The sequence below is a fragment of the Streptomyces sp. NPDC054866 genome (genome assembly GCF_053610745.1).
The window spans coordinates 1,068,544-1,124,325 of the sequence record NZ_JBSGZA010000003.1; the positions used below are offsets into that span (position 1 = coordinate 1,068,544).

Annotated in this window: 53 protein-coding genes (1 of these 53 only partly in view); 29 read left to right on the forward strand and 24 right to left on the reverse strand. The window is 70.3% G+C overall.

Annotated elements, in window-relative coordinates; genetic code table 11:
• Window positions 1–57, forward strand: the 3' portion of a protein-coding gene (locus ACWGI2_RS20290; RefSeq protein WP_453397940.1) for a hypothetical protein. 516 nt of this gene lie to the left of the window's left edge; only the last 57 of its 573 coding nucleotides appear in the window; its start codon lies beyond the left edge, outside the window; its stop codon occupies window positions 55–57.
• On the opposite strand, the gene ACWGI2_RS20295 is transcribed toward ACWGI2_RS20290, so the two are convergent.
• The 3 genes from ACWGI2_RS20295 to ACWGI2_RS20305 are packed head-to-tail and all read right to left on the reverse strand — an operon-like array spanning window position 54 to window position 2,212.
• A complete protein-coding gene (locus ACWGI2_RS20295; RefSeq protein WP_453696641.1) occupies window positions 54–626 on the reverse strand; it encodes a cob(I)yrinic acid a,c-diamide adenosyltransferase in 573 nt (190 codons plus the stop codon). The genes ACWGI2_RS20290 and ACWGI2_RS20295 overlap by 4 nt on opposite strands.
• Window positions 627–639: 13 nt before the next feature.
• A complete protein-coding gene (locus ACWGI2_RS20300; RefSeq protein WP_453696642.1) occupies window positions 640–1,395 on the reverse strand; it encodes an ABC transporter permease in 756 nt (251 codons plus the stop codon).
• Between the two features lie 34 nt (window positions 1,396–1,429).
• On the reverse strand, window positions 1,430–2,212 hold the full coding sequence (locus ACWGI2_RS20305; protein WP_453696643.1) for an ABC transporter ATP-binding protein: 783 nt from the start codon (window positions 2,210–2,212) through the stop codon (window positions 1,430–1,432).
• 102 nt (window positions 2,213–2,314) lie between these two features.
• On the opposite strand from ACWGI2_RS20305, the gene ACWGI2_RS20310 reads away from it, so the two are divergent.
• The 4 genes from ACWGI2_RS20310 (at window position 2,315) to ACWGI2_RS20325 (ending at window position 7,155) form a co-directional block, all read left to right on the forward strand.
• The gene (locus ACWGI2_RS20310) at window positions 2,315–2,956 is read left to right on the forward strand and encodes a TetR/AcrR family transcriptional regulator (RefSeq protein ID WP_453397944.1); all 642 of its coding nucleotides are present in this window, start codon (window positions 2,315–2,317) and stop codon (window positions 2,954–2,956) included.
• A 156-nt stretch (window positions 2,957–3,112) separates the two neighbouring features.
• Window positions 3,113–3,961, forward strand: coding sequence for a 3-hydroxyacyl-CoA dehydrogenase family protein (locus tag ACWGI2_RS20315; RefSeq protein ID WP_453696645.1), 849 nt, complete (start codon window positions 3,113–3,115; stop codon window positions 3,959–3,961).
• 162 nt (window positions 3,962–4,123) lie between these two features.
• Entirely contained in the window at window positions 4,124–4,447 is a 324-nt protein-coding gene (locus ACWGI2_RS20320; RefSeq protein ID WP_160507247.1) for an STAS domain-containing protein, read from the forward strand.
• A gap of 215 nt (window positions 4,448–4,662) precedes the next feature.
• Window positions 4,663–7,155 carry an ATP-binding protein gene (locus tag ACWGI2_RS20325; protein ID WP_453696647.1) on the forward strand — a complete coding sequence of 831 codons (2,493 nt, stop codon included), beginning with the start codon at window positions 4,663–4,665 and terminating at the stop codon, window positions 7,153–7,155.
• Window positions 7,156–7,227: 72 nt separating this feature from the next.
• Here ACWGI2_RS20325 and nucS read toward each other — a convergent pair whose 3' ends face one another.
• A complete protein-coding gene (gene nucS, locus ACWGI2_RS20330; protein WP_160507249.1) occupies window positions 7,228–7,899 on the reverse strand; it encodes an endonuclease NucS in 672 nt (223 codons plus the stop codon).
• Window positions 7,900–8,113: 214 nt separating this feature from the next.
• On the opposite strand from nucS, the gene ACWGI2_RS20335 reads away from it, so the two are divergent.
• A complete protein-coding gene (locus ACWGI2_RS20335; protein WP_160507250.1) occupies window positions 8,114–8,506 on the forward strand; it encodes an SCO5389 family protein in 393 nt (130 codons plus the stop codon).
• A gap of 70 nt (window positions 8,507–8,576) precedes the next feature.
• Here ACWGI2_RS20335 and ACWGI2_RS20340 read toward each other — a convergent pair whose 3' ends face one another.
• Window positions 8,577–9,629 (reverse strand): LLM class flavin-dependent oxidoreductase, encoded by a 1,053-nt coding sequence (locus ACWGI2_RS20340; RefSeq protein WP_453696649.1) that lies wholly within the window; start codon window positions 9,627–9,629, stop codon window positions 8,577–8,579.
• Window positions 9,630–9,840: 211 nt separating this feature from the next.
• On the opposite strand from ACWGI2_RS20340, the gene ACWGI2_RS20345 reads away from it, so the two are divergent.
• Window positions 9,841–10,173, forward strand: coding sequence for an ATP/GTP-binding protein (locus tag ACWGI2_RS20345; RefSeq protein ID WP_453696650.1), 333 nt, complete (start codon window positions 9,841–9,843; stop codon window positions 10,171–10,173).
• Window positions 10,174–10,198: 25 nt separating this feature from the next.
• Here ACWGI2_RS20345 and ACWGI2_RS20350 read toward each other — a convergent pair whose 3' ends face one another.
• The 8 genes from ACWGI2_RS20350 to mce form a co-directional block, all read right to left on the reverse strand.
• The gene (locus ACWGI2_RS20350) at window positions 10,199–11,035 is read right to left on the reverse strand and encodes an ABC transporter permease (protein ID WP_453398119.1); all 837 of its coding nucleotides are present in this window, start codon (window positions 11,033–11,035) and stop codon (window positions 10,199–10,201) included.
• 116 nt (window positions 11,036–11,151) lie between these two features.
• Window positions 11,152–12,312, reverse strand: a complete 1,161-nt coding sequence (locus tag ACWGI2_RS20355; protein WP_453397950.1) for an ABC transporter ATP-binding protein — start codon at window positions 12,310–12,312, stop codon at window positions 11,152–11,154.
• Window positions 12,313–12,436: 124 nt separating this feature from the next.
• Window positions 12,437–13,258 (reverse strand): hypothetical protein, encoded by an 822-nt coding sequence (locus tag ACWGI2_RS20360; RefSeq protein WP_453696652.1) that lies wholly within the window; start codon window positions 13,256–13,258, stop codon window positions 12,437–12,439.
• 17 nt (window positions 13,259–13,275) lie between these two features.
• Window positions 13,276–14,046 (reverse strand): ABC transporter permease, encoded by a 771-nt coding sequence (locus tag ACWGI2_RS20365; protein WP_160507255.1) that lies wholly within the window; start codon window positions 14,044–14,046, stop codon window positions 13,276–13,278.
• Window positions 14,047–14,049: 3 nt separating this feature from the next.
• Window positions 14,050–15,042 (reverse strand): ABC transporter ATP-binding protein, encoded by a 993-nt coding sequence (locus tag ACWGI2_RS20370; protein ID WP_453696654.1) that lies wholly within the window; start codon window positions 15,040–15,042, stop codon window positions 14,050–14,052.
• 78 nt (window positions 15,043–15,120) lie between these two features.
• Window positions 15,121–16,056 (reverse strand): coiled-coil domain-containing protein, encoded by a 936-nt coding sequence (locus tag ACWGI2_RS20375; RefSeq protein WP_344529168.1) that lies wholly within the window; start codon window positions 16,054–16,056, stop codon window positions 15,121–15,123.
• Window positions 16,057–16,238: 182 nt separating this feature from the next.
• On the reverse strand, window positions 16,239–20,123 hold the full coding sequence (scy, locus tag ACWGI2_RS20380) for a polarized growth protein Scy (RefSeq protein ID WP_453696655.1): 3,885 nt from the start codon (window positions 20,121–20,123) through the stop codon (window positions 16,239–16,241).
• 305 nt (window positions 20,124–20,428) lie between these two features.
• On the reverse strand, window positions 20,429–20,869 hold the full coding sequence (gene mce, locus ACWGI2_RS20385) for a methylmalonyl-CoA epimerase (RefSeq protein ID WP_160507259.1): 441 nt from the start codon (window positions 20,867–20,869) through the stop codon (window positions 20,429–20,431).
• A gap of 137 nt (window positions 20,870–21,006) precedes the next feature.
• Between mce and ACWGI2_RS20390 the strand changes: the two genes are divergently transcribed.
• Window positions 21,007–22,209, forward strand: a complete 1,203-nt coding sequence (locus ACWGI2_RS20390) for an acetyl-CoA C-acetyltransferase (protein ID WP_453696656.1) — start codon at window positions 21,007–21,009, stop codon at window positions 22,207–22,209.
• A gap of 63 nt (window positions 22,210–22,272) precedes the next feature.
• A complete protein-coding gene (gene meaB, locus ACWGI2_RS20395; protein ID WP_453696658.1) occupies window positions 22,273–23,229 on the forward strand; it encodes a methylmalonyl Co-A mutase-associated GTPase MeaB in 957 nt (318 codons plus the stop codon).
• 303 nt (window positions 23,230–23,532) lie between these two features.
• Here the strand turns inward: meaB and ACWGI2_RS20400 are convergent, their stop codons facing one another.
• Entirely contained in the window at window positions 23,533–24,213 is a 681-nt protein-coding gene (locus ACWGI2_RS20400; protein WP_453696660.1) for a PepSY domain-containing protein, read from the reverse strand.
• Window positions 24,214–24,362: 149 nt separating this feature from the next.
• Between ACWGI2_RS20400 and ACWGI2_RS20405 the strand changes: the two genes are divergently transcribed.
• Window positions 24,363–25,028 carry a response regulator transcription factor gene (locus ACWGI2_RS20405; RefSeq protein WP_453696662.1) on the forward strand — a complete coding sequence of 222 codons (666 nt, stop codon included), beginning with the start codon at window positions 24,363–24,365 and terminating at the stop codon, window positions 25,026–25,028.
• Window positions 25,025–26,473 (forward strand): sensor histidine kinase, encoded by a 1,449-nt coding sequence (locus ACWGI2_RS20410; protein ID WP_453696664.1) that lies wholly within the window; start codon window positions 25,025–25,027, stop codon window positions 26,471–26,473. Before ACWGI2_RS20405 ends, ACWGI2_RS20410 begins: the two co-directional genes overlap by 4 nt.
• Window positions 26,474–26,476: 3 nt before the next feature.
• Here ACWGI2_RS20410 and ACWGI2_RS20415 read toward each other — a convergent pair whose 3' ends face one another.
• The 4 genes from ACWGI2_RS20415 to ACWGI2_RS20430 form a co-directional block, all read right to left on the reverse strand.
• On the reverse strand, window positions 26,477–26,953 hold the full coding sequence (locus ACWGI2_RS20415) for a MarR family winged helix-turn-helix transcriptional regulator (protein WP_160507265.1): 477 nt from the start codon (window positions 26,951–26,953) through the stop codon (window positions 26,477–26,479).
• A gap of 120 nt (window positions 26,954–27,073) precedes the next feature.
• Window positions 27,074–27,880 (reverse strand): AIM24 family protein, encoded by an 807-nt coding sequence (locus ACWGI2_RS20420; RefSeq protein ID WP_453696786.1) that lies wholly within the window; start codon window positions 27,878–27,880, stop codon window positions 27,074–27,076.
• A gap of 8 nt (window positions 27,881–27,888) precedes the next feature.
• Entirely contained in the window at window positions 27,889–28,539 is a 651-nt protein-coding gene (locus ACWGI2_RS20425) for an AIM24 family protein (protein WP_160507266.1), read from the reverse strand.
• Window position 28,540: 1 nt separating this feature from the next.
• A complete protein-coding gene (locus tag ACWGI2_RS20430) occupies window positions 28,541–29,179 on the reverse strand; it encodes an AIM24 family protein (RefSeq protein ID WP_453696665.1) in 639 nt (212 codons plus the stop codon).
• Between the two features lie 182 nt (window positions 29,180–29,361).
• On the opposite strand from ACWGI2_RS20430, the gene ACWGI2_RS20435 reads away from it, so the two are divergent.
• The 7 genes from ACWGI2_RS20435 (at window position 29,362) to ACWGI2_RS20465 (ending at window position 36,283) form a co-directional block, all read left to right on the forward strand.
• Window positions 29,362–29,706 (forward strand): DUF3817 domain-containing protein, encoded by a 345-nt coding sequence (locus tag ACWGI2_RS20435; protein ID WP_249587704.1) that lies wholly within the window; start codon window positions 29,362–29,364, stop codon window positions 29,704–29,706.
• Window positions 29,703–29,996: an MTH1187 family thiamine-binding protein gene (locus tag ACWGI2_RS20440; RefSeq protein WP_160507269.1), complete on the forward strand. Its 294-nt coding sequence runs from the start codon at window positions 29,703–29,705 to the stop codon at window positions 29,994–29,996. Before ACWGI2_RS20435 ends, ACWGI2_RS20440 begins: the two co-directional genes overlap by 4 nt.
• Window positions 29,997–30,143: 147 nt before the next feature.
• Window positions 30,144–30,836: a hypothetical protein gene (locus tag ACWGI2_RS20445; protein WP_453696667.1), complete on the forward strand. Its 693-nt coding sequence runs from the start codon at window positions 30,144–30,146 to the stop codon at window positions 30,834–30,836.
• Complete coding sequence (locus tag ACWGI2_RS20450; RefSeq protein WP_453696668.1) at window positions 30,836–31,519, forward strand: DUF4166 domain-containing protein; 684 nt, start codon at window positions 30,836–30,838, stop codon at window positions 31,517–31,519. Before ACWGI2_RS20445 ends, ACWGI2_RS20450 begins: the two co-directional genes overlap by 1 nt.
• The gene (locus ACWGI2_RS20455) at window positions 31,516–32,148 is read left to right on the forward strand and encodes a TetR/AcrR family transcriptional regulator (RefSeq protein ID WP_453696670.1); all 633 of its coding nucleotides are present in this window, start codon (window positions 31,516–31,518) and stop codon (window positions 32,146–32,148) included. Before ACWGI2_RS20450 ends, ACWGI2_RS20455 begins: the two co-directional genes overlap by 4 nt.
• A gap of 328 nt (window positions 32,149–32,476) precedes the next feature.
• Window positions 32,477–34,315 (forward strand): glycosyltransferase family 2 protein, encoded by a 1,839-nt coding sequence (locus ACWGI2_RS20460; RefSeq protein WP_453696671.1) that lies wholly within the window; start codon window positions 32,477–32,479, stop codon window positions 34,313–34,315.
• Between the two features lie 3 nt (window positions 34,316–34,318).
• A complete protein-coding gene (locus tag ACWGI2_RS20465) occupies window positions 34,319–36,283 on the forward strand; it encodes a galactose oxidase-like domain-containing protein (RefSeq protein WP_453696673.1) in 1,965 nt (654 codons plus the stop codon).
• Window positions 36,284–36,290: 7 nt separating this feature from the next.
• On the opposite strand, the gene ACWGI2_RS20470 is transcribed toward ACWGI2_RS20465, so the two are convergent.
• Together ACWGI2_RS20470 and ACWGI2_RS20475 are read right to left on the reverse strand one after the other, a co-directional pair.
• Window positions 36,291–37,322 (reverse strand): glycoside hydrolase family 6 protein, encoded by a 1,032-nt coding sequence (locus ACWGI2_RS20470; protein ID WP_453696674.1) that lies wholly within the window; start codon window positions 37,320–37,322, stop codon window positions 36,291–36,293.
• A gap of 95 nt (window positions 37,323–37,417) precedes the next feature.
• Window positions 37,418–38,404, reverse strand: a complete 987-nt coding sequence (locus tag ACWGI2_RS20475; RefSeq protein WP_453696675.1) for a DUF5937 family protein — start codon at window positions 38,402–38,404, stop codon at window positions 37,418–37,420.
• A gap of 84 nt (window positions 38,405–38,488) precedes the next feature.
• Here ACWGI2_RS20475 and ACWGI2_RS20480 point away from each other — a divergent pair, with 84 nt between their 5' ends.
• From ACWGI2_RS20480 to ACWGI2_RS20500, 5 genes are all read left to right on the forward strand, one after another.
• Window positions 38,489–39,826 (forward strand): MFS transporter, encoded by a 1,338-nt coding sequence (locus ACWGI2_RS20480; RefSeq protein WP_453696677.1) that lies wholly within the window; start codon window positions 38,489–38,491, stop codon window positions 39,824–39,826.
• A gap of 10 nt (window positions 39,827–39,836) precedes the next feature.
• Complete coding sequence (locus ACWGI2_RS20485) at window positions 39,837–40,346, forward strand: MarR family transcriptional regulator (protein ID WP_160507278.1); 510 nt, start codon at window positions 39,837–39,839, stop codon at window positions 40,344–40,346.
• Between the two features lie 68 nt (window positions 40,347–40,414).
• Entirely contained in the window at window positions 40,415–40,747 is a 333-nt protein-coding gene (locus ACWGI2_RS20490) for a DUF3817 domain-containing protein (RefSeq protein WP_453696678.1), read from the forward strand.
• Between the two features lie 84 nt (window positions 40,748–40,831).
• Window positions 40,832–42,532 (forward strand): acyl-CoA mutase large subunit family protein, encoded by a 1,701-nt coding sequence (locus ACWGI2_RS20495; protein ID WP_453696680.1) that lies wholly within the window; start codon window positions 40,832–40,834, stop codon window positions 42,530–42,532.
• A 171-nt stretch (window positions 42,533–42,703) separates the two neighbouring features.
• Complete coding sequence (locus ACWGI2_RS20500) at window positions 42,704–43,804, forward strand: alpha/beta fold hydrolase (protein ID WP_453696681.1); 1,101 nt, start codon at window positions 42,704–42,706, stop codon at window positions 43,802–43,804.
• A gap of 33 nt (window positions 43,805–43,837) precedes the next feature.
• Here the strand turns inward: ACWGI2_RS20500 and ACWGI2_RS20505 are convergent, their stop codons facing one another.
• Both ACWGI2_RS20505 and ACWGI2_RS20510 read right to left on the reverse strand, forming a co-directional pair.
• Complete coding sequence (locus tag ACWGI2_RS20505) at window positions 43,838–45,223, reverse strand: sensor histidine kinase (RefSeq protein WP_453696682.1); 1,386 nt, start codon at window positions 45,221–45,223, stop codon at window positions 43,838–43,840.
• Window positions 45,220–45,960 carry a response regulator transcription factor gene (locus ACWGI2_RS20510; protein WP_453696684.1) on the reverse strand — a complete coding sequence of 247 codons (741 nt, stop codon included), beginning with the start codon at window positions 45,958–45,960 and terminating at the stop codon, window positions 45,220–45,222. Before ACWGI2_RS20510 ends, ACWGI2_RS20505 begins: the two co-directional genes overlap by 4 nt.
• 79 nt (window positions 45,961–46,039) lie before the next feature.
• Between ACWGI2_RS20510 and ACWGI2_RS20515 the strand changes: the two genes are divergently transcribed.
• A complete protein-coding gene (locus ACWGI2_RS20515; protein ID WP_453696685.1) occupies window positions 46,040–47,236 on the forward strand; it encodes a UDP-N-acetylglucosamine--N-acetylmuramyl-(pentapeptide) pyrophosphoryl-undecaprenol N-acetylglucosamine transferase in 1,197 nt (398 codons plus the stop codon).
• Window positions 47,233–48,240, forward strand: coding sequence for an SDR family NAD(P)-dependent oxidoreductase (locus ACWGI2_RS20520; RefSeq protein WP_453696687.1), 1,008 nt, complete (start codon window positions 47,233–47,235; stop codon window positions 48,238–48,240). The genes ACWGI2_RS20515 and ACWGI2_RS20520 overlap by 4 nt, the downstream gene beginning before the upstream one ends.
• 719 nt (window positions 48,241–48,959) lie before the next feature.
• Here the strand turns inward: ACWGI2_RS20520 and ACWGI2_RS20525 are convergent.
• Window positions 48,960–49,610 carry a TetR/AcrR family transcriptional regulator gene (locus ACWGI2_RS20525; protein WP_453696689.1) on the reverse strand — a complete coding sequence of 217 codons (651 nt, stop codon included), beginning with the start codon at window positions 49,608–49,610 and terminating at the stop codon, window positions 48,960–48,962.
• A gap of 374 nt (window positions 49,611–49,984) precedes the next feature.
• On the opposite strand from ACWGI2_RS20525, the gene ACWGI2_RS20530 reads away from it, so the two are divergent.
• The 4 genes from ACWGI2_RS20530 to ACWGI2_RS20545 all read left to right on the forward strand — a co-directional run bounded on the left by ACWGI2_RS20530 (window position 49,985) and on the right by ACWGI2_RS20545 (window position 54,201).
• Window positions 49,985–50,968: a tetratricopeptide repeat protein gene (locus ACWGI2_RS20530; RefSeq protein WP_453397976.1), complete on the forward strand. Its 984-nt coding sequence runs from the start codon at window positions 49,985–49,987 to the stop codon at window positions 50,966–50,968.
• A gap of 591 nt (window positions 50,969–51,559) precedes the next feature.
• Window positions 51,560–52,177 (forward strand): DUF6230 family protein, encoded by a 618-nt coding sequence (locus tag ACWGI2_RS20535; RefSeq protein ID WP_453397977.1) that lies wholly within the window; start codon window positions 51,560–51,562, stop codon window positions 52,175–52,177.
• Window positions 52,178–52,313: 136 nt separating this feature from the next.
• On the forward strand, window positions 52,314–52,868 hold the full coding sequence (locus ACWGI2_RS20540) for a DUF6114 domain-containing protein (protein ID WP_453397978.1): 555 nt from the start codon (window positions 52,314–52,316) through the stop codon (window positions 52,866–52,868).
• Window positions 52,858–54,201 (forward strand): hypothetical protein, encoded by a 1,344-nt coding sequence (locus tag ACWGI2_RS20545; RefSeq protein WP_453696690.1) that lies wholly within the window; start codon window positions 52,858–52,860, stop codon window positions 54,199–54,201. The genes ACWGI2_RS20540 and ACWGI2_RS20545 overlap by 11 nt, the downstream gene beginning before the upstream one ends.
• A gap of 75 nt (window positions 54,202–54,276) precedes the next feature.
• On the opposite strand, the gene pyk is transcribed toward ACWGI2_RS20545, so the two are convergent.
• Window positions 54,277–55,695, reverse strand: coding sequence for a pyruvate kinase (pyk, locus tag ACWGI2_RS20550; RefSeq protein ID WP_453696691.1), 1,419 nt, complete (start codon window positions 55,693–55,695; stop codon window positions 54,277–54,279).
• Window positions 55,696–55,782: the final 87 nt, after the last annotated feature.

Consider the following 55,782-nt stretch of genomic DNA (forward strand, 5'->3'; position numbering starts at 1 on the left):
AAGAAGGCGCCGGCCGGCGAGACCGAGCAGCGCCCCACCTTCCTGAGCAAGCTCTAACGCTCGCCGCCCGGCACCCACAACACGTCCCCGACCTCCTTGTTCGCCGTCCGGGCCAGGATGAACAGGAGGTCGGAAAGCCGGTTCAGATAGGTCGCCGTCAGGGCATTCATGGCCGCGCCGTGAACCTCAAGGGCCGCCCAGGTCGACCGCTCCGCCCGGCGGGCCACCGTGCACGCCTGGTGCAGCAGCGCCGCCCCAGCTGTGCCCCCCGGCAAGATGAAGCTGCGCAGCTTCTCCAGCTGCTCGTTGAAGCGGTCGCAGTCCGCCTCCAGCTTGTCGATGTAGAACTGCTCGACGCGCAGCGGCGGGTACTCCGGGTTCTCGGCGACCGGCGTCGACAGGTCGGCGCCCACGTCGAAGAGGTCGTTCTGGACCCGGACGAGGACCTTCACGACCTCTTCGTCGAGCCCGCCGAGCGCGATCGCCGTGCCGATCGCGGCGTTGGCCTCGTTGGCGTCGGCGTACGCAGAGATCCGCAGATCGGTCTTGGCGGTCCTGCTCATGTCGCCGAGGGCCGTCGTGCCCTTGTCGCCGGTCCTGGTGTAGATGCGCGTCAGATTGACCATGAGGTCAGCCTAGTTACGCGCCCGCCTTCCGGAAGACACGTGTGCCCACCGTCACGGACCCGACCGCGAGCGCGCCTGCCATCAGGACGCCGTACAGCATCGCCGTACTCGCGTAGTCGCCGACATAGGCGGCCCGCACCGCGTCCACGAGATAGCGGAACGGCATGAAGTGCGAGAGCACGTCCAGCCAGCCCGGCGCGAGCGCCATCGGCAGCATCAGGCCTGAGAGCAGCATCGAGGGCATGCTGACCGCGTTGACGACGGGTCCGAACTCGTGCGCCTTGGAGACGAGCAGCGCGAGTGCGTACGAGAGGGACGCGAGGACGACCGTCAGGACGCCCACGAACGCGAAGCCGATGAGGATGCCCGCGAGCGGCGCCCGCAGCCCCATCACCACGGCCGCGAGGACCAGCAGCACCGCCTGGAAGACGAACAGCGCGGCATCGCGGAGCACCCGCCCGAGAAGGAGGGCGAGCCGGCTGACCGGCGTGACCCGCATCCGCTCCACCACACCGAACTGCTTCTCGATGATGATCGCGAATCCGCTGTACGAGGCGCCGAACAGGCCGAGTTGGAGCAGCAGCCCCGGCACGAGCACCTGCCAGGAGTCACCGCGCGAGCCGAGCGGCAGGTCGGTCAGGAGCGGGCCGAAGAAGAGCAGGTAGAGCAGCGGCATCAGGACGCCGAAGAGGATCTGGAACTTGGAGCGCAGGGTCTGACGGGCGTACCGCCCGAAGATCAGCGCGGTGTCGGAGAGAAACGCAGACATGTGAGGTCCTTGAGTTTTTTGCGGCCCTGGGGAATCAGACGGCGACCGGCGCCGTGTCCTTGGGGGTGAGGTCGCGCCCGGTGACGGCCAGGAACGTGTCCTGGAGCGAGGCGTCGATGGAGCCGCCGTACCGGAGCTTGAGCGCGCTCGGTGTGCCTTCGGCGACCACGACGCCCTTGTCGATGACGACGAGGCGGTCGCAGAGCGCGTCGGCCTCGTCGAGGTAGTGCGTGGTCAGCACGACGGTGGTGCCGTGGTCGTCGCGCAGCCGCCGCACCAGCGCCCACAGGTCGGCCCTGCTGCCCGGGTCGAGCCCCGTGGTCGGCTCGTCGAGGAAGAGCACCTCGGGCCGGTGCATGAGCCCCATGGCGATGTCGAGGCGCCGCCGCTGGCCGCCGGAGAGGGTCGCGCACTGGCGGTCGAGGAAGTCGGTGAGGTCCAGGTCGGCGGCCAACTCCTGGGCGCGGACGGCTGCTTGAGTCTTCGTCAGGCGGTAGAGCCGCCCCTGGGTGACCAGTTCCTCGCGTACGGAGATGTTCAGGTCGACGCCGCCGGACTGGGCCACGTACCCGATCTTGCGCCGTACGGCGGCCGGGTCGCGGGCCAGGTCGCAGCCCGCGACGGTGGCGGCGCCGCCCGTGGGGGCCAGGAGCGTGGTGAGCATGCGCAGCGTCGTCGTCTTGCCCGCGCCGTTCGGTCCGAGGAAGCCGAGGATCTCGCCGGGGACGACGGTCAGGTCGATGCCACGCACGGCTTCGACGGTGCCGCGTTTGGTCCGGAAGGTCTGGGTGAGTCCGGCCGTGCTGATGATTGCCATGGCGACCACAAAAACAGAGTCTCTTAAATTTTGCAATCGCCCCAACTTTTGGTGGTGATCCAAGTTTTCAGTTGCCCTAGCCAGTGGCCGTAAGGTGGGGTCATGGCTGAAGGACTCAGGGAGCGCAAGAAGCGGCAGACCAAGCAGCGGATCTCGGACATCGCGACGGGGCTCTTCCTGGAGCACGGCTTCGTCACGGTGACCGTCGCGGACGTCGCGGAGGCCGCCGACGTCTCGGTGAACACCGTCTACAACTACTTCCCGGTCAAGGAGGACCTCTTCCTCGACCGCGGCGAGGCCGTCGTCGAGCGACTCTCCGGCTACGTGCGAGGCCGGCGCGCGGGGGAGTCCGCCGCAGCCGCCGTGCTTCGCGAACTGCGCTCGGACGTGGAGGGCGTGTCGCCCCACGTCGGCCTCTTTCCGGGCTGGGCCGACTTCATGAGGGTCATCACCGACGCCCACGGTCTGCGCTCCCGGCTCTGGGAGATCCAGCAGGAGGCGCTCGGACACCTCGCGCGGACCCTCGCCGAGGAGACGAACGCCGCCGATGAGGACCCCATGCCCGGCCTGATCGCGGGTCAGCTCTCCTGGGTCCACAGCACGCTCATGGCCTGGATCGGCGACGAGATGACCAAGTGCCGCGAGCCCGCCGAAGTGTCACGCGACGCCCTCGTACTGCTCGACGAGATGGAGGACCTGCTCGGCGAGAAGGTCCTCAACTACGCGGTGCGCGACGCCGGATGACCCGCACGGCCCGTACCAGTGTGATGTCCGTCATCTGAGACGTGACGCGCGTCTCTTCACCGCCACTCGATCGCTCACGACCGCTAATGTCCGCCGGAAGGGCTTGCGTAAACAGCGTGTAAGCCAGGCGTGATAAGCGGTAGGGGAGTCGGAACAGTGGCACGGAAGCTCGCCGTCATCGGAGCCGGACTCATGGGGTCCGGCATCGCACAGGTCTCCGCCCAGGCGGGCTGGGACGTCGTCCTGCGCGACGTCACCGATGAGGCCCTGACCCGTGGCACCGACGGGATCAAGGCGTCGTACGACAAGTTCGTGAGCAAGGGCAAGCTCGCCGCCGAGGACGCCGAAGCGGCGCTCGGGCGCATCACGACGAGCACCGACATGGACGCCGTCGCCGACGCGGACATCGTCGTCGAGGCCGTCTTCGAGAAGCTCGAGGTCAAGCACGAGATCTTCCGTACGCTCGACAAGATCGTGCGCGACGACGCCGTGCTCGCGTCGAACACCTCCGCCATCCCGATCACCAAGATCGCGGCCGTGACGGAGCGTCCGGAGCGGGTCGTGGGCGCGCACTTCTTCTCGCCGGTGCCGATGATGCAGCTGTGCGAGCTGGTGCGCGGCTACAAGACCAGCGACGAAACCCTCGCCCGCACACGGGAGTTCGCCGAGTCCGTCGGCAAGACCTGCATCGTCGTGAACCGCGACGTCGCCGGCTTTGTGACGACCCGTCTGATCTCGGCGCTCGTCGTCGAGGCCGCCAAGCTCTACGAGTCGGGCGTCGCCACCGCCGAGGACATCGACATCGCCTGCAAGCTCGGCTTCGGACACGCCATGGGACCGCTCGCGACCGCCGACCTGACGGGCGTCGACATCCTGCTGCACGCCACGAGCAACATCTACACGGAGTCCCAGGACGAGAAGTTCGCACCGCCCGAGCTGATGCGCCGGATGGTTGACGCCGGTGACATCGGCCGCAAGAGCGGGCAGGGCTTCTACAAGCACTGACGGCTGCTTCCTCCCCCGCGGGTCACTCCTCGGGGTGAATTCGGTATCGGTTCGCTTACAGACGGCAACTTCCTTGCCCATGCGGCAGTCAGTTGCAGTGACATACGCAGACGCCATACGGAACAGACGTCACAGGAAACTCAGCACTCTCGGGGAGCGCATATGCACATCAGGGGCGACCAGGCCCAGCTGGTCGTCGGGGGACGCCTCGACGTACGCAGCGCGGCGGACGCCCGAACGGTCCTGCACTCGGCCGTCGACGACGGAGCCGGTGACCTGGTGCTCGACCTGTCCGAACTCGACTCGTGGGACGCCACGGGACTCGGCGTCATCATGGGCGCGCACCGGCGCGCGGGTCGGTGCGGACGCCGGCTCGTGCTGCGCAGTGTGCCGCCCCAGATGCAGCGCCTGCTCGTGGCCACCCGGCTGCACAGGATCCTTGCCATCGAGGGCGGCATCGGGGTCGAATCACTGCCCCGTGTGTGAGACACCTCTCGCGCACAATCCTCACGAGACTGTGACGTCTCGGGCGGCGCGGTACCCCGCCCGTTCGGAGATACTGAGCGAAGGTCTAGGGTTCGGTCGCCCACCGTCATGACGAAGACAGACGCCCGAGCGGGGGCACCGGACCAGAAGCGACAGCGCAGTGTGCACAAGGCCGGAGGGGGCTGTGTACACCACGCATCTGGGGGGCTTTGACCATGGACCCGATGAACCGGGGACCGGAAGAGTACGGCCATGACGGCATCAACGACGACGATTCGGCGCGTCCCGTGCGGCCACCGCGCGATCCTCTGACACCAGACTTCGGGCAGCCCGCGCCCGCGCTCGCCCGCACCGTCCAGCTCGTCTCGGGCGACTTCCTGCTCACCGTGAACCCCGTCGACGGCAGCGAGATCGAACCCTGCCCGCCGGGTGAGCGGCCCGCACGGCCCGTCAAGCGCACCGCCGCCGAGCGTGCCGAGCTGCGCCGCGCGTCGGCACCGCCACTGCCGCCGGGGCCCGCACTGCCCCGGCTGCCGCTCCTGGAGCGGCAGGAGGAGCGCGAGCGGCTCGTGCGCCTGCTCGCACGCGGGCGCTCGGTGCGGCTCACCGGTCCCGCGGGCTCGGGGCGCACATCGCTCCTGAACGCCGTCGCCGAAGACTGCGCGGACCTCGCACCGGACGGCGTCGTCCGGCTCTCCGGGTACCACAAGACGCCCGGCGACCTGCTCCAGGACCTCTTCGGCGCGGTCTACAACGCCCCGCTGCACCGCCCCGACCGCGCCCTGCTGCTCGAACTCGTCCACGACATCGGCGCGGTCGTCGTCCTGGACGACCTGGAGTTCGGCGCGGCAGCCCTGGAGGAGCTGCTCGAGGCCACGCCCGAGTGCGCCTTCCTCATCTCCGCGACCCCCGACGTCGCGGCGCCGTCCCCCGACTCGCACCTCGAAGAGGTCTTCCTCGGCGGCCTCGGCCGCAGCGGCGGCCTCGAACTCCTCGAGCGCGCCGTCGGCCGCGTCCTGACGGACGACGAGGCGGGCTGGGCCGGCGACCTCTGGTTCGAGTCGGAGGGGCTGCCCCTGCGCTTCGTCCAGGCGGGCGCCCTGCTGCGCCAGCGCGATCAGCTGCGCGCCGACCCGAACGCCTTCGACGAGTACGGCTACTACGCGGATGCCCCGGTCGACGCGCCCTTCGGCGCCGAGGGCCACGACGTACCGCTGCCCTCGCTCGCCGACGGCGCGGCGCCCGCGGTGCTGCTCGCCTCGCGCCTGAGCCCTTCGGCGCGCACCACGCTGCGTTTCGCCGTCGCGCTCGGCGGCGAGCTGCCGCACCAGGCGCATCTGCCCGCCCTCGTGGGGGACACCCACGCGGACGCGGCCCTCGCCGAACTGGTCTCCACCGCGCTCGTCACGGCGGTCGGCTCGCACTACCGGCTCGCCGCCGGGGTGCGTACGCAGCTGGAGGCGTCCGGGTACGCGGACGACACCGCTGAGCGCGCCCAGAGCGCCGCCCAGCACTACGCCTGGTGGGCGGGGCACCCCTCGGTCGGCCCGGAGAGGGTCGTGGCCGAGGCGGACGCCGTGCTCGCGGCGCTGGGCGTCCTGGTCGCGGGGCAGCCCGCGTCGGGGGCAACGGCCGGCGGCGAGGAGAGCGCCGCTGTGCTGCTCGCCCGCACCGTCGCGCCGGCCTTCGCGGGAGGCCTCGACTGGGGCGCCTGGGAGCGTGCCCTGCGTGCGGGCCAGGAGGCGGCACGGACCGCGGGCGAGGTCGCCGAAGAGGCGTACTTCCACCATGAGCTCGGCATCCTCGCGCTCTGCGGTGGGCAGCTCGACCGGGCCCGCGTCGAACTGGAGGCCTCCATCGGCCTGCGCGGCGCGCTCGCCGACAAGCGGGGCATGATCGCGGGACGCAGGGCCCTCGCCCTGGTCGCCGACCGCTCGGGCAGCGTGCTGCCGGTGCCCGGCATGAGCGCGGCCGCCGGCGAAGAGGTGCCCGACGCGCGCTACGAGGAATCGGCGTCGCCCCCCGGCGGCGTACCGGCGGCGTTCGCGCTGCCCACACCGCCCCCGCAGCCCGAGACCCTGGTCACCCGCAAGGCGCCCGTAGCGGGCGCGGGCGGCCCGGCACCGACCCGCCGCTCCATCATCAACGGCACCCGGCGCAACCTCGTGGCGGCGGGCGCTGGAGCCCTCCTTGCCGCCGTGCTCGGCACGGTGGTGACCCTCGGCGCGACGTCCGACGGCAACGACAACCCGCCCGACAAGGTCAAGACGGAGCAGTCGGCGAGCGAGGACCAGGACGACGACGGCCTGACCGCGGACAAGCCGGCGAAGGACTCGACGAGCCGCCCGGACAGCGACGGCCCGGACAACGTCCCCGGCACGGCGGACGACGGCACGCCGAGCGAGAGCGGCGAACCGTCGGACGAGCCGAGCGACAGCGGCAAGCCGTCCGACGACACCTCGGGCAAGCCGTCCGACAAGCCCACGGACAAGCCGACGACCAAACCGCCCACGACGAAGCCGCCGACGACCAAGCCGCCGACCACGAAGCCGCCCACGACGAAGCCGCCGACAACGCCGCCGCCCACGACCCCGCCGCCGACCACCTCGGCGCCGGACCCGCCGTCGTCCCCGGACACCTCGGATTCGGCGAGCGGCCCGGCGTCGAGCGACAGCGCGTCGGGTTCCAGCTCTGCGTCGACGATCTGACGCACAGCCGGGCCGTACGAGAGAGGGGGCCGGGTCCATGCGGACCCGGCCCCCTCTCTCGTACAAGAACTCCTAGAACAACCGCAGCTTGTCGTCCTCGATGCCGCGCATCGCGTCGTAGTCCAGGACGGCGCAGCCGATGCCGCGGTCCGTGGCGAGCACGCGGGCCTGCGGCTTGATCTCCTGGGCGGCGAAGATGCCCTTGACGGGGGCCAGGTGCGGGTCGCGGTTCAACAGCTCGAGGTAGCGCGTCAGTTGCTCGACGCCGTCGATCTCGCCGCGCCGCTTGATCTCGACGGCGACGGTCTGCCCGTCGGAGTCGCGGCAGAGGATGTCCACGGGGCCGATCGCCGTCATGTACTCGCGCCGGATCAGGGAGTAGCCCTCGCCGAGCGTCTCGATCCGGTCGGCGAGCAGCTCCTGAAGGTGCGCTTCCACGCCGTCCTTGATGAGGCCGGGATCGACGCCCAGTTCGTGCGAGGAGTCGTGCAGGATCTCCTCCATCGTGATGATGAGCTTCTCGCCCCCCTTGTTCACGACGGTCCAGACGCCCGCGTCGTCACCCGCCCCCTCCTTCAAGGTGCAGGGCGGGGACATCCAGTTGAGAGGTTTGTAGGCCCGGTCGTCGGCGTGGATCGAGACACTGCCGTCCGCCTTCACAAGGATCAGGCGGGGGGCCGACGGGAGATGGGCGGTGAGCCTGCCCGCGTAATCCACGGAGCATCGGGCAATGACGAGACGCATGGGGCGCAACGCTACTCGACCCCAGGTGGTCCGCGCGATTCCTCCGGCGATCGCCCTGTTCGATCCTGGCCGGTTATGTTCCCAATCTCCTGGTGCAGCGCGGGTCCGGTGCTTACCGTATAAGCAGGAGGTCGCCATGCGTGCACGCTGCGTGTGCGGATTCCTGCCCCCTGTCCGGAAGCCCCCGCTCCCCGGGGGCGCGAGAGGAGAACCCATGTCGCTCGACGTCTCACCGGCACTGTTGGAACAGGCCGAGCGAGGCGAGGTCGATGAAGCGGAATTCGTCGACTGCGTCCGGACCTCCCTGCCTTACGCATGGGAGATGATCAGCTCCCTGGTGGCCCAGCTGAAGGTTGACGGTGGCGAGTTCGCCGACAATCAGACGCCGCCACCCAACGAGCAGGCTCGCGGCCAGCTCCTGCGGGCGCTCGCGAGCGACGCGATTCGCGGCGCTCTGCAGCGGCACTTCGGAGTACGGCTCGCATTCCAGAACTGCCACCGTGTGGCGGTGTTCCCGCTGGATGCGTCCGTGGACGACAGGCTCGCCCGGTTCACGTCGATCCGGGGCCAGCTGCTCAACCAGTCGCCCGAACTGCGGGACTGCTGAAGCCTTTTGCTGCCGCTCCGTACGCGGGAGGTGTTCTAGTACCGGAGCGGCAGCTCCCCGCCTCAGCGGCTCAGCAGAGCTGGGGCAGCACTTCGGCACCCAGCCTGCGGACGTTCTCCTCCGTCGTCGCCAGGTCGCCCGAGCCCTCGACAAGCAGCGCGAAGCGTGTGATCCCCGTGCGCTCCGAGGTCGCCGCGATCCGGTCGGCGCACAGCTGCGGGGTGCCCACCGGATGCAGTCCGCAGAGCAGTTCCGTGTACGCGAGCGGGTCCCGCATGGCCCGTGCGCGGCCGTCGACCGTGACATGGGCGTCGAGCCCCTGCTTGAGCCAGCCCGGCATCGCCTTCTGCAGCGTCTCCGCCGCGTCCAGGCGCCGGTCCGCGATCTGCGCGACCCCGGCCGAGACGTGCGAGGCCCGCAGGACCTCCTCCGGCGTGCGCCCCGCGGCGCGCGCGTGCCTGCCCCACAACGCCACCATTTCGGCCTTCTCCTCGTCGCCGACGTGCATGCCGAGCAGCATCGGCAGCCCGCGTTCCGCCGCGAGCCGCACGCTGGACGGCGAGGTGCAGGCGACGATCACCTCGGGGCCTTCAGCCGTCCCCCCGGTGCCCTCGCCGGTGCCGGTCAGCGCCTCCTGCGGCCGCGGCACCACGGCGACCTCGCGGAAGGGGAAGCGGTCCGCATCGCTCGCGACCCGGGGCTCGCTCAGCCACCGCAGCAGCAGATCGAGCGACTCCGGGAAGCCCTTCTCGTACGCGTCGAGGCCCGACCCGAAGACCTCCAGGTCCACCCACGGCCCGCCGCGCCCCACGCCCAGCGAGAAGCGCCCGCCGGACGTCAGATGCAGCAGCGCCGCCTGCTCGCCCAGGGCGACGGGATGAACGGTCGGCAGGACGCTCACGGCGGTGCCGACCCGGATGCGCCGCGTACGCCCGAGAAGCAGCGCGGCGAGGGTCACGGCGGACGGACACGTGCCGTACGGCACGAAGTGGTGCTCGCCGAGCCAGACCGAGTCGAGACCCGCCTCCTCGGCCACCTCGGCGGACCGCACCGCACGGTGCAGCGCCTCTCCCTGCCCCTGTCCCGGGAACTGGGCGGCCAGAACAAAACTACCTACACGCATCGCACTCCTGCCTCCTTGGCGCCGACGCAGGCACTCCCCCTACGGGCAACAACGCATGACACGTGCCAAAGGCACGGCTTGGCATGAAGATTGACGGATTTTCTGCGAAATGCAGGGGGGATCTGTGGGGGTTGGTGCAGGACGCCTACCCGTGTCCGCGCCGCGTAGGCTGGACTCACCCCTGGCCCCCGTACATCCCGTGAGGTGTCCCGTGTCCCCGCGTCGCAACCGCCCGAAGGGCGCCGGAGTAGACAGCCCGCGCACGGACGGGGAACCGACGGGCCGCTACGGCGGCTTCCAGTCCACCGAGAGCTGGCAGGGCGAGCAGTGGAGCCTGCGCCACGTCGCGGGCGCGAGCGCGGCCGGCAAGAGCTACCGCTGCCCCGGCTGCGACCAGGAGATCCCCTCCGGGGTCGCGCATGTGGTGGCCTGGCCCGAGCACTCGGGCGTCGACGAGCGCAGACACTGGCACAAGGCCTGCTGGAACGCGAAGGACCGCCGCACCACGCGGGTGCAGCGGTCCCGTAACGCGCCGAGGTACTGAGGAGTACAGAGGATCCCGGCGGCGGTTACACGTCGCGCTTCTCCAGGAGGGCGAAGGCGCCGACGATCGCGGCCGCCGTCACGCCGACGAGCAGCAGCAGCTGCGAGGTGCCGCCGCCCGTCCCGTCCATCTCGAAGATCTTGGCGAGCGAGTTGATGGCGTTGTAGTCCATCATCTTCTCGCCGAGCGGGCGCGTGCCCTCGGAGATCATCAGGAACACGGGCAGGATCGCGGGTACGAGGACCACGCCGAGCATCGCGGTGATCGCGCCCGCGGAGTGGCGCAGCATCGATCCGGCGGCGAGCGCGAGGACGCCAAGGAGCGAGACGTAGAGCCCGCCCTTGAGGACCGTGCCCGCCCAGTCGACGTCGCCCGCCTCGGGGCCGCTGTGCATCCCCGACGTCATCAGGCCCACAAGGAGGACGGAGCCCGCGGCGACGACGAAGGCGATCACGAAGAAGATCAGGATCTTGGCGGCGAGCACGCGATAGCGCTGCGGCGACGCCGTGAACGTCGTACGGATCATGCCCGTGCCGTACTCGGACGACGTCACCAGGACGCCGAGCGTGATCAGGCAGATCTGGCCGAGCACGAGACCGAAGAACGCGGGGATCGTGAACGGCACGTCCGCGTAGTCGCGGTCCTGCGTGTTCACGGCCACGAGCAGGCCGATGCCGACGACCAGGAGGAAGAAGACGCCGAGGGTCCACATCGTCGAACGGACCGACTTGATCTTCGTCCACTCGGAGGCCAGGGCGTTGCCGAGGTGGGTCTTCTTGACCGGGATCGGCGAGGTGTAGGCGTTGTTCATCGCCTGCTGCCAGGCGGAGGGCGGCGCGGGGGCGGCCGGCGGGGGAGCCATCGGAGCGCCCTGCGGCATGGGAGCGCCCTGCGGCATCGGGGCGCCCTGCGGGGGAGCGCCTGCCTGTGCGTACGCCTGCTGGGGCTGCGCCTGCGGCTGCGGAGTCGGAGGCGTGGTCATCGGGCATCCTCGTTGTCGTTGGCGCTCTTGGTCATCTCAGGTGCGGCGGCGGCCGCGTAAGGGTTGGGGGCACCCTGCGCGGGGCCCTGAGGGGCCCCTTGCGGCATCGCGAACGGCTGGCCGCCCTGCTGGGGCGGCGGCGGTGCGTACCACCCGGGCTGGCCCTGTCCCGGCACCGGCATCGGCTGCTGCGGCATCGCGCCCGGCGGCAGCTGCTGCTGAAGGCCCGCGCGCTGGTCGACCGTCGAGCGGTAGTCGACGGCGCCCTGCGTCATCCGCATGTACGCCTCTTCCAGTGAGGCCTGGTGCGGGGAGAGCTCCCACACGCGGACGTCGGCGCCGTGCGCGAGGTCGCTGATGCGGGGGAGCGGGAGCCCGGTCACGCGCAGCGCGCCGTCCTGCTCGGGCATGACCTGGCCGCCCGCCTCGCTGAGCGCGGCCGACAGCTTCTCGCGCTGCTGGACGTCACCCTCCGGCGTACGCACGCGGGCGAAGTCGGCGGAGTTGTGCGAGATGAAGTCCTTGACGCTCATGTCCGCGAGCATCTGCCCGCGGCCGATCACGATCAGGTGCTCGGCGGTGAGCGCCATCTCGCTCATCAGGTGCGAGGAGACGAAGACCGTGCGTCCCTCGGCGGCGAGGGACTTCATCAGGTTCCTGACCCAGAGGATGCCCTCGGGGTCGAGGCCGTTGACCGGCTCGTCGAAGAGCAGCACCTGCGGGTCGCCGAGCAGGGCGGCGGCGATGCCCAGGCGCTGGCCCATGCCGAGCGAGAAGCCCTTGGAGCGCTTCTTCGCCACGTCCTGGAGGCCCACGACGCCGAGCACCTCGTCGACCCGGCGGGCCGGGATGCCGGAGAGCTGCGCGAGGCACAGGAGGTGGTTGCGGGCGTGCCTGCCGCCGTGCACCGCCTTGGCGTCGAGCAGCGCGCCGACCTGGCGGGGGGCGTTGGGGAGCTTGCGGTACGGGTAGCCGCCGATCGTCACCTGGCCCGTGGTGGGTTGGTCGAGCCCGAGGATCATGCGCATGGTCGTCGACTTGCCGGAGCCGTTCGGGCCCAGGAAGCCGGTGACCGTGCCGGGTCGCACCTGAAAGGAAAGGTTGTACACGGCTGTCTTGGCGCCATAGCGCTTTGTCAGGCCGACTGCCTCGATCATTCTCCGCACCCATCGAATGGTTCAGGACGTCGGGGCACACGCCCCCGTAAGGGTTAGGAGGATATCGGGGAGCTGACGGTTCCAGCCAAGAGCGGGTGCTGCATCTTTCCGGGCCAGGCATCCGTCAGAGCCCGATCGCCCCTTCGGCATCCGGCAGCAAGCCTGGTTGCCGCAGGACCCAGCTCTCCTCGGCGAAGATGCGGGTCCCGGACTCGCGCACCGCACGGTCGGTGGCCGCCTTCCGCACCCAGCTCGCCGGATCGGGGCCGAGCAGGTCCCGCAGGCGCGGTGACGCCTCGATCAGCGAGGCGAGCAGCGTGGCTTGGTGGCCGCCCCCGGGCCGGGGCAGTCCGGTGCCGGGGGCGGCGAGGACGCCGCGCGCGCTGACGTAGAGGAACGCGCCGTCGAGCCGTTCTCCGGACGGCATGGTCATCGCGAAGTCGCCCGGAAGGAGCCCCCGCCGGTAGTTGGGCAACTCCGTCCCGTCGACCGCCCGGAGCTGGTCCTGATCGAGCCAGCTCACGACGAGGGAGGTTTCGATCACCGGATCGAAGTAGGGGGCCGCCGCCACATAACCGGCCCGCCCGATGTGCGCCGAGCAGCCCACGGCGATGCCGCGCACCCGCACCGGGACCATCGGCACGGCGGCGGCGATGCCGCGCCGCACGAGCTTGTACGCGACCTGCGCGGGCGAGGCGTTCGACCCGACAGCGATGACGGGCCACCGGCGGCCGACGGGGGCCTGACCGCGCCCGGCCAGCGCCTCGTCGAGAGTCCGTCCCGCCACGTGCCACTGCCCGAGCGGCAGCGGACGTACACCGAGGGGCAGGAGCTCGTCGCCGGTCAGGAGGGAGGGCGAGAGGACCGGCCGCCCCGGATAGGCCAGCGGTTGCAGCGCGGGCACGACGTCGAGGCCGAGCGCGGCCAGGCTCAGGTCCTGCGCCATCACACCCCCTCGTGGGACTAGGCGTCCCGCTTCTTCAGTAGGACGTAGCCGCCGATCAGTGCGACCACGACCCACACCACCATGATCCCGAGCCCGCCCCAGGGCCCGTACGGGGTGTCGTCGTCCAATGGCGTCTTCACCTGCATGATCTTGCTGCCGGCCTGGTCGGGGAGGAAGCGGCCGATCTTCTTCGTCGCCGACACGTTGCCCAGGATGCTGGAGATGAGGAAGAAGAACGGCATCAGGATGCCAAGGGACAGCATCGGACTGCGCAGCATCGTCGCGACGCCCATCGAGAACATCGCGATGAGCGTCATGTAGAGCCCGCCGCCGATCACCGCACGCAGCACGCCGGGATCGCCGATCAGCGCCTTGTGCTCGCCGAGCATCGCCTGACCCACGAAGAACGCGATGAAGCTCGTGACCAGGCCCACCACCAGACAGAGCAGCGTGGCGATCGCGACCTTGCTCGCCATGAAGGTGGCGCGCTGCGGGACAGCGGAGAGCGAGGTGCGGATCATGCCGGTGCTGTACTCGTTCGAGACGACGAGCACACCGAAGACGATCATCGCGAGCTGGCCGAGGCTCATCCCGGCGAAGCTGGTGAAGGTCGGGTCGAAGACCCTGCGGTCCTGGGCGTTGAGGCTGTCGTAGTCGTTCTTCGCCAGGATGCTGATCAGCAGGCCGAGCCCGACCGTGACGACCACGGCGAGACCCAGCGTCCACACGGTCGACGAGACGGAGCGGATCTTGGTCCACTCCGACTTCAGTACCTGCGTCGCGGCCATCGCTCAGGACCCCTTCTTCGGCTGCTGCCAGCTCTCGCCCCAGCCCGCGGCCCGCACGGGGGGCGGCGGGGCGGCGCCGGGGCCCGCGTGGTCGGCGTGCGCGTGGTACTCCACCGACTCCGCGGTGAGCTGCATGAAGGCCTCTTCCAGCGAGGCCCGCTGGGGGCTCAGTTCATGGAGTACGAGCTGATGGCGGGCGGCGAGCTCACCGAGGTCCTCGGAGGGGGTGCCGTCGACTTCGAGGGTGCCGTTGCCCGCCTCGACGGCGGTGACGCCCTCCTGGTGCAGCACATCGAGGAGACGCTCGCGCTGCGGGGAGCGCAGCCGGACGTAACTGCGGGAGTTCTGGTGGATGAAGTCCGCCATGGAGGTGTCGGCGAGGAGCCGGCCCTGCCCGATGACGACGAGGTGGTCGGCGGTCAGCGCCATTTCACTCATCAGGTGGGAGGAGACGAAGACCGTACGCCCCTGTGAGGCCAGGGACTTCATCAGGTTCCGGATCCAGTGGATGCCCTCCGGGTCGAGCCCGTTGACCGGCTCGTCGAACATCAGGATCTCGGGATCACCGAGCAGCGCGCCCGCGATGCCGAGCCGCTGGCCCATGCCGAGCGAGAAGCCCTTGGCCTTCTTCCTGGCGACCTGCGTCAGGCCCACGGTGTCCAGGACCTCGTGGACGCGGGCGCGCGGGATGCCGTTGCTCTGCGCGAGGCACAGGAGATGGTTGAAGGCGCTGCGCCCACCGTGCATGGCCTTGGCGTCGAGCAGGGCGCCGATGTACTTGAGGGGGTCCTTCAGCTGGGCGTAGCGCTTGCCGTCGATACGCGCGGCCCCTGCCGTGGGGTTGTCGAGCCCGAGCATCATCCGCATCGTCGTGGACTTGCCGGCGCCGTTCGGCCCGAGGAAGCCGGTGACGATGCCCGGATGCACGGTGAAGGTGAGGTCGTTGACGGCCAGCTTCTCGCCGTACCGCTTGGTCAGCCCCTCGAGCTCGATCATGCGGCCACGCTAAAACGGGACAGAGCCCCCTGCCACTTGGGCAGAGGGCTCTGAAAGCGTCCCGAGAGGGCTACGCGCTCAACGCGTCTGCTGAGCGGGAACTCCACGAGAGACCGGCTCGTCCTCGGCAGGCGTACCCGCCGCGGCGACGGCCGCACCCGTGAGGGTGGCCAGCATCTCGCGCACGTTGGTGAGCTGGGCGTTGATGCTGTCCCGACGGTTCGTCAGAGCGGCGAGCTCCCGCTCGGACTCGCTCCGGATCCGGTCCGCCTTGGCGTTGGCATCGGCGACGATGTCCTCGGCCTGACGCTGAGCGGTCTCGACGGTCTGGCGAGCGCGACGCTCCGCGTCCGTACGCAGCTTCTCCGCCTCGAGACGAAGCTGCTCCGCACGGTGCTCGATCTCCGCGAGGCGCTTCTCGGCCTTGGCCTGACGCGAGGCCAGGTCACGCTCCGACTGCTCGCGGCGCTTGGCGAGGTTCGTCTCGAAGTCGGCCGCGGCCTGGGCGGCCTTGGCGCGGGTCTCCTCGAAGAGGGCGTCCGCCTCCTCGCGCTTCTGCTGAGCGTCCTTCTGCGCCTCGCTGCGCAGCGTGCCCGCCTCGCCCTTGGCCTTCTCGACGATCCGGACGCCCTCGTCCTCCGCCTTGGCCTTGCGCTCGGCCGCGAACGACTCGGCGTCGTTGCGCACCTGCTGGGCCGCCGACTCGGCGAGCTCGCGGTGCTGCTCGGCTGCGCGACGAGCCTCCTCGCGCAGGTCCTTCGCCTCCTCCTCGGCGAGGCGGAGGATCTTCTCGACACGGGCACCGAGGCCCGCGTACGACGGTTCGGCGTCGGCTACCTGCGCCTGCGCGTTCTGCGTCTCGAGGTGCAGCTCCTCAATGCGCTTTTCCAGAGCAGTGATACGAGCAAGAGCGCTGTCACGGTCGGAGACGAGCTTGGAGATACGTTCGTCCACCTGAGCGCGGTCGTACCCACGCCGCACAAGCTCGAAGCCGTAGGGGGAAGTGTCGCTCATGGGGTTCCTGTCGAATGAGACCGGTGAGGTGATAGGGGGAATCCTAGGGGTCCAAGCGGCGTGTCATCGAGCAGATGCCCGTTTGATCTGGAGAATGACACCCCTTTTGAGTGGCTAACCGCCGGAGTACTTGCCAGCGACAGTGCCGAAGGTCCTTACAAAGCACGCGAGATGTTCTTTGGCTAGCCCTCGGACGGCTTGCCACCCGATCGGGTCGAGCCCGCCGCCGCACCGGCCTTGACGCCACCATCCTTGGGGCCGGGGACCGATGGGGCCTCAAAAGATTCCAACGCCTCCAACACGTCCTGGACACGGGAAATCTCGGCGTTGATGTCCTCGCGGCGCCGGACGAGAACCTCGAGCTCGCGTTTGCCCTCGTCGACCGTCCGCTCGGCCTCGGCCTGCGCCTCCGCCTTGACGCGCTCGGCCTCGCGCACCAGCTCGGCCACCTTCGTCTCGGCCTCCTTGAGCAGCGCCTCGGCCCGCTTCACCGCGGAGATGCGGACCTTGCCGGCCTCGGAACTCGCGTCCGACACCAGCTCCTTGGCCTGCGCCTCGGCCTCGGCACGCTGCTCCTCCGCGGCCTTCACCAGGGCGTCGCAGCGCTCACCGGCCGTCTTCATCGCCTCGGCGGACTCGCGGCGCGCACGCTCGTGCAGCTCCTCGATCTCCGCGGTGAGGCGGTCGCGCTGCTCCTCGGAGCGCTCCCTTATCGCCGTCGCGTCCCGGCGGGCGCCGACGAGCAGTTCGTCCGCGTCCGTACGGGCCTTCTCCACCAGGGAGTTGCCCTCGACGCGCGCCTCGGAGACAAGACGGTCGGCCTCCGTGCGGGCGGCGCCGACCATCGTGTCGGCCTGCGCCTCCGCTTCCGTGGTCGCCTTGAGCGCCTTCTCCTGGGCGTCGCTCGTCAGCTTCTCGGCCTCGGCCGCCGCCTCCGTGATGAGCGTGTCGACCTGCTCGGCCGCCTCGGAGCGGCGCTTGTTGGCCGCCTGGCGCGCCTCGTCCAGGGTGTGTTCGGCCTCGTCCCGGGCCTGCGAGGTGAGCCGCTCGGCCTCGGCCGCCGCCTCCGCCTTGACGCGCTCGGCCTCGGACCGGATGCGCTCGGCGTGCTGCTGGGCGGAGCCGACCGTCTCCGCGGCGTCCGCGCGCAGCCGCTCGGCGTCGCCCGTCGCGTCCGAGATGAGCTTCTCGGCCTTGGCCACCGACTCCGAGCGCACCCGCTCGGCCTCGGCGGTCGTCTCGGCCTTGAGCCGCTCGGCCTCCGCGACCGTCTCGTTCTGCAGCCGCTCGGCCTCGCTGCGCGCCTCTCCGATCAACTGGTCGGCCTGGCTCGCCGCGTCACTGCGGATGCGGTTGGCGTCCTCGCGGGCGTCGGCGCGGGTGCGGGACGCGTCCTGCTCGGCCGAAGCGATCGCGTCCGAGGCTTCCGTACGCGAACGCTGGGCGTACTCGGAGGCGTCCGAACGCAGCCGCTCGGCCTCCGCGATCGCCTCCGAAACGGTGCGCTCGGCAAGGGACTTGGCGGCCTCGGTCTCTTCGTTCGCCTCGCGCCGGGTGCGGGTGGCGTCCTCGGCGGCGCGCTCCCGCTCGGCGTACGCGTCGGCGCGGACGCGGTCCGCCTCTTCCTGCGCCTCGGTCCTCGTGCGCTCCGCCGCGTGCTCGGCGGCGCTGCGCAGGCCCGCGATCTCCTCCTGCGCGGCCTCCTGCAAGCCCGCAACGGAGTCCCGTACGGACTGGGCGGTCTGCTCGGCGCTGGAGACCATCTCGGTCGCCCTGCGGTCGGCTTCCTCGACGAGGCGGACGGCCTCGGCCTGCGCCTCCTCGACGCGCTTGCGTGCGGACGCGAGGAGTTCCTCGCTCTGCCCGCGGGCCCGCTCGCGCTCCTGGTCGGCCTCGCCGCGCGCGGAGCTGAGGGTCTCCTCGGCCTCCCTGCGACGCCTCGCGGCCTCCTCCTGGGCTGCGGACAGCGCCTCGGCGGCCTCCGCGCCCACGCGCTCGGCGGCGGCTGCGGCCTCCGAGCGCAGCCGGTCGGCCGACTCCTGGGCCTCCGTCTTGAGCCGCTCGGCCTCGGCGGCGGCGTCCGAACGCAGCCGCACGGCGACGTTCTCGCCCTCGGCGCGCGCCTGCGACGCGTCGGCGGCGGCCTCGGTGCGCAGCCGCTCGGCCTCGGTCTCGGCCTGCGACTGAAGGGTGCGGATCCGCTCGGCGGACTCCGAACGCAGGCGGTCCGTCTCGTCCGACGCCTCCTTGCGGATGCGCTCGGCCTCCGCACGGGCGTCGGTCAGCGCCTGCTCGGCGGAGGCGAGACGCTCCTCGGCCTCCGTGTGCAGGCGCGTCAGCTCGTCGGCCGCCTCGGCCTGACGTGCCGCTATCGCCCGCTCGGTCTCCTCGTGCAGGGCCCGCGCGGCGTCCTCGGCCTCGGTCTTCGTGGCCTCGGCCTGCTCGGCGGCCTCCTCGCGGTGCCGCTCGGCCTCCGCGCGGGTGCGCTCCAGGGTCTCCTCGGCCTGCTTGCGCAGGCTCGTCGCGCGCTCGATGGCCTCGGTGCGCATCCGCTCGCTGTCGGCGGTGGCCGCCGACCGCAGCTCGTCCGCGTCGGCTTTCGCCTTGGCGAGCAGCTCCTCGGCGGACTTGGCCGCTTCCTCGATCTGCTGGACGGCCTCGCGCCGGGCCTCGCCACGGATCCGCTCACCCTCGGTGACCGCGTCGGCCCGCAGCTGCTCGGCATCGCCGCGCAGCCTGCGCGCCTCCTCCTGCAGCTCGACGGTCTTGGCGCGGTACTCCTTGGTGTCGTCCTTCGCCGTGCCCTTGAGCTGCTCGGCGATGTCGTGCGCCTCGGCGCGCAGCCGGTCCGCCTCGGCCTCGGCCTCGCTGCGGATCCGCTCGGCCTGCTCGGTGGCGGCCTTCGTCGTCTCCTTGGCGTCCTTGGACGCCTTGTCGAGTACGTCCTCCGCGGTGCGCGCGGCCTTGGCGAGCTGGCCCGCGGTCTCCTCGGCGGTGATCGTGCGCGCCTTCTCGGCGGCTTCCTTGATCAGCTGCTCGGCCTCGGCACGGGCGTCGGCGACGAGTTGCTCGGCCTCGGACCTGGTGGCCTCGGCCTCCTTAGTGGCCTCGCCCACCAGACGGGCGACCTGCTCCTTGGCGGTGCGCGTGCGCTGTTCGTTGGCGCCCTCGGCTGCCGAGAGCTGCTTGGCCGCCAGTTCCTTGGCTTCGGTGACGACCTTGTCGGCCTCCGCGCGCGCCTCGCGCAGAGCCGTCTCGGCCTCCGCCATGCGCTGCTCGGCGGCCCGGCTCGCCTCGGTGGCCTGACGGCGCGCCTGCTCGGACTCCGTGGCCGTGGAGGAACGCAGCTGCTCCGCGTGGTCGGTGGCCTCCTGCGCCTGCGTGGACGCGGCGTTCAGGAGGCGCTCGGCGTCCGAGCGGGCCCGGCGCAGGATGGCCTCGGCCTCGGCGCGGGCGGCCTCGGCGTCGCTCGAAAGGCGCTGGCGGGCCTCTTCGGCCACGCGCTCGGCCTCCGCGCGGGCGGCGGCCAGAGCCTGGTCGGCCTCGGCGCGTGACTCGTCGAGCAGGCGGCGCGCCTGCTGTTCGGTGCGCGCCCGCAGCTGCTCGGCCCACGCCACGTTCTCGTTGACGTGCGACTCGACGGTCTGGCGGCGCTCGGACAGCTCCTGGTCGAGTTGCTGACGGCGTGACACCGCCTCGGAGTGCAGCTCGGACTGGAGCCTGGCCTGCTGCTCGGCGTGCTCCTGGAGGATGCGCTGGGTCTGCGCACGGGCGTCGCGCAGCTCCCGCTCGGCGTCCTGGCGCAGCTGGTCGGCCTGGATCTGGGCATTACGGAGCAACTGCTCGGCCTGGTAACCGATGTCCGCGCCGTCATAGGCAGGGCGGGACGCGAGGTTACGGCGCGCCTCGTGCAGCTTGGCGCGCAACACCTCGACCTGATAGCCGAGGTCTTCGGCGTGCTGAACAGCCTTCTCTCGCTCGGTCTTCAGCCGGTCCATCTCGGCCTCGAACCGCGAAAGATGGTCCGTCTCAGCCCGCGAGCTCTCTTGGCGTTCGTAGCCCCGCACTGCGCGGTCCCATCCTTCCCCAAGCTCTCAACTGCGTTCGAGCAGGGGAGACCCCACTCCAAGCTCTGCACTTCGATCGAGCAGGGAGGCCCCCGCTCTGGTCGCAAGTTTCGTACGAGCCCTGTCCATCCGCCGAACGGGGCCCAAGGGGAATGGTGTCAGATCAACAGCAGAGCTTGGGCTGCTGCCCTGACGCTCGTCCCCCGAAACCCGGACCCCGGCAAGCTGCCGCCCAGCGTACGGACGGCCGGCCGCCCAAACTTCGGACGGCCGCCCCCAACCCTACCGGCCCAAGTATGCGGAGGTCAGTGCTCCGGTGACTCCTGGGCTGCCGAGGTGACGAGTTCGGTCAGCACACCGTGACAGTCCTTGGGGTGCAGGAAGGTGATGCGGGATCCCATGGACCCGATGCGGGGCTCCTCGTAAAGGACGCGTACGCCCTTGTCCTTGATGGCCGCGGCGTCGCCGTCCACGTCCGCGGTGCCGAAAGCGATGTGGTGCACGCCCTCGCCGTTCTTCGCCAGCCACTTGCCCACGGCGGAGTCATCGCGAGTGGGTTCGAGGAGCTGCAGGTAGGAAGCGCCGCCGTCACCCGTCTCATTGATCTTGAGCATGGCCTCGCGCACCCCCTGCTCCTCATTGACCTCGGTGTGGAACACCGTGAAGCCATATGTCTCCCGGTAGAACTCGACGGTCTTGTCGAGGTCGAAACAGGCGATCCCGATGTGATCGATTCGCGTCAGCATGTTTTTAAGTGCAGCCCTTCCGGCGGTGATTACGCAACGTGCGCGCGATCACACCTAACGCCCGATGACGGGCGGCGTACCGCTCAGTACATTCAAGTAAACCCTCATTAACTCCTCCTCCCAAGGGGCCGTGGCACATGTCTGGAACGACCGGTACCACCTCAGTGATCGTCGCGGGCGCACGAACGCCCATGGGCCGCCTGCTCGGCTCCCTGAAGTCCTTCTCCGGCGCCGACCTGGGCGGTTTCGCGATCAAGGCCGCCCTCGACCGGGCCGGGATCGGCGGCGACCAGGTGCAGTACGTGATCATGGGCCAGGTGCTCACCGCCGGGGCAGGGCAGATCCCGGCACGCCAGGCCGCCGTCAAGGCGGGCATCCCCATGAACGTCCCCGCGCTCACCGTCAACAAGGTGTGCCTCTCCGGGCTCGACGCGATCGCGCTCGCCGACCAGCTGATCCGCGCGGGCGAGTTCGACGTCATCGTCGCCGGCGGCCAGGAGTCGATGACGAACGCGCCGCACGTCCTTCCCAAGTCGCGCGAGGGCGTCAAGTACGGCGCCATCGAGATGCTCGACTCCATGGCGTACGACGGCCTCACCGACTCCTTCGACAACGTCGCCATGGGCGAGTCCACGGAGAAGCACAACACCCGCCTCGGCATCGCGCGCCCCGAGCAGGACGAGATCGCCGCCGCCTCGCACCAGCGCGCCGCCGCCGCCCAGAAGAACGGCATCTTCGAGGCCGAGATCACCCCGGTCGAGATCCCGCAGCGCAAGGGCGGACCGGTCCTCTTCTCCCAGGACGAGGGCATCCGGGCCGAGACGACCGTGGAGTCGCTCGGAAAGCTGCGCCCGGCCTTCGCCAAGGACGGCACGATCACGGCGGGCACGGCCTCGCAGATCTCCGACGGCGCCGCTGCGGTCGTCGTGATGTCCAAGGTCAAGGCCGAGGAGCTCGGCCTTGACTGGATCGCGGAGATCGGGGCGCACGGCAACGTGGCGGGCCCGGACAGCTCGCTCCAGTCGCAGCCGTCCAACGCCATCCAGCACGCCCTGAAGAAGGAGGGCCTGGACGTCGCGGACCTCGACCTGATCGAGATCAACGAAGCGTTCGCCGCGGTCGCCGTGCAGTCAATGAAGGACCTCGGGGTGTCCTCGGAAAAGGTGAACGTCAACGGCGGAGCCATTGCCCTGGGTCACCCGATCGGGATGTCCGGCGCACGCGTCGTCCTGCACCTCGCCCTTGAGCTGAAGCGGCGCGGCGGTGGCGTGGGCGCGGCCGCGCTGTGCGGTGGCGGCGGGCAGGGGGACGCGCTGATCGTGAAGGTGGCGAAGGCCTGACGCCCGCTTCGCACGTGCAAGCCTTCCCCGTCTCGCAAACGTCTTGGAACGGAGCTGTCTGACATGCAGGACGTCCCCTCCCTGGTGGCACAGGCCCGCGAGGGCAGGCCACGGGCCGTGGCCCGGCTGATCTCACTGGTCGAGGGGGCGTCACCGCAGCTCCGCGAGGTCATGGCGGCGCTGGCTCCGCTGGCGGGCCATGCGTACGTGGTGGGCCTCACGGGATCTCCCGGTGTCGGCAAGTCGACTTCTACGTCGGCGCTGGTGTCCGCCTACCGCAGGGCGGGCAAGCGGGTCGGCGTCCTGGCCGTCGACCCTTCGTCCCCCTTCTCCGGGGGCGCGCTGCTCGGCGACCGGGTCCGCATGTCGGAGCACGCGTCCGACCCCGGGGTCTACATCCGCTCCATGGCGACGCGGGGCCACCTGGGCGGCTTGGCGTGGTCGGCTCCGCAGGCGATCCGCGTACTGGACGCGGCGGGCTGCGACGTGATCCTGGTCGAGACGGTCGGCGTGGGCCAGTCCGAGGTGGAGATCGCCTCGCAGGCGGACACGTCGGTGGTGCTGCTCGCCCCCGGGATGGGCGACGGGATCCAGGCGGCGAAGGCCGGAATCCTGGAGATCGGTGACGTGTACGTCGTCAACAAGGCGGACCGGGACGGCGCGGACGCGACCGCACGCGAGCTGAACCACATGCTGGGGCTCGGGGAGTCCCGCGGGGCGGGGGACTGGCGACCGCCCATCGTGAAGACGGTGGCCGCGCGGGGCGAGGGGATCGACGAGGTCGTCGAAGCTCTGGAGAAGCACCGGGCGTGGATGGAGGAGCGGGGGGTCCTGGCGGACCGCAGGGCGGCGAGGGCTGCCCGCGAGGTGGAGACCATCGCGGTCACGGCCTTGCGGGAGCGAATCGCGGACTTGCACGGGGACGCGAGGTTGTCCGCTCTGGCGGAGCGGATCGTGGCCGGGGAGCTGGACCCTTACGCGGCGGCGGACGAACTGGTCGCGAGCTTGACCTCGGGGTGAGGTGACCTCTGCGGTGGCTGCGGGGTGCTCCGCTGCTCTGGGGCTTGGCTGCCCCGGCGGTCGGGTGCTTCGCTGCTCCGATGCCTGGCTGGGCCCGCGGTCGCACTAGCCGCCGCTTCGCGGCGAGACTTTCCCGCCCACCCACCCATTACTCCGGGGTAATCGGGTGGGTGGGCGGGAAAAAGTCCGCCGCGAAGCGGCGGTTCAGGGCGTAGCCGGAAGACAACCCCCGCCCCCACGACGCGAACCGCCCCGCAGGGAAATCCCTGCGGGGCGGTGGGGCTGACGACGGAGGGGGACCCGTCAGTCGTCGGAGCCGTCGTCGTCCGAGTCGTTGTCGTCCGAGTCCTGGTCGGAGTCATCGTGGCTGTCCGACTTGTCAGCCGTGACCTTGCCCGACTGCAGGTCCACCTTCCAGTCGGACTCCGCACCCTTCGCACCGGAGGTCTCCGCCTCCCAGGCGCCGACGGTGCCATCGTCGTCCAGGTCCACGGACGTGACCGTGCCCTTGGCGGCGGCAGCCTTCGCCGCGTCCTCCGCCGAGGTGGACGCACCCTTCAGGGCGGCGGCCACGCGCTTCGCGTCGCCGTCCTCGTCCTGCTCGGTGTGCGAGCCGAGCACCTTGCCGGTGCCGGGGTCCACCTGGACGCTGTGCCACGTGGCGCCCTTGCCGAGCACGTCGACGTCCCAGACCAGGCCGCCGTCGTCCTCGTCGTCCAGCTCGGCGGAGACCGCCGTACCGGACTGGTTCGCCAGCGCCGCCTTGATCGCGTCGGCCGCGGTCACCTTGGCGGCCTTCACCTCGGCGGTGTTCTCCTCGGCGTCGTCCCGGTCGTCGTCACGGTCGTTGTCCTTCAGCTGAACGCTCGACTTCTTGGCGGCGGCCGACGAGTCGTCGTCGCCGGTGGCAGCGAGCGCTGTCGCCGTACCGCCCCCGGCCAGGGCCAGGGCTGCGACGGTGGCGATGACGATGTTGCGCTTCATAAGGGGGTTCCTCCCGAGACGTTGGCTGTGCGGCCCGTAGGCCGCCGCTGCCGTTCGCTTTCGACAAGGACCAATCTGGCTGAGCGACCCTGAAGCCAGCCTGAAGCCGCCTGAAGAACTCTTCAGGTTCGCTCTGGGACCCTGAACGCATGCGCCTGTTGATCGTGGAGGACGAAAAGCGGCTCGCCCTGTCGCTCGCCAAGGGCCTGACGGCCGAGGGCTACGCCGTGGACGTCGTGCACGACGGCGTCGACGGACTGCACCGGGCGAGCGAGGGGACGTACGACCTGGTCATCCTCGACATCATGCTGCCCGGCATGAACGGCTACCGCGTCTGCTCCACCCTGCGGGCCACCGGTCACGACGTACCGATCCTGATGCTCACGGCCAAGGACGGCGAGTACGACGAGGCCGAAGGGCTCGACACGGGCGCCGACGACTACCTCACCAAGCCGTTCTCGTACGTGGTGCTCGTTGCCCGTGTGAAGGCGCTCCTGCGCCGCCGCGGCAACGCGGGGCCGTCCCCCGTCCACACCCTCGGCGACCTCAAAGTCGACACCGCGGCGCGCCGCGTCTTCCGAGAAGACGACGAAGTCACGCTCACCGCCAAGGAGTTCGCCGTCCTTGAGCAGCTCGTCCTGCGCACGGGCGAGGTCGTCTCCAAGGGCGACATCCTGGAGCACGTCTGGGACTTCGCCTATGAGGGCGACCCGAACATCGTCGAGGTGTACATCAGCGCCCTGCGGCGCAAGCTCGGGGCGCCGCTGATCAAGACGGTGCGCGGCGCCGGATACCGCCTGGAGGCCCCCCGGTGACGAAGCGCTTCTTCAGTTCCGTCCGGGCCCGCGCCACGATCGGCGCCAGCCTCGTCGTCGCCGTCGCGCTGGTCGCCGCCGGCGCCGCCGTCCTGCTCTCGCTGCGCGCGAACCTGACCGACCAGGCGAACGGTCAGGCCCAGTCCGCCGCCCGCGGGGTGGCTTCGCAGCTCGCCGCGAACACGGCGTACGGCGATCTGGATCTGGACAACGACGACCAGCCGGTCCAGGTCGTGGACGGCGACGGACGGCTCGTCGCCGCCAGCGAGGACCTGGAGAGCATCAGCGGCACGGGCGTCGACGCCGTCAAGCCGGTGAAGCCCCAGCCGGCGGCCACGCCTCCCAAGAGCGAGGGAGATGACGACGACGAGAGCGAGAGCGAGAGCGAAGCGCTTGAACCCGGGGAGATCTCCGATGACGCGCCGGACGGTACCTCCGGCTCCGCCACCATCGACGGCGAGACGCAGGACTACCGCTTCGCCGCGGTCGAGGTGAACGTCGATAAGAAGGGCGATCTCACCGTCCACGCGGGCGCACCACTCGCCGCCCAACAGAGCGCGGTGTCCACGGCGTTGACGTCCATGCTCATCGGTTTCCCGCTGCTCCTCGCCGTCATCGCCCTGGTGACCTGGCTGGTGACGCGCCGCGCCCTGCGCCCGGTGGACGCGATCCGCTCCGAGATGGAGGCGATCACCGCGTCGGAGGATCTCGCGCGCCGCGTGCCCGAGCCGGACACGCACGACGAGATCGCCCGCCTGGCCACGACGACGAACGAGACGCTCGCCGCCCTGCAGAGCTCGGTGGAACGCCAGCGCCGCTTCGTGGCCGACGCCTCGCACGAACTGCGCAGCCCCATCGCCTCCTTGCGCACGCAGCTCGAAGTGGGCGCGGCCCACCCGGAGTTGCTGGACGTGGACGGTGCGGTCGAGGACACCGTACGACTTCAGGAGCTGGCCGCCGACCTGCTGCTCCTCGCCCGGCTCGACGCGGGCGAGAAGCCGGGCGGTGGGCACGTGGACCTGGCGGCCCTGGCGCGCGAGGAGCTCTCGCAGCGCACGCGGGACCAGGTCGACGTCCGCATGGATCTGAAGAGCGTCGAAGTCACCGGCTCCCGGAGCCAGTTGGCGCGCGTGCTCGGCAACCTCGTGAACAACGCGCAGCGCCACGCGCGCTCGCACGTCACCGTCACCACCCGCGCCGAGGGGGCGTGGGCGGTTCTTGAGGTCTCCGACGACGGAAACGGCGTACCGGAGGGTGAACGCGACCGGATCTTCGAGCGCTTCGTCCGCCTCGATGACGCCCGCACCAGGGATGACGGCGGGGCGGGTCTGGGCCTCGCCATCGCGCGCGATGTCGCCGCACGCCACGGCGGGACCCTCACGGTCCGGGAGGCTCCCGGTGGGGGAGCGCTCTTCGAGCTCAGGGTCCCTGCCGCCGCGCGGTGAGGGTCAGGGCTTGCCCCGCTGGGCCCGGAGGTGCTCCGCGATCGGGGTCAGGGCCTTGTGGAGTTCGCCGAGCGCCTCGGGAGAGATCAGGTCGACGAAGTGCTGGCGGACCGAGGCCACGTGGTGCGGGGCGACCCGCTGCATGGTCTCCATGCCCTCGTCCGTGAGGACGGTGTAGAGCCCGCGCCGGTCGGACTCGCAGTTCTCCCGGCGGACCAGGCCCGCGTTCTCCATGCGGGTGATCTGATGGGAAAGGCGGCTCTTGGACTGCAGTGTGGCGGCCGCGAGATCGCTCATACGCATCCGCTTCTCCTCCGATTCGGAGAGATGCACGAGGATGTCGTAGTCGTTCATGGTCAGGTTGAACGGCTGGAGGTCCTTCTCGAGCTGATATGTCAGCATCCTGTTGACCTCCACGTGGGTGCGCCAGGCGCACTGTTCCTCGTTGGTCAGCCACTGCGGGGCCGTCTCGGTCTCCATGGAATCGATTCTACCTAAGAAGTTGAAAGGTGAACGAATGTCGGTGTGTGACACGCGCCTCTCACCCCCCGGGTGACGGAGGGGCACAGACGTTCGCCGTCACACTCCGCAGACTACCGCTCACAGGCCGAAGCGACGCTGGAGGTCCCCCAGTTGTCCGGGAAGGCGCGGTTGCCCCGGCTGCTGTCCGTGTTGACCGCGTTGGCCCGGTGCGGCCTGGCCGCCCTGGCCGCCCGGCACGCCCGCCTGCTGCGGCACCGCGCCCGTCGCCTGCTCGGCCATGAGCGCCTCCGAGGACTGCAGGAGCACCGTCCCGGCCCCCACGAACTCGAACTGGTGCTCCTCGCCTGAGGTTCCGCCGATCCCGGTCAGTGCCCGTACGCCGCCGATGACTCCGGTCAGATACCCATGGTCGTAGTGATGGCAGGGCGAGGGGCAGTCGGCCCAGCCCACCAGGGCCTGTGGATCGACCCGGATCGGCGGCTCCATGAACACCACCGGGCCGTTCGACGCGGCCACGAACTTTCCGGTTCCGATCAGGGTCAGAAAGCCCGGAACGATGGATTGCTTCAGCGCGAGAGTTGGCTGAAAAGCGAGGAGGTTGCCCGAGCGAATGGTCAGGTTGCCGTCTTCGAGGTCGTACGAATTCACGTCGAAGGCCCGGTCGGCGAGGAGCATCTTGCCCTGGCCGTCGGCCACCACCCAGTCGCTCGCGTGCAGGGGCGAATGAAAACTCGTGCGCACCAGGCGGTCCAGGCGGCCGTGTCCGATGCCGTTGAACTCGATCGACCCGTAGTAGGCGATCATCTTCCCCTTCTGCAGGAACCACTGGCTCCCCTTGAGTTCCACGCAGAAGGTGTACGCGTTCACGCTGTCGTCGCTCGGCAGTGTCATCGGATCGAGGGGCGCGGGCACCCCCGCGGGCATTGAGGGGTTCACAGCTTCTCCTCCGACGCCTGGACGTACACCGCACCGCTCCCGGACAGCTCCAGCTGGAACGCCTCGCCCGAGCCCCGCCCCACCATGTCGCGCCAGCCGAGCGCCGTGGAGAGTTTGTTGCGTACGTCGCCGTGGTGCGCCACATACGCCTGCGGGTCGACATGGACCGGGCGCTGCGGGGTGATCGGCACCTCGATGACCCCGCCGTGCGCCATGACGGCGACCGCGCCCTGCCCCTTGAGGGTGGTCGTGAAGAGGCCCTGCCCTGTGACCTGTCCGCGGACCATGCCCATGACGCCGCCCTGCGAGCCCATGAACATCGTGCCCTGCTGGAGCGTCCCGTCGAAGGCGAGCAGCCGGTCCGCCTCCACATAGAGGGTGTCTCCGGTGAGGCTGATCACCTGGATGTGATGGCCGCCGTGCCCGAAGAGGACGGTGCCGCTGCCCTCCACCGTCATCAGGGGCGTCGCCTCGTTGGCCACCCGGCGCCCGATCATGGAGGCCAGACCGCCCTGTCCGCCCTGGATGTTGGGGGTGAAGGCGACATCTCCCTTGTAGGCGAGCATGGCGCCGCGCTGGCTGAACAGGCGCTGGCCCGGCAGGACGGTCGCCTCGACCATCTTCGAGTTGATCTCCCGGAAGGGCATGTCAGACGTCCCCCGCGATCGTGTTCCGCTCGCTGGGCTGGACATAGACGAGTCCGTCGCCCTCGAAGCGGATCTGGAAGGCCTCGCCGCCGCCCTCGCCGAGCAACGTACGGAAAGTGACGCCCGACTGGAGGTTCTGGCGGAGGTCTCCCTGATGGGCGACATACGCCCCCGGGTCCACCGTGAGCGGATACTGCCGGCTCACGCGCAGCACCACCGCGGGGCCGTCGGACATGATCGCCGCCTGGCCCGAGCCCTCGACGGTCGTGGTGAACAGGCCGTTGCCCTGCGAGGCTCCGCGGACGCCGGTGAAATGAGTGCCGGTGTGCAGGCCCCCGTCCGTGCACAGGAGGTTGCCCGCCTCGACGAAAAGCTTCTCGCCGCGCAGCTCCACGAGGTTGATCTCGGTGGCTCGGTCGGCGAACCAGCACGTGCCGTGCCCCTTCACCTCCATCACCGTCATCTGCTCGCCGGTGATGCGGCGGGTCACCATGCCCCGTATGCCCTCGCCGCCGCCGGTCATCTTCTTGAAGGCCATCCGGCCGTCGTACGCGACCATCGAGCCGTTCTTCGCCTTGACGGCGTCGCCGGACATGTCCACGGCGAGCACCCTGCTGCCTTGCAGTCGGAACGTTGCCACGTATCGACGGTAGCCGTCGGATATGCGGTCGGAACAGGGCAACGGCCCCTGAGCGAACCCCGAGAACACCCCGATGTCACAATGGGGGTCGCTTGTGCGCGCATTCACAAGATCGCAATCACAAGGTCAATGCCGCCGAGCGGCCCTCGCCCCTCGCTCCCGCCTCACACCGAAGGTGATCCGTGGACATCAAGACCGCTTCCGCACTCCGCCGCCTCCGTCTGGTCTCGGCCCCCGAGGCCGTCTCCTTCCTGCTCCTGATCATCTGCTCGGTGCTCAAGCGGACCACGGACTTCAACGCCGTGCCGGTGATGGGCATGGTCCACGGCGTGCTCTTCATCCTGTACGTGCTGTTCTGGCTCGACGCCTGGAACCGCACCAAGTGGAACGTGAAGACGGCCGCCCTCTACTTCATCCTCTCCGTCCTGCCCGCCGGCGGCTTCTTCGCCGAGCGCAAGCTGAAGCGTGAGGCCGAGGCCGCCGTGATCGCGTCGCGCGCCCGCCGCGAAGGCGTCGTGAGCGCATGATCGTCGCCTTCTCCGTGACCCCGCTCGGCGTCGGTGAGGACGTGGGCGAGTACGTCGCCGACGCGGTCCGCGTCGTCCGCGAGTCCGGCCTGCCCAACCGGACCGACGCGATGTTCACCTCCGTCGAGGGCGAGTGGGACGAGGTGATGGACGTCGTCAAGCGCGCCGTCGCCGCGGTCGAGGCGCGGGCGCCGCGTGTCTCCGTCGTCATGAAGGCGGACATCCGGCCCGGGGTGACGGACGGGATGACGTCGAAGGTCGAGACGGTGGAGCGGCACCTTTCCGCATAGCCGCCGCTGCCCCCCCGTAACTGAGAAGAAGCCCCCGCCGACAGTCGGCGGGGGCTTCTTCTTGACCGCGGACTTGAGCGACCGCTCAAAACTCCCTACGATCGGCTTGAGCAGTCGCTCAAAACTGCACTGACATGGGGGAACGCCGTGAGCCTGTACGTCGAAGCACGCATAGACGCCGACCTCGACGAGCTCTGGGCACGCACCCAGGAGCCGTCCCAGCACCAGCGCTGGGACCTCCGCTTCACCGAGATCGACTACCTGCCGCGCGTGCCGGGCGAGCCCCAGCGCTTCCGGTACGGCACGCGCGTACTGCCCTTCCTCACCATCGCGGGCACCGGCATCTCCGCCGGCGAGAAGCGCCGGGCGGACGGCACCAGGACATCGGCACTGCGCTTCGCCTCACCGCACCCCCTGTCGCTCCTCCAGGAGGGCTCGGGCTACTGGCGCTACGTCCCCACCCCGGACGGCGGCATCCGCTTCCTCACCGGCTACGACTACCGCCCGCGCTGGGGCCGCTTCGGCGCGCTCGCCGACCGGGCCGCCTTCCGCCCCCTGATGGGCTGGGCCACGGCCTGGTCCTTCGACCGGCTGCGGCTCTGGCTCGAGCGGGGGATCACCCCCGAGCGCCAACTGCTGCACGCGCTGGCAGAGGTGGGGGTGCGCGTCGGGTGCGTGGTCGCGGCCGTCGTCGCCGCGCCGATGGTGGCACCGGCCGCCCTGGCGCTCGCCTTCGTTCTGCCGCCCCTGCCGACGACGCCCGCGGCGCGCCGCTGCCTCCGTAATCCACCGCCACGCACGCGTGCCCCGCGCGTCCTGACGACCCTCCAGGAGCGGTGATGCGGGCATCGATCTTCCGTACGGTGATGGGCGCCGACTTCGACCGCCTGCACCCCCAGCTGCAACGCCGCTTCTCCGTGGGCCTCGCGAGCGGCGAGGCGTGCATCGGCCGGGGCGTCATGGACCGCATCTGGCACGGCAGGGGCTTCGTGAAACCGTTCCTGGCCGTGGGCGGCACCCGCAACATCCTCGTTCCGCGCGCTGGACGCCACGTCCCCTTCACCATCGAGAACGTGCCGTACGTCGACACGTTCGGCCGTGAGACGGTGAGCTTCGTGCGCACCTTCGATCTGCCAGGCCGCTCCCGCCGCTTCGACGCCCAGATGGTCCTGGGCCCCAAGGGCGACCGCATCCTCGACTACCTGGGCACCCACCAGCACCTCGCGAGCGACCTCCACCTCCGGGCCGAGCCGGACGGCTCCCTGCTGATCCGCTCCGGGGCGCACCGCTTCCGGGAAGGGCCGGTGGACGTCCGCGTGCCCGGCCTGATCGGCGGCGACGCGGAGGTGCGGGAGTCCTACGACGACTCCACGGGCCGCTTCCGTATCCGCGTCAGGGTGGTGAACCGGCGCTTCGGGCCGCTCTTCGGGTACGAGGGTTCCTTCGCGGCGGAGTACGAGGACGTCCGCACCTGTGGTGTGCGGCCGGGGTTGCGGCCCCTCCGTGAGGAGGCGAGGGCATGAGCGCCGACACGAAGCGGAAACTCCTCGAAGGGGCCCTGCGTACGCTGACGGAGCAGGGCATCGCGAAGACGTCCGCGCGGACGATCGCGGCTGCCGCCGGGGTCAATCAGGCCCTTGTCTTCTACCACTTCGGGTCGGTCGACGAGCTCCTCGCGGCTGCCTGCCGCCACGGCTCCGAGCAGCGGGTCTCGCGTTACCGGGAGCGGCTGGACGCGGTGTCCTCGCTGGCCGAACTCCTCGAATTCGGCCGCGAGATGCATGAGGAGGAGCGGGCCGCGGGGCACGTGGCGGTCCTCGGCCAGCTTCTCGCGGGGGCGCAGACGCAGCCTCGTCTCGCTCCCGCGACGGCTGCGGGGCTCGCCCTCTGGATCGAGGAGATCGAGAAGGTCCTGGTCCGGGTGCTCTCGTCGACGCCGCTGGGGGAGTTCGCGGATCCTGTGGGGCTTGCGCGGGCGGTGGCGGCGTCGTTCGTGGGGATAGAGCTGTACGAGGGGGTGGACGAGGTGGGGGCGTCCAGGGCGTTGGACTCCCTGGAGCAACTTTCCCTTCTGGTGGCGGCGGTTGAGGATCTGGGGCCGCTTGCGCAGCGTGCCATGCGGCATCGCCTACGGCGGGTTGGGCGGCCCTAACCCCCCTCGGGGGGTGGGCGGGCCCTGTTCATCGCCCCCGGCGGCGGTGCTGACGTACAGACCTTTCCCGCCCACCCGCCCGTCACCCCGCATCCGACCCTGGACGAACGAGCTTTCCCGCCCACCCGCCCGATTGCCCCGTAGCCACCGAGGGGTAGACCCGCACCCCGTGGCGCCCCTCGCAACCGCAGCCGAACCGTTCACCCTAAAACCGCTCGCACGGACGTATCCCGTTCGACACGCCAGGGAAACTCCACTTTTGTGAGGGTATCGGCTTGTTCGTACCTGAACCTGCCAGAGCCAGATCACCCACGACCTGGAGGGCGCTGTGCGGCCGGAGGGCTACGACTACGACACCCACAGCACACTCGCCGGACCGCTCACCGAGCCGGACGGCAGCAGCGGCAGTGGCAGCGGCGACGGTGGCCGCTATCGGGTGCGGTACAACAAGCTTCTCTCCCGTGAGCCCCACCGAATACGAGCCGTCATCCTGATGACGCTCGCCCCGGTCCTCACCGGCCTCCTCCTCGTCTACCTCGTGTGGCCGACCCACTGGACGGAACGCGAGGGCGCCGACCGCTGGCTCATCGGACTCGACGTCACGATGCTCGTCGCGATCGGGCTCATCGAGCTCTTCATGCTCGTCAACGTCATATCCATCGCCCACGCGACGATGGTGGCGAGAGACCCGATACCGGTCACCCCCGAACCCGGCACCCGCGTCGCCTTCCTCACGACGTACGTCCCGGGCAAGGAACCCCTCAGCATGGTCCGCGCCACCCTCGAGGGCGCGAAGGCGATACACCACACCGGCCCCCTCGACGTCTGGCTCCTGGACGAGGGCGACGACGAGGACGCCAAGGCGCTCTGCGCCGAACTCGGCGTACGTCACTTCACCCGCAACGGAGTGCCCGAGTGGAACCGCGCGAAGGGTGTCCACAAGGCCCGCACCAAGCACGGCAACTACAACGCCTGGCTCGCGATGCACGGCGGCGACTACGACTTCTTCGCCTCCGTGGACACCGACCACGTCCCGCTCCCCAACTTCCTTGAGCGGATGATGGGTTACTTCCGGGATGAGGACGTGGCGTTCGTCGTCGGGCCCCAGGTGTACGGGAACTACGACTCTCCCGTCACCAAGGCCGCCGAGTCCCAGCAGTTCCTCTTCCACGCCCTGATCCAGCGCGCCGGCAACCGCTACCGCGCACCCATGTTCGTCGGCACCAACAACGTCGTACGCATCCAGGCGCTCCGCCAGGTCGGCGGCCTGTACGACTCCATCACCGAGGACATGGCGACCGGCTTCGAGCTGCACCGCCACAAGAACCCCCTCACCAGGCGCCACTGGCGGTCGGTCTACACCCCGGACGTGCTCGCCGTCGGCGAGGGCCCCGCCTCCTGGACGGACTTCTTCACCCAGCAGATGCGCTGGTCGCGCGGGACGTACGAGACGCTGTTCAAGCAGTACTGGAGGGCGCCGTTCACGATGCCGCCCGGCCGTCTCTTCTCGTACACGATGATGCTCGTCTACTACCCCATGACGGCCGTCAACTGGCTGCTCGGCGTGCTGAGTTGTGTTCTCTTCCTCTGGTTCGGCGCTTCCGGGACGCAGGTCGCCGCCTCCGTCTGGCTGATGCTCTACAGCGACGCCGCGGCGCTCCAGATCGGGCTCTACCTCTGGAACCGCCGGCACAACGTCTCCCCGCACGAACCGGAGGGCTCCGGAGGCCTCGCGGGCATGGCGATGTCCGCGCTCTCCGCACCCATCTACGCCAAGTCGCTCGGCGCCGCCGTCCTGCGCCGCCCGAGCCGCTTCGTGGTCACGCCCAAGGGCGGCGACGCGAGCCCCGACCGGGTGCTCACCTTCCGGATCCACCTCTGCTGGGCGGCGGTCCTCGCCAGTTCACTGGTCGCCTCGTTCGTGCTCGGCCACACCCACGCGGCGATGCGCACCTGGGCCGTCCTCGCGCTGGTCATCGCGCTCGCCCCGGTCGCGATCTGGAGCTTCTCGCTGGTCAAGGAGCGCAGGGCGGGCGCGGTGCGCGACAAGGCCCGCGAGCGGATCCGCCAGCGCGCCAGGAAGGACGCGGAAGGCCTCGGCGCCACGGGCGCGGACGGCGAGCCGGAGCCGGCGTTCGCCACCGGTACGACGACAGGAGGGAACTGACCCATGGCATACCGGCCCTCTCAGCGGACGAAGAAGACACTCCTCGGAGTCGGGGCGGGCGCGCTGCTCGTCGGGCTCAACGCACCGGCGGCACTCTCCTTCGCCGAGGAGCAGTACTACGAGTACAAGATCGCCCAGCCCGGCTACAAGGCCAAGTACGGCTCCTGGAAACAGATCGGCATCCCCGAGGAGTTCCGGACCAACGCCATCCACGCCGCGCTCCTGCACACCGGCAAGGTCCTGATCGTCGCGGGCTCCGGGAACGAGCAGAAGAAGTTCGACGCGGGGTCGTTCGACACGATCCTCTGGGACCCGAAGACGGACACCTTCAAGAAGGTCAGGACCCCGGAGGACTTCTTCTGCGCGGGCCACGCCCAACTCCCCGACGGCCGCCTCCTGGTGGCGGGTGGCACGGCGCGCTACGAACTCCTCGACGGCGAGATCGACCGGGCCGGCGGCGGCATGCGCGTCAAGAACGAGAACCCCGACAAGGCCATCGTCCTCAAGAAGGGCACCCGTTTCCGCTCGCCGTCGGGCATCGAGTACGTGAGCAAGTTCGACGTCAAGGTCCCCAAGGCCAAGCGGGACTACGAGATCACGTACTCCAAGACCGGTGCGATGCAGCCCTGGAAGACCACGGTCAAGGCGAGTGAGGCGCGCGTCTTCGTCGAGGCCGCCCAGGAGGGCAACGAGTTCGTCAACGAGAAGTCCGCGCAGTACGAGATCGAGGGCCTCACCGGCAAGGAAGCCGACAACGCGTACGGGATCGCCGAGAAGCTCACCATGGACAAGCAGGACTTCCAGGGGATCAAGGCGGCCTACGAGTTCGACGCGGTGGCCGAGAAGTACATCCCCGTGGAGCCGATGGAGAAGGCCCGCTGGTACCCCACGCTCGTCGGTCTCGACGACGGCAAGGTGCTCGCGGTCTCCGGTCTCGACGACGTGGGCATGATCGACCCGGGCGACAACGAGATCTACGACCCCAAGACGAAGAAGTGGACCAACGGCCCCAAGCGCTACTTCCCGACCTACCCGGCGCTCTTCCTCACCAAGGGCGGCAAGCTCTTCTACCCGGCGTCGAACGCGGGCTACGGGCCCGCCGACAAGGGCCGTGAGCCCGGCCTGTGGGACCTGAAGACGAACAAGTTCGAGAAGATCCCCGGCCTCGTCGACCTCGACCAGACCGAGACGTCCGCCTCCCTCCTGCTGCCCCCGGCGCAGGACCAGAAGGTGATGATCCTGGGCGGCGGAGGCGTCGGCGAGTCCGACAAGGCGACCCGGCGTACGGCCGTCGTGGACCTCAAGGAGAAGAGCCCCGCCTTCAGGACCGGACCCGAACTCCCACAGGGAACCCGCTACTTGAACAGCGTGATCCTGCCGGACGACTCGGTGTTCACGTCCAACGGCTCCAAGGACTACCGGGGGCGCGGCGGCAGCAACATCCTCAAGGCGCAGTTCTACGACCCCAAGTCGAACAGCTTCCGCGAGGCGGCGTCCCCCAAGGTGGGCCGCAACTACCACTCCGAGGCGCTGCTCCTGCCCGACGGACGGGTCGTCACGTTCGGCTCCGACCCGCTCTTCGACAACCAGCAGAACACCAAGCTCGGCCACTTCGAGCAGCGCATGGAGGTCTACACGCCGCCCGCGCTGCACAAGGCGGGCAAGAACCGCCCGGTCCTCGGCGAGGGCCCGGAGGAGCTCGCGGCGGACGGCCGCGCGACGTTCCGTACTGCAAGCCCCGAGAAGATCGCCTCGGCCCGTCTGATGCGCCCCAGCGCGGTGACGCACACGACGGACGTCGAGCAGCGGTCGATCGCGCTCGGTCTCACCAAGGGCAAGGGTGAGGTGACGGTGCAGGTGCCCAGGGGCGACACCGCGCTTGTGCCGCCGGGCTGGTACATGCTCTTCGTGACGGACCAGGACGGCTCGTCGTCCGAGGCGAAGTGGATCCACGTCGGGCAGAAGTGACTGCCGGTCAGGTGGCCTTCGCGTTGCGCGCGAGACCGAGCGCGTAGTCGGGCCACCACTGGCCCGCCGCCGGGCCACCCCTGCACGGTCCGTCCGAGTCGCCGGGCCGCTTGATCCACAGGACCGCGTCGAGCAGCGCGTCACCGGTCTTGTCCGTGGGCGGGGTGCCGAGGCCGCGGCCCGGCGGATTGCACCAGGCGTCCTCACGGTCACCGGCGAGCGGGCCCTTGCCGTTGCGGCTGGAGTCCATCACGAAGTGCTTGCCGCCGACGATCCCCGAGAGGCCGCGGCCGTACGCCTTGATGGTCTCGTCGCTCTGGAAGTTCGACACGTTCAGCGAGAAGCCGTCCGCCTGCGCGATCCCCGCCTGCTGGAGCGGCGCCGCGAGCTTGCCCGCCTGGTCGATCCAGCCCGGGTTGCCCGCGTCCAGATAGACCTTCACCTGGGGCTGCCGCTTGAACCGCTGGATGGCTTCGGAGAGTAGTTGGTAGCGCTCGGCGTGGTACTCGGCGGGGGTGCAGCCGTCCACGATGTGCGGGATCGCGTCCGGCTCCAGGATGACGACGGCCGGTGTGTCGCCGATGGTGCCGGCGAACTTGTCGATCCACTGCCGGTAGAAGTCCGAGCTGTGCGCGCCGCCGGCGGAGTGGTTGCCGCAGTCGCGGTGCGGGATGTTGTACGCGACGAGCACGGCGGTGCGGTCGTCCCGCGCGGCACCGTCGACGGCCGCCTTGACGTCCGGGACCGGGTCGTCGCCCGCGGGCCACACGGCCATGGGCTGCTCGGAGATCCGCTTGAGCGCGGCGGCGTCCTGGGTGCGGCCCTCCTGCTCCCACTGCCTGACCTGCCGGGCGGCGGCGCTCTGCGGGTCGACCCAGAAGGCGCTCTCCGGGGCCTTCTTGGCGGCCTCGGTGGAGGGACCGGCCTCGACGGGCGTCTTCTCCTTGCCCTTGCTGCCGGATTCGGAGGAGCACCCTGCCGTGAGCCCGAGGGCCGTGAGGGCCGTGAGTGCGGTGAACGTGCGGAGCAGCCGGTACATCCAGCCCCCTTGGGCGACGGTGACCGGGCAATCGTTACATAACGGTCCAATCGCCCTTGGTTGCGACACCGGGCGGGGCCCGTTCCGATACCGGCTCAGAGACCGCCGCCGTTCGCCAGCGCGATGCCGAGCGGAGTGCGCTCGTACAGCACCTGGTGTCCGTACCGCCGCGAGACCAGCAGCCCGGCGTCGCGCAGGGCGCCGAGGTGCGCGGAGACGGACGAAGGGGCGAGCCCCAGGCGATGTGCCAGGGCCGAGGTGGTCGCAGGGTCGTTGAGCGCGGCGAGGACGGTGGCCCTGCCCCGTCCAAGGAGCCGTACGAGCGCCTCGGACGTACGGTCGCTCGGCTCGGCCCAGAGTCCGGCGAGGCCGCGGGCGGGATAGACCAGGGTCGGCTGCCAGGGCGGCTCGTGGCCGCCCACCACGTCCGGCCAGGCGAAGACGCTGGGCATCAGGACGAGGCCCTGGCCCGCCAGATGCCGCACGTGGTCGCCCCGCCGCGCGACGGTCAGCGTGTCCGCGTCCCAGGCGAACCGCGGGTCCAACTCGGCGACGAGCGCGCCGAGGCCGACCTCCGCGAGCCGCCGCGAGTGGAAGGCGACGTCCGCCTCCAGGAGCGCGCGGAGCCGGGGCCAGTCCGGCTCGACGAGGGTGTGCCAGGCGGCCTCCATGGCATCCGCGAGATCCCGCACCGCGCGTGCAGGGTCGGCGAGCAGCGCACGCCCCTGGGGAGATTCGGCTGCCCCCGCGGTGCAGGCGAGCGCCCGCGCGAGCTCCTCCCGCGCGGCACCGGGGTCGGCCGCGCGCACGGCCGCGATCTCCTCGTCGAAGGTGGCGGCGGGGCCGATGGGGGGAGGGCCGATGAAGTCGGGGCTGTACCCGCGCGGCGGCATCAGCAGCCACAGCGCCCCGAGTTCGAGCCCGGCGCCCGCCCCGCGGATCCGCCGCAGCCACTGCGGGTGATAGCCGTGCCGGTCGGGCCGCTTCAGGGTCCGCACGGCCTCCTGGGTCTCCCACAGCGGCGACACGGCGAACCGGCACCGCAGGAGATCGTCCGGGCCGAAGTGCAACCGGTTCGGCACGCGCTCACCCACCCCCCCCCCCGCAAGATTCGCCTGGAACCGAAACTCTAGGGCGACCGGCACGCGCGCGTGCAGGGTGCGGACATGTCCGACGAGCCCGTCCCCGAGGCGCGCACCACCGAACCCTGTCCCCAACCCACCGGCTACCTCCGCCTCTTCACGATCCGCGAGTTCCGCGCCGTCTTCCTCGCCCACGCCCTCTCGCTGCTCGGCGTCGTCGTCAGCGAGGTCGCCCTCACCGTGCTCGTGTACGGGCTCACCGGGTCACCGCTGCTCAGCGCGCTCACCTTCGCGCTCGGGATGCTGCCCTACCTCATCGGCGGGACCCTGCTCTCCGGGATCGCCGACCGGTGTCCGGCGCGACGGGTGCTCGTGATGTGCGACGTGGTGTGTGCCGGATGCGCGGCGCTCATGGCGCTGCCCGCCACACCCGTCTTCGGACTGCTCGCGCTGCGGTGCGTCATCGCCCTCGTGTCGCCCGTCTTCAACGGCACGCGCATGGCGACCCTCACCGACATCCTCGGGGACGGCGACCTGTTCGTCCTCGGCCGCTCCCTGCTCCGGATCGTCTCGCAGAGCTCCGTGCTCGTCGGATTCGGGCTCGGCGGCGTCCTGCTCACCGTCGTCCCGCCGCGCGGGGCGCTCCTCATCACCGTCTGTACGTTCGCCGCTTCGGCGTTGCTCCTGCGGTGCGGCACGAAGCGCAGACCCGCGCGCGGGAGCGGCGGTTCCGCCCTGATGAGGTACTCGCTCAGCGGCGCGCGGCAAGCACTCGGCGACCGGCGGATCAGGGCGCTGCTGCTCCTCCTGTGGGCGCCGCCCATGTTCATGGTCGCCCCGGAAGCGCTCGCCGCTCCGTACGCCGATCAGATCGGCGTCGGTGTCGCGGGCGTCGGACTCCTGATGTGCGCGCTGCCGGTCGGCACGATCGCCGCGGAGCTGTACGCGGGGTCCGCGCTCTCCGCGAGCACCCGGGCCCGCATCGCTCTGCCGCTCGCCTCCTTCACGCTCCTGCCGCTCACGGTGTACGCGCTCACGCCGGGCCTCCTGTGGGCGATGCTCGCCCTCGCGCTCGCCGGCGCCGGATCCGCGTACACGCTGGGCGTCGACCGGTGGTTCGTCGACGCCGTGCCCGAGGAACTGCGCGGGCGGGCCATGACCGTGCACACGGCGGGGCTCATGACGATCCAGGGGGTCGGCATGGCGCTCGCCGGACTCGCGGCGGAGTTCTTCGCGGTGAGCACCGTCGTCACGGCGTCGGGCGTGCTCGGCACGCTCTGCTGCCTCGCGCTGGCCGCGGAGGTCCGCGCCACGCACCGTACGGACGCGTCACACCGTACGACCGCCGGGAAACCAGCCGACGTACGGGAACAAGGGACCGAATCCCGAGACGGGGCTGACCACCATGTGACCGGCGGGTAAGGTCTTTGGCGTGCCGAAGCCGCTCAGCCTTCCCTTCGATCCCATCGCCCGCGCCGACGAGCTCTGGAAGCAGCGCTGGGGATCCGTACCGGCCATGGGCGCGATCACCTCGATCATGCGGGCGCACCAGATCCTGCTCGGTGAGGTCGACGCGGTCGTCAAGCCGTACGGACTCACCTTCGCGCGGTACGAGGCCCTGGTCCTGCTGACGTTCTCGCAGGCCGGTGAGTTGCCGATGTCCAAGATCGGCGAGCGGCTCATGGTCCACCCCACGTCCGTCACCAACACCGTCGACCGTCTCGTCAAGTCCGGTCTCGTCGACAAGCGCCCCAATCCGAACGACGGGCGCGGCACCCTCGCCTCCATCACGGAGAAGGGCCGCGAGGTCGTCGAGTCGGCCACCCGCGAGCTGATGGCCATGGACTTCGGGCTCGGGGTGTACGACGCCGAGGAGTGCGCGGAGATCTTCGCGATGCTGCGGCCGCTGCGGGTCGCCGCCGAGGACTTCGAGGAGCAGTAGAACCTCGGGTTCCGTTCGTGCCGGGGCCGCCGGAAGATCGCGCAAATCGGGCCGATACGCTCGTAGGCATGAAGCGAAGCGTGCTGACCCGTTACCGGGTGATGGCCTATGTCACCGCCGTCATGTTGCTCGTGCTGTGCACCTGCATGGTTTTCAAGTACGGCTTCGACAAGGGCGAGGGCCTGACGCTGGTCGTCTCCCAGGTCCACGGCGTCCTCTACATCATCTACCTGATCTTCGCCTTCGACCTGGGCTCCAAGGCGAAGTGGCCGTTCGGGAAGCTGCTCTGGGTGCTTGTCTCGGGCACCATCCCCACCGCCGCGTTCTTCGTCGAGCGCAAGGTCGCCAAGGACGTCGAGCCGCTGATCACCGACGGCTCCCCGGTCACCGCGAAGGCGTAACGCCACCCCCGGAAAGCCGCCACGGACATACCCGTGGCGGTGAGCCATCGACATTTACTAGGGCGTCCAAGTAAATTCGAGGGTATGGACGCTGACGCCATCGAGGAGGGCCGCCGTCGCTGGCAGGCCCGGTACGACACCGCGAAGAAGCGCGACGCGGATTTCACCACGCTCTCCGGCGACCCGGTCGAGCCCGTCTACGGGCCACGGCCCGGGGACACGTACGAGGGTTTCGAGCGGATCGGATGGCCCGGCGAATACCCCTTCACCCGCGGACTGCACGTCACCGGCTACCGCGGCCGGACCTGGACCATCCGCCAGTTCGCGGGCTTCGGCAACGCCGAGCAGACGAACGAGCGCTACAAGATGATCCTGGCCAACGGCGGCGGCGGACTCTCCGTGGCCTTCGACATGCCGACCCTGATGGGCCGGGACTCCGACGAACCCCAGTCCCTCGGCGAGGTCGGACACTGCGGGGTCGCCATCGACTCGGCCGCCGACATGGAGGTCCTGTTCAAGGACATCCCGCTCGGTGACGTCACGACGTCGATGACGATCTCCGGACCCGCCGTCCCCGTCTTCTGCATGTACCTGGTCGCCGCCGAGCGACAGGGCATCGACCCGGCCGTCCTGAACGGCACGCTCCAGACGGACATCTTCAAGGAGTACATCGCACAGAAGGAGTGGCTCTTCCAGCCCGAGCCGCACCTGCGCCTCATCGGCGACCTGATGGAGCACTGCGCGCGCGACATCCCCGCGTACAAGCCCCTCTCGGTCTCCGGCTACCACATCCGCGAGGCCGGGGCGACGGCCGCGCAGGAGCTCGCGTACACCCTCGCGGACGGCTTCGGGTACGTCGAGCTGGGGCTGAGCCGCGGCATGGACGTGGACGTCTTCGCGCCCGGACTGAGCTTCTTCTTCGACGCTCACCTCGACTTCTTCGAGGAGATCGCCAAGTTCCGCGCCGCCCGCCGCATCTGGGCCCGCTGGATGCGCGACGTGTACGGCGCGAAGACCGACAAGGCCCAGTGGCTGCGCTTCCACACCCAGACCGCGGGCGTATCGCTCACCGCCCAGCAGCCCTACAACAACGTCGTACGCACCGCTGTCGAGGCCCTCTCCGCGGTCCTCGGCGGCACGAACTCCCTGCACACCAACGCCCTCGACGAGACGCTCGCGCTGCCGAGCGAGCAGGCCGCCGAGATCGCGCTGCGCACGCAGCAGGTGCTCATGGAGGAGACGGGCGTCGCCAACGTGGCGGACCCGCTGGGCGGCTCCTGGTACGTCGAGCAGCTCACCGACCGCATCGAGGCCGACGCCGAGAAGATCTTCGAGCAGATCAAGGAGCGGGGGCGCCGCGCCCACCCGGACGGGCAGCACCCGATTGGCCCGATCACGTCCGGGATCCTGCGCGGCATCGAGGACGGCTGGTTCACCGGGGAGATCGCCGAGTCGGCGTTCCAGTACCAGCAGTCCCTGGAGAAGGGCGACAAGCGCGTCGTGGGCGTCAACGTCCACCACGGGTCCGTCACCGGCGATCTGGAGATCCTGCGGGTCTCTCACGAGGTGGAGCGGGAGCAGGTCAAGGTCCTCGGCGGGCGCCGCTCGGCGCGGGACGACGCGCGGGTGCGGGCCTCGCTCGAAGCGATGCTTGCCGCTGCGCGGGGCGGGGCGAACATGATTCCGCCCATGCTGGAGGCGGTTCGCGCGGAGGCGACGCTCGGGGAGATCTGCGGGGCCCTGCGGGACGAGTGGGGCATTTACACGGAGCCCCCGGGGTTCTAGTTCGGGTTCTTCGGGTGTGTGGGGATCTGCGGGTCTGTTCTGGCTGGTCGCGCAGTTCCCCGCGCCCCTGCGGGGCCTCTTCCGAGCCCGGCGGAAATTCGTGGGTGTCAGATGCAAGCAGCTGGGTAGGCGCGCGCTCGCGTCAGTCCCACCTGCCCCTGGAGTCATCCTGTGTCACCCGTGAGCCTGCCCGGCCCCACCCGCACCGCCGTGATCGCCATCGGAGCCGCGACAGTCACTCTCCTCGGTGCGCTGACGGTGTACGGCTCCGGCGAGGTCAGCGCGAGCCCGCCCGCCGAGCCGAAGGTCCAGGACACCTTCGACTCGCTCGGCCCCGACGTGCACGCGGCGAAGCTCTCGAACGGCCGGACGGCTCACTACTCCGACACCGGGAACAAGAAGGGCAAGCCCGTCCTGTTCATAGGCGGCACCGGCACCAGCGCCCGCGCGGCGCACATGACGGACTTCTTCCGCTCGACCCGCGAGGACCTGGGCCTGCGCCTCATCTCCGTCGAGCGCAACGGCTTCGGTGACACGGAGTTCGACAAGAAGCTCGGCAAGGCCGACTTCGCGAACGACACCCTCGAAGTCCTCGACAAGCTCGGCGTGGACGACGTCAGCGTGATCGCGATCTCCGGCGGCGGCCCCTACGCCGCGGAGCTCGCCGGGCGCGCCCCCGAGCGGATCTCGGCCCTGCACCTCGCGGCCGCCCTGCCGCCCTACGGCGCGAAGCCCGCGTACTGCTCGATGTCCGACGACGAGCTCGCCGCCACCGTGAAGGACTCGATCAGGGACCCGCGCAAGTGGTGGGCGTTCCCCGACGACAGCCCCGTCAAGTCGATACCGGGCTTCGCCGACACGGCGTACGAGGAAGGCGCTCGCACCTACAACCAGCGAGGCCAGCAGGCCGACCCCGCGCCGCAGGTGCACGAGCAGAAGCTGTACTGCGGACGGCCGGGCCCGGACCTGAAGAAGCTCGACGCACCCGTCCACCTCTACGGCGGCAAGAAGGACACCACCGTGCCGCCGGCGACGCTCAAGACCTGGCAGGAGGCGCTGCCGGGCAAGGCGAAGGTGCGTACGTACGCGGACTCCGGGCACGACGTGCAGTACCGCCACTGGGACCAGATCCTGGTCGACCTCGCGGGACACAGTGACCGCACGGTCATCTGCAAGGGCAAGCACACGCGCGTGCTGCCCGCCGACGAGGCCGACCGGCTCCTCGCCAAGGACAAGGCCACGCTGGGCAGTTGCGCCTGGAAGAACAACTAGCCCACCGCGAACCACCAGCTGGGCAGCCGACGATCAGCCGGGCAGCGTCAGCCTGAACAGCGCGCCCCCGCCGGGCGCCCTCTCCGCCGAGAGCTCCGCTCCGTGTGCGTGGGCGATCTGGCGGGCCATCGCGAGACCGAGGCCCGAACCCGGCAGGGCGCGGGCCTTCTCGGCGCGGTAGAAGCGGTCGAAGACGTACGGCAGGTCCTCCTCCGCGATGCCGGGCCCGTGATCGCGGACCGTCAGGACGGCGGAGGTCAGGGAGACCTCCACGGGCGTGCCCGGCGGGCTGAACTTGGCCGCGTTGTCCAGGAGGTTGGTGACCAGGCGTGAGAGACGCGCGGGTACGCCGGGGATGCTCAGGTCCGCCGCTTCCGGTGTCACCTGGAGCGTGAAGGGCACCTGCGGCCAGTGGCCGCGCGCCGCGTCCACGACGTGCGTGACCAGAGGCGCGAGCCGCACCTCCTCCAGGAGGGGCTGCGGCTCCTCGTCACGCGCCAGCTCGATCAGGTCGTTGACCATGCCGGTGACCTCGCGCAGCTGGCGGGCAAGGGCGCCGGACGCGCGTTCGCGCTGCGCCTCGCTCAACCGGTCGGCGCGGGCCAAGAGTTCGGCGTTCGTCCGCAGCGCCGTCAGCGGAGTACGCAGCTCGTGCGAGGCATCGGCGACCAGGCGGCGGCGTGCCGTGACCGACTCCTCCAGCTCGGCCAGCATCGCGTTGAACGACGCGGCGAGGCGGGTCACCTCGTCCTCGCGGCCCGGCGGCCCCGGCGGCAGCTCGATGCGGTGGCGGGCGTCACGGGTCGCCGCGATGCGCTCCGCCGTGGCGGTGAGGCGGGCGACCGGGGCGAGGCCCGTGCGCGAGACCCAGTAGCCGCCGAGCCCCGACAGGAGCACTCCGGCGCCGCCCACCGCGGAAAGCAGCCCCGCGGCCTGGCGCACGCCGCGCTCGGCGATGTCGGCGCGCAGGGCGACCTGGACGGCGCTCCCCGTGCCGTAGTTGGTCGTGTACATCCGGGTGGGTTTCCCGTACAGCGTCAGGCTCGTGTAGTACGGGGCCGCCCGGCCGCTCGCGACCTTCCTGGTCAACTCCGTGACCGGCAGCAGATACGGCTTCGACGGGTCCTTCGCGGCGTCCGCGGGGACGATCTGGGAGCAGGCGGGGGCACCGGGGTAGCGGCACTCGCGCGCCACCACCCCCGGCTCGCTGTCGTACTCCCGCTGCTGGGCGATGAGGGTCGCCGACTGGGTGAGGTTCTGGTTGAGCTGCTGGTAGAGCTTGTAGCGGATGACGAGGAACGCGGCCACGCACACTCCGACCGCGACCAGCGCGACGGCCGCCGCCGCGGCGAGCGCGAGCCGCGTGCGCAGCGGACGCCTGCGCCGCCACCGCGCGCCGAGCCTGCGCCGGGCGCTCACGGGCTGCCCAGCCGGTAGCCGACGCCGTGCACCGTGTGCACCAGGCGTGGTTCGCCGCCCGACTCCAGCTTGCGGCGCAGATAACCGACGTACACGGCAAGGGAGTTGGAGTCCGGCCCGAAGTCGCGGCCCCAGACCGACTCCTGGATGAGCTCGCGTGGAAGCACCTGACCGGCGTTCCGCATGAGCAGTTCGAGCAGGGTGGCCTCGGTGCGGCTGAACTCGACCGTGCGGTGGCCGCGGCGGCCGGTGCGGGTCGACGGGTCGAGGACGAGATCGCCGTACGCCAGGTCGTCGCCCTCGGCGGCGGAGAGCTGCTCGGGGGCGGCGCGGCGCAGGAGCGCGCGGACGCGGGCGACGAGCTCGTCCAGGGCGAAGGGCTTCACCAGATAGTCGTCGGCGCCCGCGTCGAGGCCGTCGACGCGCTCACTGACGGAGCCGAGAGCGGTGAGGACGAGGACCGGGGTGCGGTCGCCCGCGGCGCGCAGCTGGCGGCACACGGCGAGGCCGTCGAGGACCGGCATCATCACGTCCAGGACCAGCAGGTCGGGTTCCCAGCGGGCCACCGCCGAGAGCGCACGCTGCCCGTCCGGCGCGCCGCGGACCAAGTGGCCCTCGATCGTGAGGGCGTCCTCCACCGCCGCGCGGACCTCGGGGTCGTCGTCGACGACCAGGATCTTGGCCGCCGTTGGGCCGCCGCCGGTCACGGGTGGGCCCGGCCTGCTCGTGAAGCTCATGGACCCAAGGTGCCAAACGCGGCTCTTAAAACACTCTTAGACCTGCTCGTGATGCTCCATTGCCATGCGAACACCCGATATGCGATCTCCCGATGCGCGATCTTCCGAGGCAGGGGCCAGGGCCGGCGGGCGTGCCCCTCTCTCCGTCGTCATCGGCGCGGGCGGCACCGGGGGACACATCTATCCCGGGCTCGCCCTCGCCGACGCCCTGCGCCGTGCCGTGCCGGGCGCGGTCATCTCCTTCGTCGGTACGGAACGGGGCCTTGAGACCCGGCTGATACCGGAGGCCGGGTACCGCCTCCACACCGTCGACATGATTCCCTTCGACCCCTCGCTCGGCGCCAAGCGGTTTCTGCTGCCCGCCGCCCTGGTGAAGTCCGGCGCCCAGTGCCGGGCGATCCTGCGGGCCCAGGGCGCGCAGGTCGCGGTCGGGATGGGCGGCTACCCCAGCGCCCCCGTCATCGTCGGCGCACGGATGGCGGGCCTGCCCAGCCTGATCCACGAGTCCAACGCGGTGCCGGGCCGCGCCAACCGCTTCGCGGCCCGCCTCACCCCGAACATCGCCGTCGCCTTCGACCGCAGCCGGGAGCATCTGCCGGGCGGCGAGCGCGCGTACACCACCGGGATGCCCATCGCGGCGCCGCTCGCCACGCTCGACCGGGCGGCGCTGCGGGCCGAGGCCCGCCGGGAGTACGGGGTTCCTGACGCGGCCCGGCTGCTGCTCTTCAACGGCGGCAGCCTCGGCGCCGCCAGGCTGACCGAGGCGGCCGTGGGGCTCGCGGCACGCTGGCGGCACCGCGACGACGTACAGCTCCTGATCAAGACGGGACCCGCGGCGCTCGACGAGACGCGGCGGCGCCTGACGGAGGCGGGCGTGGAGGCGACCGCCCGCGCCGTGCCCTACCTCGACCGGATGGACCTCGCGTACGCGGCCGCCGATCTGGTGGTCTGCCGCGCCGGTTCGGCGACCGTCGCCGAACTCGCCGCCACCGGGGTCCCCGCGGTCCTCGTGCCCTACCCGCACGCGCCCGGCGACCACCAGACCCACAACGCGCGGGTCCTCTCCGACGCGGGCGCGGGTCTGCTCCTTCCCGACGGCGAGACGACCGCGGCGCGGCTCGCGGAGCTCGTCGGGCCGCTCCTTGCCGATCCGGCGCGGCTCGCCGCGATGAGCGGGGCGGCCGATCCGGGCCCGCACGCGCGGGCGGCCGACCTGCTCGCCGAGCGGGTCATCCACCTCACCCACCACCACACACCGCACTTGGAGTACGCATGAGCAACAACCGCGCGACGTTCAGCTGGGCCGGCCGCACGGTCCTGGTCACCGGGGCCGAGGGCTTCATCGGCTCGACGCTCGTCGACCTGCTCCTCGAACAGGGCGCGAAGGTCCGCGCCTTCGTGCACTACAAGCCGTACGCGGAGAAGGGCCACCTCGCGCATCTGCTCGGGGACCCGCGGGTCGAGATGCTCGCGGGGGACGTCCGGGACGCGGGGCGCGTGATGGACGCGGTCGCGGGCTGCGACACGGTCTTTCATCTGGCAGCGCTGATCGGTATCCCGTACTCGTACGACTCCCCGGGGGCGTACGTCCAGACGAACGTCGTCGGTACGGAGAACGTGGCGGAGGCGTGCCGGCGGCATGACGTGCGGCGGCTCGTGCACACCTCCACGAGCGAGGTGTACGGGACGGCGCAGACGGCGCCCATCAGCGAGGACCACCCCCTCCAGCCTCAATCCCCGTACTCCGCCTCGAAGATCGGCGCCGACATGATGGCGCTCTCGCACTGGCACGCCTTCGAGCTGCCGGTGACGGTGGTCCGCCCCTTCAACACCTACGGCCCGCGGCAGTCGGCCCGTGCGGTGATCCCCACGATCCTTGCCCAACTGCACTCCGGGGCACGGGAGATCAAGCTGGGCTCGCTCACGCCCACGCGGGACTTCACGTACGTGACGGATACGGCGCGGGGTTTCATGGCTCTGGCGGCGTGCGAGGCGGCTGTCGGCCATGCGGTGAACCTCGGGGTGGGCCAGGAGATTTCGATCGGTGATCTGGCGGAGGCGTTGATCGAGGCGTCCGGGCGCGAGGCGAAGGTGGTCGTCGACCCGTCCCGTCTCCGCCCTTCGGGCAGCGAGGTCCTGCGGCTGCTCTCGGACAACTCCCGGGCGAGGGAGTGGGCGGGGTGGACTCCGTCGGTTTCCTTGACGGAGGGTCTGAAGTGGACGTCGACGTGGGTGGCGGAGAATCTCCACCTCTTCGCGGCGGATCGCTACCAGGTCTGAGGCGCCGCCTGGGGCGGCCTGGGCGTCGCTCCGGCCTGCCGCTCGGCGGCGGGGGTCTCCCGGGGCTGCCAGCTCGTGCGCCGAGTACCGCTTTCCGCCCGCTTCGCGGCGGATGTCTCCCACCCACCCGCCCGATCGCCCCGGGTCGTGTGCTGGGTCTGCCCGTCTGGCTGCCGGCTTCACTGCGGGTTTCAGTGCGCCGCTTCGCGGCGGTCTTTCCCGCCCGCCCGCCCGCCCGATTACCCGGCGGTGAATGGGTGGGTGGGGGATATCCGCCGCGAAGCGGCGGGGGTGGGTCGCAGCCGGTGTTGCCTGCCTACCTGCTGCGCTGGGCTTGTCCATCTGGCTGACAGCTCCGCTGTGGGCTTCAGTTCGCCGCTTCGCAGCGGTTTTCCCCACCCACCCACCCGATTACCCGGCGGTGAACGGGTGGGCTGCAAAGCGGGCGGGGCAGGTTGCGGCTGATGCCTTGGCGGGGCGGTACGACCCAAGCCGCGATCGGCGCGGTTTGCCGCAGGGTGAACGGGTGGGGGGGGAATTCGCCGCGGAGCGGCGGGCGGCGCGTCGTGGTCTTGGGCGACGCCTCGCCCAGCGTCTCCGCACCAGCCCCGCACGCTGACAGCACGCTGCGGGGTAAACGGGTGGGTGGGAGGGGGTATCCGCCGCGAAGCGGCGGCTCTGGGGTCGCCGCAGCCGCAGCCGCAGCGCCAAGCGGGCGGTCAGGGGCTGGTGGAGGCTTCGGGGCCAGTTGCCGCCGCGGCGAGACCGCCCAGCAGCAGCAGCGTAAAGCGGCGGGCCCAGTCCTGGTCCACCGGTTCCGCGCTGACCAGCGCCCGATGCACCACCGCCCCGGCGATCACGTCGAAGATGAGGTCCGCGGTGCGGCCGGCCGCCGCGGGGTCGGGTTCCGCGGGCAGCTCCCCCCGCTCCTGCGCCCGCTTGCGCCCCGCGAGGACCAGCCGCTTCTGGCGGTCCACGATCGACGTACGGATCCGCTCCCGCAGTGGCTCGTCCGACGTCGACTCGGCCACCACCGCCATCAGCGCGGTCTTCGTCTCGGGACGGCCGAGCAGCGCCGCGAACTGGAGCACCACACCTTCGATGTCCGCCGCCAGGCTGCCGCGGTCCGGCAGTTCCAGCTCGTCGAACAGTTCCGCCACCGCGTCCACGACCAGCTCGCTCTTGCCCGCCCAGCGCCGGTAGAGGGTCGTCTTGGCCACGCCCGCACGCGTCGCGACGTCGCCCAGGGTCAGCTTGGACCAGCCCAGTTCGACCAGGGCCTGACGCGTCGACTCCAGGATCGCGGTGTCCGCCGCCGCGTTGCGGGGGCGGCCACCGGTGCGGGCGGGGGAGGGAATGCGGCTCTGCATCCCGTGACCATACCGGCCAGTACGGAATGGGCCGGATCAGTGGCGAGTGAGGCAGATCACTGTAGTTCGCGCAGGCCCGCCGCCCACACGTCGGCGCCCGACAGTTACGCTACGACTCGTAGCGAAAGAGATGTGGGCGGGACGAACGGCAATTCCTCCTCGGCGCCCACACTCGATCGCTGCGAGAGCGACAACAAGCAGCGACAGCAGACAGCGACAACCACAGCGGCAAGCACCGGCACAGGGTGGGGACCCTGCGCCACAACCATCGGTCCTCCTCGGGACCTTGGCGCCACGACCGTCCGCGGCCCCGCAATCCGGCGGGGGGCCTCGGACGGGCGCGGTTCCCGCACGGCTTGGGGGAGGATGTACTCATGCAGCCACGGAACATGTCCATGAGCGGAGTCGTCGACCTCGCCGCCGTGAAGGCGGCCCAGGAGGCCAAGGCGAAGGCGGAGCAGGCGCGCGCCGAAGCGGCCCGGCAGGGCGGGGGCGCCGCGTCGGGCGTCTCGCCGTCCAGCCTCGTCATCGACGTAGACGAGGCCGGTTTTGAGCGCGACGTCCTCCAGCGCTCCACCGAAGTGCCCGTCGTCATCGACTTCTGGGCCGAGTGGTGCGAGCCGTGCAAGCAGCTGAGCCCGCTGCTCGAAGGCCTCGCGCGGGAGTACAACGGCCGTTTCGTCCTCGCCAAGATCGACGTGGACGCCAATCAGATGCTGATGCAGCAGTTCGGGGTCCAGGGGATCCCGGCGGTCTTCGCGGTGGTGGCCGGGCAGGCCCTGCCGCTCTTCCAGGGCGCGGCCCCGGTGGAGCAGATCCGCCAGACCCTGGACCAGCTGATCCAGGTCGGCGAGGAGCGCTTCGGGCTCACCGGTATCACCGTCGACCCGGACGCCGGGGGTGACCAGCAGGAGGCGCCCGTCGCCGAGGTGCCCGCCGGTCCTTACGACGCCCTGCTCGAAGCCGCCGTCCAGGCGCTGGACGCGGGCGACTTGGGCGGCGCGGTCCAGGCATACCGCAACGTACTGAACGACGACCCGGGCAACACGGAGGCCAAGCTCGGCCTGGCCCAGGCCGAACTGCTGCAGCGGGTCCAGGGTCTGGACCCGCAGCAGGTCCGCAAGGACGCCGCCGACCGTCCCGCGGACGTGGCCGCGCAGATCGCCGCCGCCGACCTGGATCTGGTGGGCGGTCATGTGGAGGACGCCTTCGGGCGGCTCATCGACGCGGTCCGGCGTACGGCGGGCGAGGACCGGGACGCCGCGCGCGTGCGGCTGCTCGAACTCCTCGAGGTGGTCGGCTCGGACGACCCGCGGGTGACCGCGGCGCGTACGCAGCTCGCGCGGGTGCTCTTCTGAGCCGTCCCGCGGGCCGTTCGCTGACCAGTCCCTAAACGCTGGGGCTTGTGTTGCCCGAGTGAAAATTCGCCGTCAAGGCGTCACAGTGGCCGCGCTTTACCAAAACTTGGTAAACGCGGCCACTGTTACTGGGAGTAAGCCCAGGCCAGTCTTCTGTCCTGTTGTGCACTTGAACCTCCCGATCTGTTCCTCCCCATGGGTGCACCGTCCGTGGCCGACCGATACCGGGCGGTCGTGGTTCGGTTATCGCGCCGTTACTAGCCAGTAACGAACCCCCTTGTGCGGGGGCCGAGAATGCACCACGATCGGCGACGCTCGGTCCAATAACCCGCAGCCCGAAAGCCAATCGGGAGCGGGCTTTCTGGGTCCCCACCGAGCAGGCCGGAGACACCCCGTCACCGGCCTTGGACAGGGGGGTCTCTGCCATCCGGCAGGGCCTGTCCGGCAGGTTGTGCGTGTCGCGTGCGACCAGTGGTTGTCGCTCGGGGGTGATCTCCCGAGGACGTAGCGCTTCTCCCATCCCTGCCCGGCTGAGCCGCCCGAACGGGACCAGCCAGGGCCGGAGATGTACGTCCGAGAAGGAGGAAAGTCATGGAGTCCGTGGCTCGTGGCGGAACCAGATGGAAGCGGTTCGCCGTAGTCATGGTGCCGAGCGTCGCGGCGACTGCCGCGATAGGCGTGGCCCTCTCGCAGGGTGCACTCGCGGCATCGTTCAGTGTGTCCGGTCAGCAGTTCAAGGTGACTGCCGACCAGCTCGACGGTACGGGTTTCGTCCAGTACGGGGCGCTTGACAGCGGCAAGTCGGGTAACCACCCGGTCGCCGTCGTCGGCCTCGACTCGGCCAAGATCACCAACCTGTGTCAGTCCGTCGTCGTTCCGGTCCCCGTCTTCGGCGATGTGTCGATGACCCTCAAGGCCGGCGCCAAGGGCGGCCCCAGGGTCGAGGCGAAGAAGCTCTACATCGACGCCGACGACCTGAAGGCCGACGCGACGTTCACCAACGTCGACATCGGCGTCTCGGTCGACCAGACCACCAAGGGCCCCGGCCCGGCGAAGGGCGACAAGTACGCCCCGGACTCGTTCGCGCAGCAGGCTGACAAGGTGCGGTTCACCGACGTCAAGCAGCGCGCGTGGGCGACCACCGCCGGCACCTTCAAGCTCTCTGGCCTGGGCATGTCGGTCAAGAAGGGCAAGCACGAGTGCTACTGAGGCAACTGATGCCTCGACAGCGGTACTTGTAGCGAAGAACGGCCGGGCGCGGGGGCGCGACGGATATCGACAGCCGTCCCCGTGCCCGAATCCGCAGGACACAGAACCAACGCCATTCCCCGAGGAGCTGTACGACATGAGCGCCGAAGCGCAAGTGGGGCTGGGCGACAAGCTCGGCCGGATGCGCCGATCGTTCCGAGGGTGGCGCGGTCAGCGCCCGTTCTGGGGTGGTCTGCTGACGTTGCTCGGCGGCATCCCGATCATGTACTTCCCGTACGCGAACCTCACGCTCGGCACGATGACGATCCGGATGGCGACGACCGCCGGCGCCGGCTCGCTGATCATCGGCGTCCTGCTTGTCGTGCTCGGCCTGACCATGTGGTTCCAGCCGCACTCCCGGATCTTCGCGGGCGTCGCGGCGATTCTGCTCGCCCTGGTCTCTCTGGTGGTCTCCAACTTCGGCGGCTTCGTCATCGGCTTCCTGCTCGCCCTGATCGGCGGTGCCCTCGGCATCTCCTGGGCGGCGGCCAAGCCGGCGAAGGAACCCGCCAAGGCGCGGACCGAAGGCTCCGACGACGGGGCGCCGGAGCCCGCGGCCGCGGGGGCCGCGAACGGGGTGAGCGGCACTACGGACGATCTGTCAGGAACGAGCCCGGACAACGGGACGAACGGGAGGCACCGTGCCGGCTGACGAGGTGCACCATGAGGACTCCGCGGGGCAGCCCCGCGCGAGATCCGGGCCGCGCCACGCGGCACCCAGAAAGCCGCTCCTCACCCGCCTGCACGTTCCGGCGGGCAAGGCGATAGCCATCGCGGCCATGCCGACCGCGGTCCTCATGGGCATGGGACTGACCCCCCAGCTCGCGCAGGCCAAGCCACTGCCGAAGAACCCCTTCCAGGACGGCCCGTGCGTCACGGCGCCGGACGATGCGTCCGAGGCCACCAAGGACGCGGAGAAGGAAGCCGACAAGGCTGCCGAGGAGAAGGCGGAGAAGGAGGCAGCGGAGAAGGAGAAGGCCGAGAAGGACGCGGCCAAGAAGGACGAGGCCGCCGAGCCGACGCCTTCGCCCTCCGCCGGTGACGAGGCGGGCTCGGACTCCGACAGCCCGGACGGCTCCGGCAGCTCCGACAAGGCCGAGCCGACCCCGTCCCCTTCGGACGACAAGGCCGACGAGCCCGCTCCGGAACCCTCCGAGACCAAGAACCCGCTGGACCCGCTGGGTGTCGGCCCCGCGCTCAAGGACCTCTTCACGCCCGACGAGAAGGAATCCGCGAGCCCCACGCCGACCCCGTCGGCCTCCGAGGAGAGCAAGTCCTCCGAGGAAGAGGCGAAGGACACGGCGAAGGACACCGTCGACGACGTCACCAAGCCCGTCGAGGACACCCTCGACGGCGTCAAGGACGGCGTCGAGGACGGTGCGGGCAAGGCCGGGGACACGGTCGACAAGGCCAAGGAAGACGCCGAGAAGGCCGCCGAAGAGGCGGCCGACAAGGCGAAGGCCGAGGAGTCCGCGGACCCGATGGCACCGGACGAGAACGGCAAGAAGCCGTTCCCGTGCGTGGTCGAGAAGAAGGTCGACGGAAAGGCCGAGCAGACGCCCGCGCCGATCCCGAACCAGCCGTGGCACCTGGAAGCCAGCTCGCTCACCCTCAAGGGCGCGGACTACCAGGGCGTCGTCAACCTGACGATGCCCAATGGCAAGACGAAGCAGGCCCTCAAGTACGTCGTCCAGAACACGGACATCGGCGACCTGCACCAGATCGTCGAGGGCCCGGCCGGGAAGAAGTACCACGTCCAGGCCGAGAAGGGCTCCACCTCCACCATCCGTGGCGGCGAGACGACCATGTACACCGAGTCGATCTCCGGCAAGCTCTTCGGGCTCATCCCGATCACGTTCGACCCCGAGCACCCGCCGCCCCTGAACATCCCGCTGATCTACTTCACGGACGTGAAGGTGCAGCAGGCAGGCCAGTTCGGCGGCAACCTGCACGTCCCCGGTCTGAGCCAGACGATCACCGACTGATCTTCACCGGGAGCCGCGAAGCGCCGAGGGCGCCCCCTGCGTCAGGGGGCGCCCTCAGCGTCGTATCAGGGTGTGTCAGCCGCCCAGGTGATGCACCCGGACCATGTTGGTGGTGCCGGGAACGCCGGGAGGCGAACCAGCCGTGATGATCACGGTGTCGCCGTCGTTGAAGCGGTTCAGCTTGACCAGCTCGGCATCGACGAGATCGACCATCGCGTCGGTGTTGTCGACGTGCGGCACGACGTACGAGTCCACGCCCCAGCTCAGGGTGAGCTGATTGCGGGTCGCCTGGTCGGTCGTGAAGGCCAGGATCGGCTGCGCCGCGCGATAGCGGGACAGACGACGGGCCGTGTCACCGGACTGCGTGAAGGCGATCAGCGCCTCACCGCCGAGGAAGTCCGCGATCTCGCACGCGGCACGGGCCACCGAACCACCCTGCGTACGCGGCTTCTTGCCCGGCACGAGCGGCTGCAGACCCTTGGCGAGCAGCTCCTCCTCGGCCGCCGTGACGATCTTCGACATCGTCTTGACGGTCTCGATCGGGTACGCGCCCACGGACGACTCGGCGGACAGCATGACCGCGTCCGCGCCGTCCAGGATCGCGTTGGCGACATCGGACGCCTCGGCGCGCGTGGGACGCGAGTTGGTGATCATCGACTCCATCATCTGGGTCGCGACGATCACCGGCTTGGCGTTGCGGCGGCACATCTCCACGAGGCGCTTCTGCACCATCGGGACCTTCTCGAGCGGATACTCGACGGCCAGGTCACCACGGGCGACCATGACGGCGTCGAAGGCCGCGACGACGCCCTCCATGTTGGCGACGGCCTGCGGCTTCTCCACCTTCGCGATGACGGGGACCCGGCGGCCCTCCTCGTCCATCACCTTGTGGACGTCCTTGACGTCGCCCGCGTCGCGCACGAAGGACAGGGCGACCATGTCGCAGCCCATCTTCAGGGCGAAGCGCAGGTCCTCGACGTCCTTCTCGGAGAGCGCGGGAACGTTCACGGCCGCGCCGGGCAGGTTGATGCCCTTGTGGTCGGAGATGACACCGCCCTCGACGACGATCGTCTTGACGCGCGGGCCCTCCACCTCGACGACGCGCAGCTCGACGTTGCCGTCGTTGATCAGGACCTGGTCGCCCTTGGAGACGTCACCGGGCAGACCCTTGTAGGTGGTGCCGCAGATGGACTTGTCGCCGGGGACGTCCTCGGTGGTGATGGTGAACTCGTCACCGCGCACCAGCTCGACGGGGCCCTCGGCGAAGGTCTCCAGACGGATCTTCGGACCTTGCAGGTCGGCGAGGACGCCGATGGCACGGCCGGTCTTGTCGGCAGCCGCACGGACGCGGTCGTACCGCCCCTGGTGCTCGGCGTGCGTGCCGTGGCTGAAGTTGAAGCGGGCCACATTCATGCCGGCCTCGATCAGCGAGACGAGCTGCTCTTCGGAGTCGACGGCGGGGCCCAGCGTGCAGACGATTTTGGAACGGCGCATGGGGGCGATCCTATCGGTTTGTTTCGCTACGGAATATTCCGTCTGGTGGAATCTACAAATGGGCGGAAGTGCGCTCAGGCGTTGCGG

Bases quoted from the DNA above. Each gene is read 5' to 3' on its own strand.
- ACWGI2_RS20295 (WP_453696641.1), bottom strand. From the start codon at position 626: ATGGTCAATCTGACGCGCATCTACACCAGGACCGGCGACAAGGGCACG.
- ACWGI2_RS20300 (WP_453696642.1), bottom strand. From the start codon at position 1,395: ATGTCTGCGTTTCTCTCCGACACCGCGCTGATCTTCGGGCGGTACGCC.
- ACWGI2_RS20305 (WP_453696643.1), bottom strand. From the start codon at position 2,212: ATGGCAATCATCAGCACGGCCGGACTCACCCAGACCTTCCGGACCAAA.
- ACWGI2_RS20310 (WP_453397944.1), top strand. From the start codon at position 2,315: ATGGCTGAAGGACTCAGGGAGCGCAAGAAGCGGCAGACCAAGCAGCGG.
- ACWGI2_RS20320 (WP_160507247.1), top strand. From the start codon at position 4,124: ATGCACATCAGGGGCGACCAGGCCCAGCTGGTCGTCGGGGGACGCCTC.
- ACWGI2_RS20325 (WP_453696647.1), top strand. From the start codon at position 4,663: ATGGACCCGATGAACCGGGGACCGGAAGAGTACGGCCATGACGGCATC.
- nucS (WP_160507249.1), bottom strand. From the start codon at position 7,899: ATGCGTCTCGTCATTGCCCGATGCTCCGTGGATTACGCGGGCAGGCTC.
- ACWGI2_RS20335 (WP_160507250.1), top strand. From the start codon at position 8,114: ATGTCGCTCGACGTCTCACCGGCACTGTTGGAACAGGCCGAGCGAGGC.
- ACWGI2_RS20340 (WP_453696649.1), bottom strand. From the start codon at position 9,629: ATGCGTGTAGGTAGTTTTGTTCTGGCCGCCCAGTTCCCGGGACAGGGG.
- ACWGI2_RS20350 (WP_453398119.1), bottom strand. From the start codon at position 11,035: ATGGCTCCCCCGCCGGCCGCCCCCGCGCCGCCCTCCGCCTGGCAGCAG.
- ACWGI2_RS20355 (WP_453397950.1), bottom strand. From the start codon at position 12,312: ATGATCGAGGCAGTCGGCCTGACAAAGCGCTATGGCGCCAAGACAGCC.
- ACWGI2_RS20360 (WP_453696652.1), bottom strand. From the start codon at position 13,258: ATGGCGCAGGACCTGAGCCTGGCCGCGCTCGGCCTCGACGTCGTGCCC.
- ACWGI2_RS20365 (WP_160507255.1), bottom strand. From the start codon at position 14,046: ATGGCCGCGACGCAGGTACTGAAGTCGGAGTGGACCAAGATCCGCTCC.
- ACWGI2_RS20370 (WP_453696654.1), bottom strand. From the start codon at position 15,042: ATGATCGAGCTCGAGGGGCTGACCAAGCGGTACGGCGAGAAGCTGGCC.
- ACWGI2_RS20375 (WP_344529168.1), bottom strand. From the start codon at position 16,056: ATGAGCGACACTTCCCCCTACGGCTTCGAGCTTGTGCGGCGTGGGTAC.
- mce (WP_160507259.1), bottom strand. From the start codon at position 20,869: ATGCTGACGCGAATCGATCACATCGGGATCGCCTGTTTCGACCTCGAC.
- ACWGI2_RS20390 (WP_453696656.1), top strand. From the start codon at position 21,007: ATGTCTGGAACGACCGGTACCACCTCAGTGATCGTCGCGGGCGCACGA.
- meaB (WP_453696658.1), top strand. From the start codon at position 22,273: ATGCAGGACGTCCCCTCCCTGGTGGCACAGGCCCGCGAGGGCAGGCCA.
- ACWGI2_RS20400 (WP_453696660.1), bottom strand. From the start codon at position 24,213: ATGAAGCGCAACATCGTCATCGCCACCGTCGCAGCCCTGGCCCTGGCC.
- ACWGI2_RS20405 (WP_453696662.1), top strand. From the start codon at position 24,363: ATGCGCCTGTTGATCGTGGAGGACGAAAAGCGGCTCGCCCTGTCGCTC.
- ACWGI2_RS20415 (WP_160507265.1), bottom strand. From the start codon at position 26,953: ATGGAGACCGAGACGGCCCCGCAGTGGCTGACCAACGAGGAACAGTGC.
- ACWGI2_RS20420 (WP_453696786.1), bottom strand. From the start codon at position 27,880: ATGCCCGCGGGGGTGCCCGCGCCCCTCGATCCGATGACACTGCCGAGC.
- ACWGI2_RS20425 (WP_160507266.1), bottom strand. From the start codon at position 28,539: ATGCCCTTCCGGGAGATCAACTCGAAGATGGTCGAGGCGACCGTCCTG.
- ACWGI2_RS20440 (WP_160507269.1), top strand. From the start codon at position 29,703: ATGATCGTCGCCTTCTCCGTGACCCCGCTCGGCGTCGGTGAGGACGTG.
- ACWGI2_RS20450 (WP_453696668.1), top strand. From the start codon at position 30,836: ATGCGGGCATCGATCTTCCGTACGGTGATGGGCGCCGACTTCGACCGC.
- ACWGI2_RS20455 (WP_453696670.1), top strand. From the start codon at position 31,516: ATGAGCGCCGACACGAAGCGGAAACTCCTCGAAGGGGCCCTGCGTACG.
- ACWGI2_RS20465 (WP_453696673.1), top strand. From the start codon at position 34,319: ATGGCATACCGGCCCTCTCAGCGGACGAAGAAGACACTCCTCGGAGTC.
- ACWGI2_RS20470 (WP_453696674.1), bottom strand. From the start codon at position 37,322: ATGTACCGGCTGCTCCGCACGTTCACCGCACTCACGGCCCTCACGGCC.
- ACWGI2_RS20480 (WP_453696677.1), top strand. From the start codon at position 38,489: ATGTCCGACGAGCCCGTCCCCGAGGCGCGCACCACCGAACCCTGTCCC.
- ACWGI2_RS20490 (WP_453696678.1), top strand. From the start codon at position 40,415: ATGAAGCGAAGCGTGCTGACCCGTTACCGGGTGATGGCCTATGTCACC.
- ACWGI2_RS20495 (WP_453696680.1), top strand. From the start codon at position 40,832: ATGGACGCTGACGCCATCGAGGAGGGCCGCCGTCGCTGGCAGGCCCGG.
- ACWGI2_RS20510 (WP_453696684.1), bottom strand. From the start codon at position 45,960: ATGAGCTTCACGAGCAGGCCGGGCCCACCCGTGACCGGCGGCGGCCCA.
- ACWGI2_RS20515 (WP_453696685.1), top strand. From the start codon at position 46,040: ATGCGATCTCCCGATGCGCGATCTTCCGAGGCAGGGGCCAGGGCCGGC.
- ACWGI2_RS20520 (WP_453696687.1), top strand. From the start codon at position 47,233: ATGAGCAACAACCGCGCGACGTTCAGCTGGGCCGGCCGCACGGTCCTG.
- ACWGI2_RS20525 (WP_453696689.1), bottom strand. From the start codon at position 49,610: ATGCAGAGCCGCATTCCCTCCCCCGCCCGCACCGGTGGCCGCCCCCGC.
- ACWGI2_RS20530 (WP_453397976.1), top strand. From the start codon at position 49,985: ATGCAGCCACGGAACATGTCCATGAGCGGAGTCGTCGACCTCGCCGCC.
- ACWGI2_RS20535 (WP_453397977.1), top strand. From the start codon at position 51,560: ATGGAGTCCGTGGCTCGTGGCGGAACCAGATGGAAGCGGTTCGCCGTA.
- ACWGI2_RS20540 (WP_453397978.1), top strand. From the start codon at position 52,314: ATGAGCGCCGAAGCGCAAGTGGGGCTGGGCGACAAGCTCGGCCGGATG.
- pyk (WP_453696691.1), bottom strand. From the start codon at position 55,695: ATGCGCCGTTCCAAAATCGTCTGCACGCTGGGCCCCGCCGTCGACTCC.